Source organism: Rhizobium sp. BK176, from assembly GCF_024808055.1.
The window spans coordinates 170,985-227,560 of record NZ_JANUBV010000011.1 but is presented as its reverse complement, the minus strand read 5'-3'; the positions used below and the strand labels follow the sequence as shown (position 1 = coordinate 227,560).

Sequence of the window (56,576 nt, the reverse complement as noted above, 5' to 3'; positions counted from 1 at the left end):
GCGCCCCAAAGAAGCGCATGAAGGCTGTCGCTCTGCGGCACGATCGCCGGAAGCCGCAACCCGCCGTACAGCACGATGGGGTAGCCGGCCGCCGACATCATGGCCCAGCCGATCAAAGGCATACCGATCATCAGCGCATACAACGCGACATGAGATAGATACGCCGCAAGCTTCATCGGCTCCGGTAGATCGGCAGGCAAAGCCGGAGCCCCCGATATGAAGCGAACCACAAGGCGAACCAACGCAAGAACGAGAATGGCAATGCCCAGCGTCTTGTGTGTCACCAGCAACGGCACGTATTGCCGCCCGATGGTGGACACCATCCCGACACCGATGAAGAGCATTGTCAGGATGCCGATCGCCATCACCCAATGCAACAGACGCTGGAGGGTGCTGAAGTGCGTGTTCGTGCCCGTCATGGCTTTACGCTCGCTGCTGTTCGGGGATAATGGCTTGCTTCCGAGGTGCGCAGATCGAAGGATTTGGCATAGGCAGCGGAGCGGGCTGCCGGGAACGGATCGTCGGAAACCTTGATGCCATCAGGCAGAATGGTCGGATCGAAATTGATGTCTCGACATGGGCCGTCGGCCTCCGGCTCGATTTTCTGCACGACCAGCGTACCGGGTTCAACGGTCCGTCGCTCCGGCGGCCAGGCCTTTGTCGGATCGGACGTCGGATCGGATGGCTCGGCGACCGTCAGCACGAGCGTCCAGCGTTGCGGCGACGTCGCGACGCGTTCGGCAATCTCGTCCTCCAAGTGATTGGGACCGAGCTTGGCAAAATCCTCGCTCGTGATCGGCATCGCTTGCGCGTCTGCCCGCAATGACCAGCGAACGGCGTGCTCATTGCCCGCGCCATCCGTGAAAATGAATGCATTGAGGCCGTTGAAGGTTACTTCCGCGTAGCTGGCAGTCCAGGGAGCCTTCGTTGCCCATTCGCCGAACGCGGCGAACTCCGGATGAGCCCCCACGAACGTTTTCATTGCCGCGGGATCCTTGCTCCCGGCCGCCTGCAGCAGCTCATAGAATCCCTGCGGCGTGGACACGGCAAAGACCGGCGGATCGATCATCGCCATCCGCCAGACCTCCCCGTCTGGTGTCGAAATCTGCACGCCGAGCCCGCGCACCCTAACGGTGGGATCGGCCGCGTTCGGGTCGGGTGTCGCCAGGTTGAAGCGCCCCACGACCGGATATTGTCCCGCCGCGAATACGGTCGCCCGCGACAGCGCGACACCATTGCCGTTCGCTTCGAATACGCCAGTGAAGCAGACACCCTTCGCGTGATTTCGCCGATGGCCAAGAGCGGGTCCGCCGGGAGGCGCCAAGGCACTGACAAGCTTTGTGGAGGTAAGGCGACCCGGGGAAAGCCACCCGGCTGTGTACGCAAAAGCGCCGGCGCCAAAGGCGACCACGGCAGCAATTAACACCAAAGATCCTAGCGCTGAACGCTGCTGCGATGGCGACGGGCCTGGCATCCAACACTCTCCGTTTTGTCAGTCGGGGTACTGTGGGCTGTTCTCTGCAATGCTGGGAGGTCAGTTCACGTAAGCCGAACAGCCGCACCGAGCACACTAACTGGGCGGCTATCCCATTATTTCCGTTGCGAAAGATGGCACCGTTGCGCCACGAGGTCAAATGCCTAGCTGTCGTGGCTGAGGATCACGTCCAGAAACGCGTCTCCGTAGCGCTCAAGCTTCGACTGGCCGACGCCGGAAACACTGAGCATTTCCTTATGCGTGCGCGGTCGCTCCGTCGCGAAGGCGATCAGCGTCGTATCCGGGAAGACGACATAAGGCGGAACGCCGAGCGAACGGGCAATGGCTGTCCGCTCGGCACGCAGCGCTTCGAAAAGCACGTTGTCGTCACCGGCCAGCACCGACCGACGCTCGGCCTGCGCCACGCGCTTCGAGCGGCGTTCGGCAACCGGGCGATCCTTGCGGAAAAAGACCACCCGTTCATGCTTGAACACGGCGCGGGCCTCCGGCTCCAGCTTCAAGGCCCCGAAGGCCTGCTGATCGACCCTGACCAACCCCATGGCGAGCAATTGCCGGAAGACCGATTGCCAGGTGCGCGCCGGCAGATCGTTGCCCGCGCCGAAGACCGGCATCGTCGTGTGGCCGAAGCGCTCCGTCTTCTCGTTGACGTTGCCGAGCAGGACATCGACCACATGCCCGGTGCCGAAGCGCTCGCCTGTGCGATAGATCGCCGCGAGCGCCTTGATCGCGGCCTCGGTACCGTCCCAGGTTTCAACCGGCTTCAGGCAGGTATCGCAGCCGCTGCACTTGCCGGCATACGCCTCGCCGAAATGCGCGAGGATCGCCTGACGCCGACACGAAGCAGTCTCGCAAATTGCCAGCAGCGCATTGAGCTTGGAACGCTCTACACGTTTGATATCGTCGGCCGCTCCACCCTCGTCGATCATCCGCCGCCGCTGGATGACATCGGCCATGCCGTACGCCATCCAGACCTCGGACGGCAGACCGTCACGCCCGGCGCGACCGGTCTCCTGATAATAGGCCTCGACCGAGCCCGGCAGGTCGAGATGCGCGACGTAGCGAACGTTCGGCTTATCGATCCCCATGCCGAAGGCGACAGTTGCAACGAGACAAAGCTCTTCCTCTTTCAGAAAGGCGTCCTGGTTGGCGTCCCGAAGTGCCCGGTCCATGCCGGCGTGGTAGGGCAGCGCTCGGATGCCGTGGCCGTTCAACCACTCGGCCGTATCCTCGACCTTGGCGCGCGACAGGCAATAGACGATGCCGCTGTTGCCCTTGTGGCCGGCGAGAAACCGCAGCAACTGCTGGCGCGGCTGGTCCCGCTCGACGATCTCATAGGAAATGTTCGGCCGGTCAAAGCTGGTCGTGAAGACCTTGGCATTGTTCAGCGCCAGGCGCTCGATGATATCCTCGCGGGTATGCGGGTCTGCCGTGGCCGTCAACGCGATGCGCGGCACACCCGGGAACTGTTCCGCAAGCTTGCCGAGCTCGCGATATTCGGGGCGGAAATCATGTCCCCATTGGGAAACACAGTGCGCCTCGTCGATAGCGAAAAGCGAAATTCTCGCATTACCAATCGTATCGCGAAATCCATCCAGAAGAATGCGCTCGGGTGTGACGTAGAGGAGATCGAGCTTGCCCGTGGAAATCGCGCGGCGAACGTCGATGAACTCCTCGCGCGACAGCGTGGAATTCAGCGCCGCCGCCCTGATGCCGATCTGCTTCATCGCTTCCACTTGATCGCGCATCAGCGCAATTAGCGGCGAAACGACAATGCCGAGACCCTCGCGGCAGAGCGCCGGAATCTGGAAGCAGAGCGACTTGCCCGCCCCGGTCGGGAAAAGAACGACGGCATCTCCCCCCGAGACGACATGATCGACCACTTGCTGCTGCTTGCCACGAAAGGCGGGATAGCCGTAGACGCGGTTGAGAATCGCAAGTGGCGACCGCTCGGCGCCGAACAACGCATCGCCAGCGGAAAATTCTCGGTCCTTCGGATCCCTCAATGGCTCGCCGCTCCCTTGACGCGACCGGAGAGCACGCCGAAGCCGTCAATGATTGCTTCCTGATTCTCGAGGCGAAGCCCTTCGAAATGGACCTCCTGGAGCGCGCGCATCAGCTGGTCGATCACGTCCCCGTTGCCGGCCTCGGTCGCTGCGGCGATCTCACGCTCAAGTTCGATCTTCTGGAAGCGCAAAGCCTTGGCGCGTTTGTGGAAGGCGAGCGCCTGCCGGTAGCCTTCGCGTGCATCCTCCATCGCCGCCTCTGACGTGGCGATCCAAAGCCGGGCGTTGCGGATTTGCTGCTCAAGACCCTGCAGCAGCGCGCCAAACCCCTGCTCCTCCATACGCTCCAGCAGGTATTCGCGCGTCAGGTGCGGCCCGGCGACGGCAGCGGCAGCGCCGAGCATCACCGACCAAAGCCGCTGCAGTTCGCGGTTGTCGTAATCGATGGAAGCGATCTCATCATATTCGTCCTGCATCAAGGCAGGATGATTGATGACGGTCAGAGCCAACACGCTCTCGCGCAACGCCGGTGTTTCCTGATGGCCCTTCACCAGTCCCGAGCGCGCCAGCCGATCTGAAATGCCGCCTCCGGAAAGCCGCGGACCACGTGGGCCTTCGTTGCCTCGGCCACGCGATTGGCCGGAGCCGCGATCAAAGCTTCGCCGCTCATTGCCGCGATTCTGGAATTGCGGCTGAAAGAAGCTGTTCAGGCGGTCGCGCATATCCTGTTGGTAGTGCCGGCGCACATTTTCATCGGCAATGACGGCAACCAGCTGCTTCAACCGCGCTTCGAGCTCCGCTTTCCCTTCGGGCGTCTCGAACTGCCCGGTATTGATCTCACGGCTCCAGATCATTTCTGCCAGAGGCTTCGCTTGGCTCATGACCTTATCGAAAGGTGCGCGGCCCTCGTCGCGGACGAGATCGTCCGGATCCTTGCCGTCGGGGAGGAGAGCAAAGCGCACGGTACGCCCCGGCTTGATGTGCGGGAGCGCAAGATCGGCGGCACGATTGGCGGCGCGAATGCCGGCGCCGTCTCCGTCGAAGCAAAGTACCGGCTGTGGCGTCATCTTCCAGAGGAGTTCGAGCTGGTTCTCGGTCAGAGCCGTGCCGAGCGGCGCCACGGCATTCTCCACACCGGCCTGATGCAGCGCGATCACGTCCATATAGCCTTCGACGGCGATGATCGTGCCCTCACCGCTTGCACCCTGCGTCGCACGGCGGGCGCGCGCGAAATTGTAAAGCACATTGCCCTTGTGGAAGAGCTCAGTCTCATTGGAATTGAGGTACTTCGCGGGAGCATCCGGTGACATCGCACGTCCGCCGAAGGCGATGACCTTCTCGCGGGATGACAGGATCGGAAACATGATGCGGTCGCGGAAGCGATCATAGGAAACCGGAATATCGGGACCATGGACAACCAGACCGCACGCCTCGATCTGCTCCTTGCCAACACCCTTTCCTGCCAGAAACTCCTTCAGGGCATTGCGGCTATCAGGCGCGAAGCCAAGCCGGAAGGTCTCGATCGTCCGTCCCGTCAGCCCGCGATCACGGAGGTAGGCGCGCGCCCGCGCGCCATTCGCCGTCTGCAACTGATCCTGGAAGAACGTGGTCGCTAGTTCCATCACGTCGAGAAGCGAGGTACGCTCCTTCTCGCGCTTCTCCATGACCGGATCGGCAATCGGCATGGCAACGCCCGCCATGTCAGCGATCTGCTGCACGGCTTCCGGAAAACTCAATCCCTCAAGGTCGGTCAGGAAGCGGAAGTGGTCGCCGGTGACGCCACAGCCGAAGCAGTGGTAGCGTCCCTTGCGGTCCTCGCAGTGAAAGCTCGGTGACTTCTCCCCGTGAAACGGGCAGCAGGCCCAATAGTCCCCGCGAGAGACATTGGTCTTGCGTTTGTCCCAGCTCACGCGACGACCGATTACGTCCGAAATCGGCACGCGATCGCGTATCTCGTCGAGAAAGGAGTTGGAAAAGCGCATTGGAACCTCTTGATTGGGGTCCATATAAGCAGGTTCGTCAGCACATGCCACGGCATTTGCCCAAACGACGCGCTATTCACAGGATCGTCGCGCCATCGGAAATTGTCCCATCAGCGCGTTCAAAAATGCGTTACCACCCCTGCGACATGGGGTGCGACACTGACAGGCCGAGCCCGCCTTTTACGTGTATGCAACGTCAGCATCGGGAGCGACGAATTTCTTGCCGATCGTCAAAAATCGATGGCAGAACAACGGCTTCTGGACCGCTGTGAACGGTGTTTTCCTGCACCGAAGTCACAATCCTTAGCGCAAATGCCACACCTGAGGCAGGCTCCGGCGCCAATCATTATTTTTTTGTAATTTGAATCACTTGCCGCGCCGCAATAACCTCAGGGTCAACAAAGCGATCCCCAAGCGAGGCACCATCCCTACCCCCGGCGCCGCCTCGCGAGGGTGCCTTTGCGAGTACCCGCTGGCTTGGATCTCGGTCCTGCGTCGCCACCGGAAGCAAAGAGCAAGAAGGCAGGAGCACCCCCAGCTCCTGCCTTCTTTAATTTCGCCCCTAGGTTTCATTTTTTGATATTTTCGTCGCCACCAGCGGCCGCAGAAGGCATTGACAGTTATCGCACGATGCCCAATGAAGCGAGATAGCGGGATGGTCGAATGCCACATAGAGTTGAAGATTTTTTAGAAAGCGATGCCTTCTTTGTGGCCGTATTGCATTGCGCCCGCGAAATGCTGGCGATCTATCGCGAAAGCCCGCGTATCGCTTCGATCTTCGCCGCTCAACAGCGCTGGCTGATGGCCCATGCCGGTTTCGCCCTTCATTTCGGCTATCCCGGCGAACCGAAGCTAGGCCTCTATTCGGGCCGTTTCATCGCCTTCGTTGTGGCGAACAGGATTGCAAGCCGCAATACCGCCGCTGCTTTCATCCAGGAAATGCTCGCCTACCGGTTTCTTCGCCCTGTCGAGAGCGCAAGCGACAAGCGCACGCGCCTGTTGGAGCCGACCGAGACCGCCCACGAACACTTCTTCCGATGGCTCGCCACCCACCTTTTCATTCTTGATAGTCTGGACGGCGGCAATCGGCTGGACCGGATCAACGCCGATCCGTCTGCCTTCGCCAAGATGCAGCCGCTGATTTCCAAGGCGATCATCGATAGCGACGCCGTGCGCGATCCCGGCGCAACATACAATTTGTTCAACTGGGCCAATTCCGGTGGCCTGATCATGGACTACCTCATGAGCCGCATCGACACCTTCGATCGCAGGTCGGATCGGGTCGACATCGGGCGATTGTCGCTAAAGGACATCCGTGACCAGTTCATGATCTCCAACACGCATCTGAAGCGCCTGCTGACGCAGGCCTCGGAAATGGGAAGCGTCGGCTGGACTCAGCCGCCCTACAAAGGCGATACCTGGCTCTCGCAGGGTTTTGTCATGGAATATTGGGGCTACCAAGCAGCCAAGTTCGCCGTTGTCGACGCTGCCGCGGAGGCGGTGCTTGGGCCCGCCGCCGGGAAGACGGCGAGCCTGCGCTGATCAGTTCAGCTGCTCCTTGACCGCGCCGGAGGCCTTGGAGAAATCCATCTGGCCGGCATAGCGCTCCTTGAGCACCGCCATCACCTTGCCCATGTCCTTCGGCCCGGCAGCACCGGTCTCGGCGATGATCGCCGCAATATTGCTGCGGACTTCCGCGTCGGAGAGCTGTTTCGGCAGGAAGTCCTGCAGCACGGTGATCTCGGCGCGCTCCTTGGCAGCCAGCTCCGGCCGGGCGTTCTCTTCGTAGATCTTCGCCGATTCGTCGCGCTGCTTCACCATCTTGGCAAGGATCTGCAGAATCTCGTCGTCGCTGGCCTCTTCCTTGCCTGCGCCGCGATTGGCGATGTCACGGTCCTTGATCCCGGCCTGAATCAGGCGAACCGTCGAGAGACGCTCGGCGTTCTTGGACTTCATGGCATCCTTGAGGGCGGCGGCGAGTTGATCGCGCAACATCATAATCACTCCTGTTTGGTTGCCGCTTCATAAACCACGCGAATGCATGGGATCAAATAAATTGCGGAAAACGACGGCAGAAAGCGCGAGAAAACCGGCAGAATGTGCGGTACAAAGATTGACCTCGCGCAATAGCGTGGCTATTTACCGCCACCTGCACCAAAATTCGTGATCAGGCCTGAGAGCGCGCGCCTTGCCGCGTGCGTATGCTTGCGAACCAAATGGCCGGCCAACGTTGCCCAAGGACGTGTGGCCGCCGGAAACGGGATGAAGATGACCGCGACAGCACCCTGGACAACCGAAAAGCCGACCGCCCTGCTCGTTCTCGCAGACGGAACCGTCATTGAAGGCAAGGGCATCGGCGCGACCGGCAAGGTCCAGGCCGAGGTGGTCTTCAACACGGCGCTGACCGGCTACGAGGAGATCCTGACCGACCCTTCCTATCTCGGCCAGATTGTCACCTTCACCTTCCCGCACATCGGCAACATCGGCACCAACGACGAAGACATCGAAGACCTGACGCCGGCGGCACGCCACGGCGCGGTCGGCGTCATCTTCAAGGCCGACATCACCGATCCGTCCAACTACCGCGCCGTCAAGCACCTCGACGCCTGGTTGAAGGCTCGCGGCATCATCGGCCTCTGCGGCATCGACACGCGTGCGCTGACCGCCTGGATCCGTGAAAATGGTTCCCCGAACGCGGTCATCGCCCATGATCCGAACGGCGTCTTCGACGTCGAGACGCTGAAGGCGGAAGCCAAGGCCTGGAGCGGCCTCGAAGGCCTCGACCTCGCCAAGATCGCTTCGTCGGGCCAGTCGTCGCAGTGGGCGCAGACCCCGTGGATCTGGAACGAAGGCTACGGAGAGCTGAGGGCCGAAGACGCCAAGTACCACGTCGTCTGCCTCGACTACGGCGTAAAGCGCAACATCCTGCGCCTCTTTGCCGGCCTTGACTGCAAGGTCACCGTCATGCCGGCGACTACGAGCGCCGAGGAAGTTCTCGCCATGCAGCCCGACGGCATCTTCCTGTCGAACGGCCCGGGCGACCCGGCCGCAACGGGCGAATACGCCGTTCCCGTCATCCAGAAACTGATCAAGACCGACATTCCGGTTTTCGGCATCTGCCTCGGCCATCAGATGCTGGGACTCGCGCTCGGCGCCAAGACCGAAAAGATGCACCAGGGCCACCACGGCGCCAACCATCCGGTCAAGGACCACACCACGGGCAAGGTCGAGATCGTCTCGATGAACCACGGCTTCGCGGTCGACACGAAGTCTCTGCCCGATGGCGTTGAAGAGACTCACGTTTCCCTCTTCGACGGCACCAACTGCGGCCTGCGCGTCGCCGGCAAGGCGATCTTCTCGGTTCAGCACCACCCGGAGGCTTCCCCCGGCCCGCAGGACAGCCACTACCTCTTCCGTCGCTTTATCAATCTGGTGCGCGCGAAGAAGGGCGAGGAAGCCCTCGCAGAGCGCTGAGACGCATTCCTGCAATTCTAAAGCCCGCTCCGGCGGGCTTTTTTATTTTTTGCAGCTATTACGCGCAGCTGCGACCGCAGCCACGCGATATCCGTTTGAAAGGTGCCGCAACTGCTGATTTACTGCATTTCAGTGAGGGAGGCAGCCATGAGGTGCTTGATACTAGCAGTTGCGTGCTTGCTCCCGACGGTATCTCTTGCCGCCGGGCCTGTGAAGGTCGATGCAAAAGATTACAGCTGCGCGCAGCTCGCGCAGATCATACGCCAGTCCAAAAAGGTCTATGTCCGTCTCGGCTTCGGCGGCCGCAACTTTCGCTATCCGCCGGCGCAGTGTGGGCCTGGCGACAAGCTGAGTACGGCAAGTTTGCGTGACGGCAGCGGGAAACAGTGTCTGCTGGACTACGCCTGCGTCAATGATCCGATGTCGATGTATAACTACTAGGCTGTAGGCCACTGGGGGCTCGAGGCGAGCAGGCCGTCGGGTTGGTGGCGCGCCTATGCTGGAACATATGTCAACCTGATCACGTCTGCGCCGATTCGATCGCTCGCGACCAGGCGCAGCGGCGGCCGCGGGCCTGCAAAAAGCGGTTTGCCGCGACCAAGCACGACGGGATGGAGGTACAGCCGATACTCATCGACCAGACCGAGATCGGTCAGACTTCGCGCCAACTCAGGCCCGGAAACTTCAATGTCCCCATCCAGTCGCGTTTTCAGCCCGCGTATCGTCGTCTCGACGTTATCCACGACAAGGGTGGCGTTCGGCCCTACTGATTGCAACGAGCGCGACACGACCCATTTCGGTTGGCGCCGCCATGCCGCTGCATAGTCGCGCTTCGCGTCGTCCCACTCGGAACGGTCGTCGTCCCAGTACCGCATCACCTCATACATGCGACGACCGTACACACTGCCGGCAAGGCCGCGAACGTCATCAATGAAATGACGAAAGAGCGCGGGATCAGGCGAAAATTCCGTATGGTCGACGTAACCATCAAGGGACTGGTTCAAAGCAAATACGAGCTTCGCCATGCTGCAGCTCTCCCCCAAGTTGCTGAAATACGGCTTGGCCGATGCTACGCAGAAATGAGGTTGGCTACAATCCGATGCCGCTTCGTTGACCAGATCACTCCGAAGGCACCGCTCTCCGGCCTGCACGCACAAGCGGATCGGGTCCTCACGACCGCCCATGATCATTTCGGGCTTACGGGTTCACCGCCTAACCGCAGCGTCAGCCCCGATGTCGTCCATTCGCCCATGCTCGCCAGTGGACATTGTTGTTTCGGCCTATTGACCTCAACTTAACTTGAGGAATTACACCCGCGTTGGTGACATCCAAAGCAAAGGAGATGAGGATGAATGGAGAGTTTTACCGGATCGACAAGTTTGCGGTTCCGGAGGCTGCGCGCGAGGAGTTTCTGATGAACGTGCTGAAGACGCACGAGGTTTTGCGGGCGCAGGACGGTTTTATCAGCCATCAGGTGCTGGAACAGGTTTCCGGCCCGGGCGAATTCAATTTCGTGACGATTGCCCAATGGGAAAGCGCCGAGGTGATCGAACGGGTGAAGGCTGCGGTGCAAGCCGCCCATCGCGCCCGAAACTTCGATCCGCAGGCGCTGTTTCAGCGGCTCGGCATTCGCGCCGACATTGCCAACTACAAGCCGGTGGCGGCTTGATTCCGAATTGGCCGGCTAGACGCCGGCCATATCCTTCTCGCGACGGAGAAGCAGGTAGAAGCGTCCGCAAAGCATCACGGCTGCCGCCGCAAGCCCGACCAGGAAGCCGAACCAGATGCCGATACCACCAAAGCCAAGCGGGAACGCAAAGGCCCAGGCGAGGAAGAACCCGATCGGCCAATAGGCAATCAGCGCCAGAATCATCGGCACGCGCGCATCCTTCAGACCACGCAACAATCCATTGGCGATTGCCTGCAGGCCATCGACCAACTGAAACAGACCCGCCACGACGATCAGCGGCCCGGCATAGGCAAGCACCTGCGGCGCCTCCGGTAATTTGGTATCGAGGAACCAGCTTCCCAGGAATTCAGGAACGGCAGCAAACACAATGCTACCGGCGACAGCAATCACACAGGCGATGACGACGACAGCGATCGAGGCCCGCACGACTGCAGTGTAATCACCCTGCCCATGCGCTACACCAACCCGAACGGTTGCCGCCTGCGACAAGCCGAGCGGGATCATGAAGGCGATCGAGGCCCATTGCAGCGCGATGCCGTGAGCGGCAAGCTCGATCGTTCCGATATGCCCCATCAGCAGCGACGCCACGGTAAAGAGGCTCACCTCGGCCAGGATCGTCACGCTGATCGGCAGACCGAGACGGACAACCTCCCAGAATGCCTTCCAGTCCGGACGCCAGAAGCGCACGAAAATTTCGTAGCGTCGCGTCTCCGCCCTGCTCTGGACATAGCCAACGATGAACAGGAAGCCGGCAATCTGCACGACCACTGACACGATCGCCGCGCCCTCCAGGCCCATCGCCGGAAAGCCGAAATGGCCGAGCACCAGCGCATAGGCAAAGAAGGCGTTCAGCACGAGCATTGCGATCGTCACGTTCAGAATGACGGCCGCACGCCCGATCGCGCTCACCAGCGCCCGCATGACGTTATAGAGCAGGCCAGGCAGCACGCCGAACTGGCCGATCAGGATGTAGCCATGCGCCAGTGCCGCCACGTCCGGCTTCTGCCCGGCGGCGAGCAATATCCGCTCAGAGTTGAAGAATGCCGGCAGCATGATCACCCAATAGGCCAGCACGACCCATAGACCCATGCGCAGCGAGCGGCGCACGCTGACGACGTCGCCCTTGCCGTAGGCTTGTGCGACCATCGGTATGACAGCAATGGCAAAGCCCGACCCAAAGACGAGGATCGTGAAAAGGAACTGTGCCGACAATACCATCGCAGCCAGATTCTCCGCACCGAGACGGCCGACGATCATCACATCGGTCGTGTTGATGCCAAGCTGGGCAAGCTGCGCGCCGATCAGCGGGATGCCGAGCGCCAGCGTCGCGCGGAAATGCGCAGCCCAATGGTTATCGGTTTTCGGCGCAAGCTTGCGCGCGTCGATCGGCGTGTCCATGACACTGTTCCTGTGATTGAATTGGTGATGGCCGCAACTTGCGGCAAAGTAATCAACAGGGCTTAGTTCAAAGCCCGGCAAAGAACTACGCAAAACTGTGCAAATGATGAAAAATTCATCATCGCATCACGAATTCTGATGGCTCACTCCGCTGGCTGTTCCACGACCTCGGCGGCTTTGATCGTGCGCACCCTCGCTAGAAACACGAGGGCTGCAATCAGGATGATGACGGCCGCGAGCAGATATGGAGCTCCGGCGAAGCGCACCGGGGCCTCTGGCCGCGTGAAGTAGCCGAACAGCTGGGTAAAGATCAGTGGCCCGACAATTGTCGTGATGCTGCTGAGGCTGGTCAGCGCCCCCTGCAACTCTCCCTGAGCCGACGGCGGCACCTTGGCTGCAGCAATACTTCTGAGCGGCGGATCGGCGACGTTCTCCATCACGGTCAGCACGATAACAGTATAGACCATCCAGCCCTCCCACGCGAAGGCGTAGCCGGTCAGGCCGACAACGGAAAAGGATAAGCCAAGCACAGCCGTCTTCCACTCGCCAAGTACCGGCACAATCCTCGGCAAAATGACAGCCATGACGAAGGCCGCACCGATCCCATAGATGCCGAGTGATAGGCCGATCTGCCCCTCGCTCCAACCGTAGCGATAGGTCGATACGAAGGACCAGACGGCCGGATAGACGGCATGCGCCAGCCAGAAGAGGAACATGACGGCACAGATCGGGCCGATGCCCGGATAGCTCCGCATCTGCTTCAGCGTGCCGAGTGGATTGGCGCGTTTCCATTCGAAGGCCCGACGGTGCCTAGCGTCCAAGGTCTCGGGCAACAGGAAGTAGGCCGCAACGAAATTTGCGAATGAGAGCGCCGCGGCTCCGAGGAACGGCACCCGGGGTCCGAATTCGCCGAGGACGCCGCCAATGACCGGTCCGATCGTGAAACCGACGCCGAAGGCAATACCGATCAGCCCGAAATTCTTGGCGCGATTTTCATCGTTGCTGATATCGGCAATGTAGGCGGAACAGGTCGCAAAACTGCCGCCGCTAAGGCCGGCCAGCGCCCGGCCCACGAACAGCATCCAGAAGCTGGTTGCCACCGCACAGATGAAATTGTCGATAGCAAAAGTCAGCACCGACAGCAGCAGGATCGGACGTCGCCCGAAACGATCGCTGAGATTGCCGAGAAATGGCGCAAACAGGAATTGCATGCCCGCATAAACGACGAGCAGCCACCCGCCGTCGAGGGCTGCGTCGCTTACCGAGCCACCCGTCAATTGCTCCAAATACGCCGGCAGTACCGGCATGATGATCGCGATCCCGATCACGTCGAGAAACAGGATCATGAAGACGAGGAAGAGGCCACGACGAACGAATTTCGGATCGAGCATCAGAGATCTCTACAGTAGGTTGTTTTCTGGAAAGACGAACTCGTCGCCGATCATGTTACATAGCTCACGCATATTAGCGAAACAATCCGTGAACATTTCAAATCTTTTGATAGGCGCACGACTTCTGTTGATGGAGAAGCGGAACAAAGGCAGATTCTAGCCGCCTTTGACCCGTTCGCCTTTGACGAAGTCGACAAAAGCGCGAAGCGAGGGTGGCAAATGCTTACGACCGGCATAGTAGAGAAATGGCCCGGAAAATTCACTCACCCATTCTTCGAGAACAGGCACGAGCGCACCCGTTTCGACGGCCGGGGAGACGACCTCCTCGAATGTGCGTATGATCCCAAGCCCCGCAACGGCGGCAGAAACTTCCATATCGATTGCATTGGCGACAATCGGCCCCTTCGGCGTAATCATCAAGGTTTCTTCGCCGCGCTCGAACTCCCATGGCAAAGCGGTTCCGCTGAGGAAGCGGTGCCGGACGCAATCGTGCTCAAGCAGATCGCGCGGGTGCTTGGGTACACCACGCCGCGCCAGATAATCCGGCGCGGCGGCCGTGACATATCTCTGCCTGCGCGGCCCAATTGGCACAGCAATCATGTCCCGCTCGAGACGCTCGTCATAGCGAATGCCGGCGTCATAGCCGGCGGCAAGCACATCGACGAAAGAGTCTTCGCCGACGATCTCAAGCGAGATCTGCGGATAACGCCTCAAAAAGCGATTGGCGAGATCGGGCAGAAACAGCCGTACGGCGATCATCGGCACGTTGAGCCGCAACGTCCCGCTCGGGTTGTCGCGAAATGTGTCGAGCTGCTGGAGTGCCTGGGAAACTTCCCCTAGAGCGGGTGCAAGCCGCTCGAGCAACCGTTCTCCCGCCTCCGTCGGTGTGACACTGCGCGTCGTTCGATTGAGCAGGCGAACGCCGACGCGCTCCTCGAGGCGGCGCAGCGAGTCGCTGAGCGACGAAGCCGAAACGCCACGCTTGCGCGCCGCCGCGCGAAAGCTGCGCTCCCTTGCAATGGCTGTGAAGGCATCCACATCATTGAGGGGAAGGTCTTCCATCGTGCATTTTCCCGTACAGCCCGTTCACATTTGCATGGATTATCGCACGAAGGCCGGCGCGCTAAAACTCGTCCGAACATCAACACATGCATGGAGACAGAAATGGAGATGCATCGATTGGGAAAAACCGGTCCCATGGTGTCGGCGATCGGACTCGGCTGCATGGGCATGTCCGGCATGTACGGGCCATCCGACCGCAGCGAAAGCATCGCAACGATCCACGCGGCTCTCGACGTCGGCATCAATCTGCTTGATACCGGCGATTTCTATGGCATGGGCCATAACGAAATGTTGATAGGCGAAGCGCTGAACGACCGTAAGCGGGATGAGGTCGTCATCAGCGTCAAATTCGGAGCGCTACGCGATCCGGTCGGCAACTGGAGCGGTTACGACTCCCGCCCGGCGGCGATCAAGAACTTCCTTGCCTATACGCTGAAACGCCTCGGCGTCGACTACATCGATGTTTACCGCCCTGCGCGCCTGGATCCCAATGTTCCGATCGAGGAGACGGTCGGCACGATCGGCGACATGATCAAGGCTGGTTATATAAGGCATGTCGGCCTGTCCGAAGTCGGCGCGGACAGCATTCGCCGGGCGGCGAGCACCCATTCGATCTGCGACCTGCAGATCGAGTATTCGTTGATCTCACGCGGCATAGAGGACCAAATACTGCCGACCTGCCGCGAACTCGGCATTGCCATTACCGCCTACGGCGTTCTCTCACGCGGCCTGATCAGCGGCCATTGGCAGAAGGGACAGGGAAGCGGCACCGGCGATTTCCGCGGCATGAGCCCGCGCTTCCAGGACGGCAATATCGATCAGAACCTCGCGCTCGTGGAGGAGTTGCGCAAGATCGCGCAGGCGAAGCAGGTATCGGTGGCGCAGATCGCCATCGCCTGGGTGTCCGCTCAAGGGCAGGACATCGTGGCTCTGATAGGTGCACGGCGACGCGACCGGCTGACGGAGGCACTCGGCTCACGCGCTGTGCAATTGTCCGCAGAAGACATGGCTACCATCGAACGAGCCGTCCCCAAGGATGCTGCAGCCGGCGCCCGCTATCCCGAAGCCCAACTCAAGCACATGGACAGTGAAAAGTGATCTGGTCCAGCCTCGCCCCGCGGGAGAGGCTGCCGAACCTCATACGGGCCCTGAGAACGTATCGCAGGCGGACAACTGCCCACTGTCGAAGCCGCGTTTGAACCACCGCGCCCGCTGCTCGGACGTGCCGTGGTTGAAACTCTCCGGCACCACGTAGCCCTGGCTGCGCTTCTGCAGCGTGTCGTCGCCGATCTTCTGCGCGGCGTTCAACGCCTCCTCGAGGTCGCCGGCTTCGAGGATACCCTTCTGCTCGGTGAACTTGCCCCATATGCCAGCGAAGCAATCTGCCTGCAGCTCTACACGGACCGACAACTTGTTCGCTTCCGTCTCGCTCATCCGCTGGCGTGCCTCATTGAACTTAGGCAGGATGCCGAGCAGATTCTGAACATGATGGCCGACCTCGTGGGCAACCACGTAGGCCTCTGCAAAATCGCCGGAGGCGCCGAATTGGCGGCTCAGTTGGTTGAAGAAGGCAGTGTCGAGATAGACCTTGTGATCGCTCGGGCAATAGAACGGCCCGGTCGCTGCCGAGGCAAAACCGCACGCTGACTGCGTCTGCCCGGAAAAGAGGACGAGCCGAGGCTCCTCGTACTGACGGCCCTGAGACTGGAAGATCCCGTTCCAAGTGTCCTCGGTCTCGGCAAGGACGGTGCGAACGAAGGCGGTCATTTCATCGTTGGCGGGCGTCTGACCGCCGGACTCGCTCTGCTCATAGCCTGGGCCGCCCGTCGTCGTGCCGCCGTCCATGATCTGTAGCAGGTCGATACCCATGGCCTTCAGGACAAGATAGATGACGACCAGGAATATGATGGTGCCGATGCTCAAGCCGCCGCCGCGCCGGCCCATGCCGCCGCCCGACGGAAAACTGAAGCCCCCTCCTCTGCCCAATCCGCCCATGGAAGGATCGCCACGGCGATCTTCGATATTGTCGGACTGGCGCCGGCCTTTCCATTCCATAATGGTTCTCCCGGACTAAACCTTCGGTCGTTATCTATATATCTCGGCGATCAGGAAATTCCAGCTATCTCGGGGCGGCAGCCTTGCCGAAAACGGCAGGTCAATCGTTTGCTAGATTTTGTGTCTGCGCGTAGTCAGGCGATTGCGACCGCTGCCTCAGGGGCGTCCGCGACTGGTCCGCGGTCGCGTTCCAACATCCGTTTAAGCGCAAAGTGGCTGGTGCCCACGACGAGTAGTGACGCATAGCCATCCACCGCGTAGTGCCAGCCCAGATAGACGGAGCTGGCCATGACGAACGCGGTGTAACAGAAGGCGATGATACCCAGACGGCGCGAAATCTCCGCCGCGAAAAATGCATTCAGCGCAACCAATCCCACGTGCACGCTGGGAAACGCTGAGATGCCGGAGCCGAGCCCCGGTGTATGGTGCGTATGAAGAGACCAAAGGTAGCTTTGAACCATGCTGGTGGTCGTGGGGCCGTCAGGCGATGCCAGGAAGCTCAATAGTTCCGCAAAGCGCTGGGTGTCGCCGGTCACTGCCCCGTAGAACACTGGCCCGGCGGACATGAAAAGACCCGCGAGAATGTTTCCGCAGACCACCCAGACCAGCATGAACATGCCAATATAGCGGACGCGTACCGGAGCCGCTCGCGGCGAGGTTGCTACGTAGAACAGCGTTCCGAAGCAAACCGCGAACCACAATACGCTGTAATTCCAATCCACGAGTTTGACGATCGCATCGTGCCCGGCAATCGACAGTAGGATCTTCCAGGGGTCTGGGCCAAAGGATAGCAGTGCATCCGTCTTTGCAAGCCATTGGTCGTAGAGAAAGCCGCCTCGAATAACCGGCAACAAATTCTTGATTGTTGTGAACGTGCCCTGAAAGACCATCAGCGCCATCAGCAACGCCATGCCTGAAAGAAGATGAGCTAACCGATGGGGTGAGAACACTCTTCGTGTCGCCAGCGATCTTTTCGCCCCAAAGCGAAGCAAGATCCGTGCGTAGTCAAAAATGCCGGCTATGAGCGGCATTAAAAACAGAAACAGGTAGGTCCATTGGTCGAAATACAGCCCGAAGGACATCATCTCGACGTGACCGTAAGCGACCAGCAACAGGACACCAAGTACGAAGTAGAACAGAACCACCAGATAGAGCCAACCGTCCGCCATTAGTCGGTGGCGGACATGCGGCAGCAACTCGAAGGTCCAAGCTCTCAGATTTGCAAGTGCTTTGTCACGATCAGCCATTGTGATTCTGGATGCCCGCAAGCAAACCGCCTTTTGGTCTGCAATGCCAAATAGAAAGCACACTAAGTATTAATTTTCACGAACCAGTACTATTAAAAACGTCGACCGGACGAACATTTTTGCATGGAAGCCAAGGAGCACTTCCAGGACATCGCTCCTTGACGACACACCGACAATCGGGCCTCCTTGCACAACGAAGGCTGAGGAGGAGACAGGCGATGAAGGCGGTGCGGCTCGAAGCGCCCGGGAAGCTGGTTCTGTGCGAGATGGACCTGCCAGAACCGGCTCAAGGCGAATTGCTTGTCCGCGTGGAGGCCTGCGGCATCTGCGGGACCGATCGCCATCTGTTCAAGGGAGAGTTTCCTTCCAATCCACCAGTCACGCTCGGCCACGAGTTCACCGGGATCATCGAAAAAATAGGCGGCAGTGTCAGCGGCTTTCGCGAAGGCATGCGCGTCACCGGCGATCCCAACATTGCCTGCGGCCGCTGCCCCGAATGCCAGCGCGGCCGCGTCAATCTGTGCCGCAAATTGCAGGCGATCGGCATCCATCGCGACGGCGGTTTTGCGGAGTATGTTTGCATACCGCAGCAGCAGGCCTTCGAGTTGCCCGATGCACTGCCTCCCCTCCACGGCGCCTTTTGCGAGCCGCTTGCATGCTGCATCCACGGAGTCGACCTCGCCGAAATCCGCACCGGCTCTTCCGTCGTCGTGCTTGGCGGCGGTGTGATCGGATTGCTGGTCGTTCAGTTGGCCCGGCTGGCGGGAGCAACCAATGTCGTCCTCGTGACCCGCAGCGAGGAGAAGCGTCGGCTCGCCGAGGAGCTTGGAGCGACCGCCAGCGTAGACCCTTCGACGCGTGAGGTCGTCGCGCACCTGACGGCGACGGACGGCGTGCTGCCCGGCGGCGCAGACGTCGTGATCGAATGCGCCGGCGTTGCCGAGACGATCGAGCAGGCAGCAAGCCTCGCACGTCGCGGCGGCACGGTTGTGATCCTCGGCGTCATGCCGCAGGGTGTGAAGGTCGCGATCGAGCCGTTCGATCTCCTCTTTCGCGAGATCAAGCTCACAAGCTCGTTTATCAATCCCTTCACGCACCGGCGGGCCGCCGATCTCATTGCGTCAGGCACCATCAAGGTCGAACCGCTGATCTCCCGTCAAATCGGCCTCGAGGAGGCCGTCGAAGTCATCTCCAACCCTGCTCGAAAAGGCGAGATCAGGGCGCTCGTGGTGCCGGGCATCCGCTAGGCTCCGGCAAGAGCCGCCAATTCCTGTCGATTCCGTAATTTATGGGGTTCCGTTTACAAATACATTTGCCTATAAGCCGCTTCTAGCCTGAAAAGACCATCATATGCGCGACCCGGCCGGTGCCTCCCACCCTGGCCGGCTTTCTGCGCAGCTAGGAAACGGAAAACGCCCATGCCGAAGCGCCAAGACCTCAAATCGATCCTCATCATCGGCGCAGGACCGATCGTCATTGGCCAGGCTTGCGAATTCGACTACTCCGGCACCCAGGCCTGCAAGGCGCTGAAGGAGGAAGGCTACCGCGTCATCCTCGTCAACTCCAACCCGGCCACGATCATGACCGACCCGGGTCTGGCCGACGCGACCTACGTCGAGCCGATCACCCCCGAAGTCGTCGCCAAGATCATCGCCAAGGAACGCCCCGACGCGCTGCTGCCGACCATGGGCGGTCAGACGGCACTGAACACCGCGCTCTCCCTGAAGCGCATGGGTGTGCTCGATCGCTACAATGTCGAGATGATCGGCGCCAAGCCCGCCGCCATCGACAAGGCCGAGGACCGCGCCCTCTTCCGCGAGGCGATGGAAAAGATCGGCCTCGAAACCCCGCGCTCGATGCTCGCCAACGCCACCGACATCAAGGATGCCGACCGCAAGACGCATGAAGCCGAGCGCAACAAGCTGAAGGAAAGCCTCTCCGGCCCAGATCAGGCAAAGGAGCTCGACAAGGCGCTCGACGAACTGGAAAACCAGTGGAACCTCGGCGAGACCGACCGCAAGCAGCGCTATATCAGCCACGCCATGGCGATTGCCGCCCAGGCGATCGACGTCGTCGGCCTGCCCGCCATCATCCGCCCCTCCTTCACCATGGGCGGCACCGGCGGCGGCATTGCCTATAACCGCTCGGAGTTCTTCGAGATCATCGGCGGCGGCCTCGACGCCTCGCCGACGACCGAAGTCCTGATCGAGGAATCGGTTCTCGGCTGGAAGGAATATGAAATGGAAGTCGTCCGCGACAAGGCGGACAACTGCATCATCATCTGCTCGATCGAAAACATCGATCCGATGGGCGTCCACACGGGCGATTCCATCACTGTCGCGCCGGCACTGACGCTGACCGACAAGGAATACCAGATGATGCGTAACGCCTCGATCGCGGTTCTGCGCGAGATCGGCGTCGAGACCGGCGGCTCGAACGTTCAGTTCGCCGTCAACCCGAAGGACGGCCGCCTCGTCGTCATCGAGATGAACCCGCGCGTCTCGCGCTCGTCGGCGCTGGCATCGAAGGCCACCGGCTTCCCGATCGCCAAGGTCGCCGCCAAGCTCGCCGTCGGTTACACGCTCGACGAACTCGACAACGACATCACCGGCGGCGCAACGCCTGCTTCGTTCGAACCGTCGATCGACTACGTCGTCACCAAGATCCCGCGCTTCGCATTCGAGAAGTTCCCGGGCGCCTCGCCGGTCCTGACCACCGCCATGAAGTCGGTCGGTGAAGTCATGGCGATCGGCCGCACCTTCGCGGAATCGCTGCAGAAGGCGCTGCGTGGCCTCGAAACCGGCCTCACCGGCCTCGACGAAATCGAAATCCCCGGTGTCGAGGAAGGCGAATCCAGCCAGAACGCCATCCGCGCTGCAATCGGCACGCCGACCCCGGATCGCCTGCGCATGGTTGCCCAGGCGCTGCGTCAGGGCATGAGCCCGGAAGAAGTCCACGAAGGCTGCAAGATCGACCCGTGGTTCATCGCCCAGTTCAAGGCGATCGTCGACATGGAAGCCCGCATCCGCGAGCATGGCCTGCCTGCAGATGCCACGAACCTGCGCACGCTGAAGGCCATGGGCTTCTCCGACGCCCGCCTCGCCACGCTGACGGGCAAGCGCCCGAAGGAAGTCGCCGAACTGCGCAACAGCCTGAACGTCCGCCCGGTCTTCAAGCGCATCGATACCTGCGCTGCCGAGTTCGCCTCGCCGACTGCCTACATGTACTCGACCTACGAAACGCCTTTCGTCGGGGAGCTTCGCTCTGAAGCCGAAGTCTCCGCCGCCAAGAAGGTCGTCATCCTCGGCGGTGGCCCGAACCGTATCGGCCAGGGCATCGAGTTCGACTATTGCTGCTGCCATGCCGCTTTCGCTCTCCGCGACGCCGGCTATGAAGCGATCATGATCAACTGCAACCCGGAAACGGTCTCGACGGACTACGACACGTCAGATCGCCTCTACTTTGAGCCGCTGACGGCCGAAGACGTGATCGAAATCCTGCGCGCGGAGCAGGAAAAGGGCGAAGTCGTCGGCGTCATCGTGCAGTTCGGCGGCCAGACCCCGCTGAAGCTCGCCGAAGCGCTCGAGAAGAACGGCATCCCGATCCTCGGCACTGCGCCTGATATGATCGACCTTGCCGAAGACCGCGACCGCTTCCAGAAGCTTCTGATCAAGCTCGACCTGACGCAGCCGAACAACGGCATCGCCTACTCCGTCGAGCAGGCCCGCCTGGTCGCCACCGAAATCGGCTTCCCGTTGGTCGTGCGTCCGTCCTACGTCCTCGGCGGCCGCGCCATGCAGATCATCCACGCCGAGAGCCAGCTGCAGACCTACCTGCTCGACACCGTTCCGGAACTGGTGCCTGAGGACATCAAGCAGCGCTACCCGAACGACAAGACCGGCCAGATCAACACCCTGCTCGGCAAGAACCCGCTGCTCTTCGACAGCTACCTGTCGAACGCCATCGAAGTCGACGTCGACTGCCTCTCCGACGGCAACGACGCCTTCATTGCTGGCATCATGGAGCACATCGAGGAAGCCGGCATTCACTCCGGTGATAGTGCCTGCTCGCTGCCTCCGCGCACGCTCTCGTCCGAAATGATCGACGAACTCGAGCGCCAGGCGAAGTCGATGGCCAAGGCGCTCAACGTCGTCGGGCTGATGAACGTCCAGTTCGCCATCAAGGACGGCACCGTCTACGTACTGGAAGTGAACCCGCGCGCCTCGCGTACCGTTCCCTTCGTCGCCAAGACCATCGGCGCCCCGATCGCCAAGATCGCCGCCCGCGCCATGGCCGGCGAGAAGCTCGATCCGCTCTTCGCCGCCTATGGTGAGAAGCCCGATCCGCGCAACCTGAAGCACATCGCCGTCAAGGAAGCCGTCTTCCCGTTCGCCCGCTTCCCCGGCGTCGACACGCTGCTCGGCCCGGAAATGCGCTCGACCGGCGAAGTCATCGGCCTCGACACCGACTTCGCGCTGGCCTTCGCCAAGTCGCAGCTCGGTGCCGGTGTCGAACTGCCGCGAGACGGAACGGTCTTCGTTTCGGTCCGTGATGCCGACAAACCGCGCGTCCTGCCGGCCATCCGCGTTCTCGTCGGCGAAGGCTTCAAGGTTTTGGCAACCGGCGGCACGCAGCGCTTCCTCGCCGAAAACGGTATCACGGCAACGAAGATCAATAAGGTCCTGGAAGGTCGTCCGCATATCGAGGACGCGATCCGTAACCGCCAGGTTCAGCTCGTGATCAACACGACCGACGGCAACAAGGCGATCTCGGACTCCAAGTCGCTTCGTCGCGCGACGCTGATGCAGAAGGTCCCTTACTACACCACGATGGCCGGCGCCGAGGCAGCCGCCCAAGCCATCAAGGCGCTGCGGGCCGGCAACCTCGAAGTTCGCCCCCTGCAAAGCTACTTCTGATAGGGAGGGCCGGCCATCGCGCCGGCCTTTCTTTTTTCGGACAACCAGAACCGCTAGATTCGCGCTCGCGCATCCTGTGCGTCCGCCTTGACGTTCCAGGCATCCTGAAATGCCGGTCGCGGCCGATCCTGCAAAATCAGCTTTCCTCCTTCTTCACGGCGCGTCGGAATGGCAAGGCGATCGATCGCACCCTCCAGCGTCATGGCAAGGTCGCGGGCAAAGACCCGATTGCCGATGTGCCACGAGTGGGTCCAAGAACCGATCTGCGGCTGCGAGGCGGGGTCAATCGTCTTGAAATATTCACCGCAGTTGACGTCCACCGCTTTGGTATTGACGTCCGCAGGAAGCCCAACGCGACCGACACGTGGGGCAACGCCAAGTCTTTTCGCGTTTGAGACGGCAAGGACCGAATCGAATGGGTTCGAGTAGTTGGTGAGCCGCATGATCCGACGGAACATCGGCTGGTTCCAGTCGCTGGCAAGCGACAGGCTGCTTGTGGAGACATCGCCGCCGATGAAGGCCACCTGACCGATGCGCCAGTCCGCCTTGAAGAGATCGCCATGCTTGTCCGACTGTGCAAAGGCATCCATGATCACGTAACAGCCGGTTGAATGACCCAGCAGATGCACATTGGTTTCACAGCCGGACTGCTGGCTCTGCTTCAGGAGCCGGATGCCCTTCGTCACGAGCTCACTCGCGACAGCCGCGGCATCCGATCGGTCTTCCAGATAGTTGAGTGTCTGGTTGTCGCTCGGCCAGTCGAAGGCCACGATCTCGCCATGCCAGCCTTCCGCGCGCAGATCGGCGCGAAGCTGCCGGATGCGCTTCAAGACAGTCGGGATGTCGTTGTTATAGCCATGCACGAAGATCAGCACATCGCCCCGCGGGCCGATCGAATTCGGGTTCTCGTCGCCATCCGCGAGCCCCTGCACCTCCGCGACCCAATCCTTGGCACTCGATACCGCCTGACGCGCATCGTAGCTGTCGAGCGTGGAAGGCACCTTCAGAAACTTTATCGGTCCAGGTTCGGCAATCAATGCATCGCCTGCACGCTTTCTGGCACTGATGATATAGTTGTCGCTCATCTTCCCCTCCTGCGCCAACCAGCCCATATCGCCTTAGGCGATCATATCAGCTTACAGATTCAACTCGAAGACGCCAATTCTGAACCGATGCGGGCAATATCGCTACGGAACCGTTCGACTTCCTGTTGCCGCAGGCCTTCATCCGGAAATCGCAGCAGAAAGGAGGGATGGACGGTGACGAACAACTGCCGACCGCCCTCAAGCGGTATGAACTCGCCTCGCGCATCCTCAAGCTTCTGTTGCCAACCCGTGAGCGCAAAGAGTGCCGTCGCCCCCATTGCGACCACCAGCTTCGGCTTGACCAGCTCCAATTCCCGGTCGAGCCACCAGCGGCAATGCTCTACCTCTCCCCGGTTCGGCTTTTGATGGATGCGCCGCTTGCCGCGCGGTTCATATTTGAAGTGCTTGACTGCGTTGGTGACATAAAGCTCCGCGCGATTCATGCCCGCTGCCAACAAGGCCTCGTCGAAAACCCTCCCCGCCGGACCGACAAACGGACGCCCGGCAAGATCCTCCTGGTCCCCAGGCTGCTCGCCAACAAACATGATTTCCGCGTCCTGCGGTCCCTCCCCGAAGACCGCCTGTGTCGCCTTGGCATGCAATGGGCAGCGGCTGCAGGCCGCCGCCTGTTCGCGAAGCGCCTCCCATGTCCCTTCAGCAGCAGATGGCGCAGTCGGCAGGTTCCGGGATGCCGCCTGAAGCTTGTCGTGGAAGGCAGGAGGCATCGTCGCCTCACGCCTGGCCATCGCCAGCACCCGCTGCTCGGCATTCGCGATGAGGTCGGGAATCAACTCCGCCTCGGGCATATTCTTCCAGTATTTCTTCGGCATCTCCGCCTGCATCGCCTTCACCTTCAGGCGCGCAGGATTGAAAATATTGGCAAAATAGGTCTTCCAAAGTTCATCGGCAGGATCGGTAAGGTCAGGTTTGGTGCAGGGCTCATCGCTGAGTGATAACCTCACGCCATCCCAGCTCGCCGAACCCTTTGGCGTCAGGATCATCCAGTCCATGTCGTTGAACCGGCGCTGAAAGAACGGCGCCTTGCGCGTGACGATGTGATGATCCGGCTCGAACCAGGCGAGAAACTTCCGCCTGCCATTCACGGAAATGCCGGATCCCACTTCCTTGAAGCGAAGGAAAGCCGTCATCTTGTGGGCATCGCGGCGAACGCTTTTTTCCATCAACCGCGCAACCGAAACGTCTTCGTCGGACGCCACCGATAGAAGCGACTTGTCGGACTGAAGCCGCCACAGCAGCCGATAGAGAAGAAAGAAGCGGACGGGATCGGAATGGCAAATCACCGCTGAAGCAAGATCAATAAACGCCGGAGGCACTGTCATCGACCGACTGCCGGACACGGGTTGCGGAGGCAATACGTCGCGCTCCCAGAAGAGCTGCTTCTCACCGCCTTCTTCACGCCATTCTATGTCCTCCGGTGCAATGCCGGCACAGGCCAGAGCGCGGGCGGCATTGCGCCATTCGTCGAATTCGCCCCTGCCCTTCAGAACCACGCGGCGCATCAGAGCAGCGTCAATTGCTCGGGCGGCGGCTCGAACATCGTCCGCAAATCCGCTCGATCCGCCAATTGACGTGGCGTCCAGCCCTCTGCCGTCACAAAAGCCTGCACTTTCTTGATCGAGACACCGAGTCTGGAGAGGTCGTCCAAACGCAGCCTCCGGAAGCGACGGGCCGAAAGGATCGCCTTCACCGTTTTGGTTCCGAGCCCCGGCACGCGAAGCAGCCGTTCTCGCTCCGCCTTGTTGACGTCGACTGGAAAGTCGGCCCGATGGCCGAGCGCCCATGCAAGCTTGGGATCGAGATTGAGATCCAGCATTCCGCCGGGCCGCGTCGCGGTGATCTCCTCGATCCCGAAACCGTAGAAGCGATACAGCCAGTCTGCTTGGTAAAGTCGGTGTTCACGCATCAGTGGCGGCTTGATCAGAGGCAGGTTCTTCGAGGAGTCCGGAATGGGACTGAAGGCGGAATAGTAGACCCGCTTCAGGCTATAGCTGCCATAGAGCTGCGCACTCGTCCCAAGGATCGTCGCATCGTTTGCCCCATCGGCACCAACAATCATTTGCGTGCTCTGACCGGCTGGAACAAAACGCTTGCGCGTCTTCGATTGGAGCGTCGGCTCGTCGGCCGCCTCTATCTTCAATCGCAGGTCCCCCATCGAACGGCGGATGTGTGAGGGCCTTTTTTCCGGCGCAAGGCGCGCAATGCCGCTGTCCGTCGGAAGCTCGATGTTCAACGACAGACGATCCGCGTAAAGCCCTGCCTCTTCAATGAGATGGGCCGATGCCTCCGGAATCGACTTGAGGTGTATATAACCGCGGAAGTCATGGGAGACGCGTAGTTCGTGAACGACACGGACCATTTGCTCCATCGTATGATCCGGGGAGCGGATGATGCCCGACGAGAGAAACAACCCCTCGATATAGTTGCGGCGATAGAATTCCAACGTCAGCCAAACCACTTCCTCCGGTGTGAAGCGCGCCCGTTCTACATTGCTGGAGGACCGATTGATGCAATACGCACAATCGTAAATGCAGAAGTTCGTCAGGAGGACTTTCAATAGCGATATGCAGCGTCCATCAGGCGCATAGGCGTGGCAGATGCCGGAACCCTCGGTGGAGCCAAGGCCGCCACTTTTCGCCGAATCGCGCTTTTGTGTTCCGCTGGAAGCGCAGGATGCGTCATATTTTGCTGCATCCGAGAGAATTGCCAATCGTTCTTTTAGAGACTTCCTCATCTTCATGTTCACTATATGTTCTTGCTCAAAAAGTCAATCGAGGTTGGTTTCCAGCCACTCCGACCGGCCTCCGGCCAGCGATACGAATTTTATGGAAATCAGCGGTGGCGATCTGCTATAACCGCAAAAGTTAGGATTGTTGCACGGTTCCGAGGTTCCCCCTCGGGACCTGTTTTCTTTTGTGTCCGCGGCTATGTGGATACAGGGAGTGAAGGACAAAAAAATGGTTGATAAGGTACCGATGACGCAGGGTGGTTTCGTCAAGCTGCAGGAAGAACTGCGCTGGCGTCAGCAGGAGGAGCGTCCCCGGATCATCGAGGCAATCGCCGAAGCCCGTGCGCATGGTGACCTCTCGGAAAACGCCGAATACCATGCTGCGAAGGAAGCTCAGAGCCACAACGAAGGCCGTATCAGCGAGCTCGAGGACCTGACCGCGCGTGCCGAGGTCATCGACCTGTCGAAGATGTCCGGCGACAAGATCAAGTTCGGCGCGAAGGTGAAGCTCGTCGACGAGGATACCGAAGAAGAAAAGACCTATCAGATCGTCGGCGATCAGGAAGCCGACGTTAAGGCGGGACGTATCTCCATCTCCTCCCCAATCGCGCGTGCGCTGATTGGCAAGGAAGTCGGCGACTCCATCGAAGTCAATGCGCCCGGTGGCTCCAAGGCCTACGAAGTCCTTTCCATTTCCTGGGGCTGATTGATCCGTGGACGGTCGAGGGCAGCCGGCTATCGCCAAGGTCAGTGACGTCGAGATTATTGCGCCTAACTTCAAGAAGCGGCTCTCCGGCGTCACGTCCACCATCATCCAGTTGATCCCGGTCCAGCGCGCACTCGGCGAGAAGATTGCAGCCCTTGGACCGGGTCTTCCGGCATCCTTGCCGCACATCCGTTTTCGTGACTTGCTGAAGCTATGGCGGGCGCCGCGCGGCAAGCGGTTTCGCATATGGCACGCCCGTCGCAACATCGAAATGCTGCCGGCCATCCTGATGCGCGATGTCTTGCGCATGCCGCTGAAGATCGTCTTCACCTCGGCGTCCCAGCGCCGCCACTCCGGCTGGACGAAATGGCTGATTTCGAAGATGGACGCGGTGATAGCAACCAGCGGCAAGACGGCGAATTATCTCGAAGTGCCGAGCACCGTCGTTCTCCACGGGATAGACACAACCCGCTTTTCGCCGGCAGATGATAGGGTAGCGGCCAAACGGCTGCTTGGTCTCGACGAGACGAAGAAGATCGCCGGCTGCTTCGGTCGCGTTCGCCATCAGAAGGGCACCGACCTTTTCGTCGACAGCATGATCCGTCTGCTCCCGTCCCGGCCCGACTGGGTCGCAATCGTTGCCGGACGCGCCACGGCACAACACGTCGAGTTTGAAAACGAACTGAAGGCGCGGGTTGCCTCTGCCGGCCTGTCCGATCGCCTACTATTCGTAGGCGAGCACACCAACATCAACGACTGGTATCGTGCACTCGATATGTTTGTCGCGCCACAACGCTGGGAAGGCTTCGGCCTGACGCCGCTCGAAGCGATGGCGACCGCCGTTCCCGTTGTCGCGACGGACGTCGGAGCCTTTCCGGAACTGCTGCTCACCGGTGACCAGGAAACCGGGATAATCATCCCGCGTGACGATCTCGATGAGATGGTACTGGCCGCTGCCCATTTCATGGATGACGACGCCCGTCGCCAAGAGGCTTCACTCCGCGCGAGGAACCACGCGATAAGCGCCTTCAGCATTGAAGGCGAGGCCCGGCGACTTGGCGCGGTCTACACGGCCCTATGACCGGGGGCCGTCAAGGCTTGCGCTTGAAGAGTTCAAGATAGGCGTCGGCAACAGCGCCTTCAGAAAACTGCCCCATCAACGTGTCCCGCCCACCGGCGGTCACCTTTGCCGCCAGCAAGGGATCATTGATCAAACGCTCAATGGCCTTCGAAAAACCGTCGGTGTCGCCGATCTCAACAAGAAGCCCGTTCTCGCCGTCCCTCATGAACCACGACGGCCCCTCTGAACGGCTGGAAACGACGGGTTTGCCCTGCGCCCAAGCCTCCAGAATGACGTTGCCAAGCGGCTCATGGTTCGAGGGCATGACGAAGATGTCGGCAGCCGCCACAAACGGCCGCGTGTCTTTCTGCCATCCGAGAAACCGCACCCGGTCCGTTACACCGAGATCTGATGCGACTTTTTTGACGTTTTCCAGTTCCTCGCCCTCGCCGGCGAGCCAGAGATAGACGCCCGGCAGCTTCGCCACCGCTGCCGTCAACAACGCGAACTCTTTCCGCGGCACGAAACGCCCCATGGACATGACGACGGGCGCGTCTCGTGGCGTGTCGAACGCGGCACGATCGACCGGGGCCACTTGCTCGGTTCTCGTGAAGTTCGAGATCACCTCAACTCTACGCGTCCAACCGATTTCGCGCACATGGTCGGCAATGCCGGGTGTGTTGCAGACGAGAATGTCGGAGTTCTTGAAATACTTCAGATCGGTCGGATAATCTCCCAACCTGGAGATCTTGATGCATCCCTTGTAGTTCGGCATCAATTCGCTCGCGCGTGGCGCCCAGGCCATGATTGCATCCGGCCGAAGCCGTCGCGCACCAAAGGCGACTTTCAGCGGCAACAGGATCCGATCCAGCGACACATTCCGAAAATTGCTTTCCACGATCGCGACCGAAGCCGGCATGTCCTTGCGCCAGATCCGGTTCGGTCGAATGACTGCGCTCTGCTCGACACCGCGCCGAGCCAGGGCGTTGACGAGGTGCACGAAGAACCGCTCGGCCCCGCCATCCTTGCCAAAGTGGAAATGCATCACCTTCACGGCGCACTTGTCCCCGTCTCGAACAAACGGATGTAGGCCTGCGTGATCGCTTCTTCGGAAAACCGGTTCTTAAGCGTCTCCTGACCGCCATCGATCAATGCGGTGCGCAGGTCGGGCTCATCACGAACGCGTGCGATCGCGTTCGCGAGACCGTCGACATCGCCGCAATCAACCATCAGGGCATCCTTGCCGTCTGTCATCACCCAGCTCGGGCCTTCGGCGCGAGAACCAATCGTCGGCTTGCCAGCGCCCCACCCTTCAAGGCATACATTGCCGAGTGGCTCGTGCAGCGACGTCACGGTGAATACATCGGCGGACGCAAGGTAGGCGTAGGCATTGGTCTGCCATCCCGCAAAGCGGACACGCTCCCGCAGGCCGAGTTCGTCGGTTAGCTTTTCAAGGTTTTCGCGCTCCGGCCCATCCCCCAGCAGCCACAGAAATGCGCCTTGCGTCTTTGCGATGGCCTTGATCAGCACATCGAAGCCCTTCCGCTTAACGAAGCGACCCATGCCGATGACGACGAAAGCTTCGGCGGGTGTTTGCAGTGCTTCCCGGGCAATCGGCTCGCTTGGGGTCGAGCGGGTAAAGTTTGCAATGACTTCCACGCCGCGCGTCCAGCCGAGTTCGCGCACGCGCTTGCCTATATCGGGTGTGATACAGACGAGCGTTTCGGAATTGCGATAGTAGCCGAGGTGCTCTGGATAATCACCGAGCCGCGAAATGCGTCGAGCGTTCTTGTACCGCGGCATGAAGCGGCTTGCGCGCAATTGCCACGACATGATCACGTCAGGCTGAAAATCGTTCAGGATAGCGCGCATGCGCGCCGACAAGATGAAGCGCGAGAGCGAAATGCGCCGGAACGTCCCCTCATAAACCTCACCACATTTTTCAATGTCCTTGCGCCAGCTGCGATCGGGACGAATGAGCGCGCGTTGCTCCACGCCACGATCGTGGAGCGCATTGACGAGGTTGACAAAGAAACGTTCAGCTCCGCCCTCCTTGCCGAAATGGATATGCATCACCTTCATCGCGATTGGACCTTAGTGCTTTCCTGCGTCGTCAAAGCTCGGATGCTTCTCGGCAGCCTTGCGCTGATACAACTTTGCCTGCGTGAGAAATGCGTAGACTGCACCGGTCATCGCCTCGACAAAGCCCGACTGTCCGCAGCGCCACAAACCGTTGTGAAAATAGAGACGCCAGAAATACAGCAGCGGGCTGAAAATCAGTCTGGCGAAGGTTGTGCCCTCGCCCAAGGCGAAGTGTTGATCGGCCTTCAACGTCGAGTACTTGTTCTCTTTGAGGATCTGTTCATCGATGACGAGTGGCCGGTAGTGAAGCAGACTCCCGGACGAGGCATCCTGAACCCGGCCGGTCGGCACGATACCTTCGTGCACGGTTTGCGTGAGGTCATAAGCGCCTCTGCCTTTGCGAACAAGCCGCAGATTCTTCCGCTCGTGGACATGCTCAGGCGTGTAGCCGTAGCCGATCAGATAGGGGCGACGCGCAACACGCCAGCCAACAACATCGTCTGGCGCGGCGATCAGTTCCGGCAAAAGCCTTCTCAGTGGCGCATCGAGCCGTTCATCGGAATCAATATTCAAGCGCCAGGGCTGCGTGCACTGATCGAGCGCAAATTGCTTCTGCCCGGCGTAGCCGCGCCACGCCTCGTGAAACAACCGGATCGGCCATCCCTTGTCGATATAGGATTGCAGCAAGGCAACGGTGCCATCCGTCGAGCCGGAGTCAACGACCACAATCTCCGCGCACTTGTCCAAGCTCTCGATGCAATTGCCGAGATACGCTTCTTCGTTCAAGCAAATGATGAACGCGGAAATAGGCAACTTGGTCATTGAACGATCTTCGTGTCTTCTTCCGCAGCAAACGGCTCACAAAGCGCCTTCAATAAGGCATAAGCCGCTCAATTCATAGAGCTTAGCTGCGCTCAGACTTCGACTAGGCCCACCCGCTTCACCTGTCGGATCGTCAGCATCGTTCGCACCGTGTCCACGTGCTCGTTTGCCGTCAGCACCTCGATAACGAAGTCCTGGAAACACGTCAGGTTCTCGGCAACGCAATGCAACAGGAAGTCGCTGTCGCCCGAAACCATCCAGGCCTGACGCACCAGCGGCCATTGCGCCGTCGCTGCCGCAAACGCCTTCAGGTTGGCTTCGGACTGATGCTTGAGCCCTACCATGCAGAAGGCGACAAGATCGAAGCCCAGCTTCGGGCTGTTCAGCATCGCGTGATAGCCTTCGATGACGCCGGTCTCTTCAAGCTTTCGCACGCGCCGCAGGCAAGGCGGCGCCGAAATGCCGACACGGTCGGCGAGATCGACATTGGTCATCCGCCCGTCTGCCTGCAACTCCCGCAGTATCTTTATATCGATGGCATCAAGTTCGGCGCGAAGCACAATCCTGCCCTTCCTTTAATTCATGATTGCCAGCTTCTATATAAAGCGGCGGAATTCGCAAGAAAGTTTCAGCTCGGCGACGGATTGTTGCACCGGCAGCCGAGAAAGCCTTGTTGGTAACGCAGGGCTGCCCTTGAATAAAAGCACTGGACGTTCATAAATGGCGAATGGATCGCGAAACGGCCGCATTCGCCACTTAGCCGCCGCCCTCCTGACAGTCGAAAGGAAATACCCATGTCCGCCCGCCACACCAAGGTGCTCATTATCGGCTCCGGCCCTGCCGGCTACACGGCTGCCGTCTATGCAGCCCGTGCAATGCTGAAGCCCGTTCTGATCGCCGGCCTCGATCAAGGCGGACAGCTGATGATCACCACCGACGTGGAAAATTATCCGGGCTTTGCCGATCCGATCCAGGGACCGTGGCTGATGGATCAGATGCTGCAGCAGGCAAAGCATGTCGGCGCCGAGATCGTCAATGACATCGTCACCGAAGTCGAGCTGAACCAGCGCCCGTTCGTGGCGCGCACCGATAGTGGTCAGGTCTGGACGGCTGATACGCTGATCATCGCAACCGGCGCCAAGGCAAAGTGGCTCGGCATCGAAAGCGAACAGCATTTCCAGGGCTTCGGCGTTTCCGCCTGCGCGACCTGCGACGGCTTCTTCTACCGCAACAAGAACGTGATTGTTGTCGGCGGCGGCAACAGTGCTGTCGAGGAAGCGCTGTACCTCTCCAACATCGCGAAGTCCGTGACGGTCGTTCACCGCCGCGACAGCTTCCGTTCGGAGAAAATCCTGCAGGAACGCCTGTTCTCGAAGGAAAACATCAAGGTGCTCTGGAACACCGAGGTCGCCGAGATCACCGGCACGCCGGCCAAGCCGCCGATGCCGCCGTCGGTTACGGGCGCTCGCCTGCGCGACACGCGCACGGGTGCGATCACCGAGGTTGCAGTCGACGGCGTCTTTGTGGCGATCGGCCATGCCCCGGCGACCGAACTCTTCAAGGGCAAGCTGAAGCTGAAGGACAATGGCTATCTGTGGACCGCCCCGGATTCGACCGCGACCAGCCTGGAAGGCGTTTATGCCGCCGGTGACGTGACCGACGACACCTTCCGCCAGGCGATCACAGCCGCGGGCCTGGGATGCATGGCTGCTCTTGAAGCCGAACGATATCTGACGGGCCACATGCCCGTTGCCGTGGCCGCGGAGTAGGATCGGCTATGAGGGGTGGGGGAATGCCATTGGATTGGGACAAGCTGCGTATCTTTCACGCAGCTGCCGAAGCGGGTTCGTTCACGCATGCGGCGGATAAACTGCATCTGTCCCAGTCCGCGATCAGTCGTCAGGTAAGCGCGCTTGAGCAGGATGTCGGTACCAAGCTCTTCCACCGCCATGCGCGCGGCCTGATCCTGACGGAACAGGGCGAACTGCTGTATCGCACGGCCCACGACGTGCTGCTGAAGCTCGAAACCGTGAAGATGCAGCTGACCGAAACGACGGAAACGCCGACAGGCAAGCTGCGCGTCACCACGACCGTCGGCCTCGGACAGGGCTGGCTGACGGACAAGATTCAGGAGTTCATGCAGCTCTATCCCGACGTCCAGATCCAGCTGATCCTCGACAACGAGGAGGTGGACGTCAACATGCGCTACGCAGATTGCGCCATCCGCCTGCGTCAGCCGGTGCAGTCCGACCTCATCCAGCGTAAACTGTTCACCGTTCACATGCACGTCTACGCGGCGCCTTCCTATATTAACCGCCATGGCGAGCCGCAGACCGTCGAAGACCTCGACAACCATCGCATCATCACATTCGGCGAGCCGGCACCGAGCTACCTGCTCGACGTCAACTGGCTTGAAGTCGCCGGGCGCTCGTCGGACAACAAGCGAATCCCGCATCTGCAGATCAATAGCCAAACCTCGATCAAGCGCGCCTGCCTGCTCGGCATGGGCGTCGCGTGCATGCCCGACTACATCGTCGGACGTGACCCTGGCTTGATCCAGCTACCGATCAATGCGGACGTGCCGTCCTTCGATACCTACTTCTGCTATCCGGACGAAATGAAGAATGCGGCCAAGCTGAAGGCCTTCCGCGACTTCATCGTCAGCAAGGCGCGCAACTGGAACTTCTAGTTGCCTCCATCAGAAATACAAGCCGTGCAACCTATGCATGTCTGGCATGCATAAATCGGGGTTGCCGTTTGCTCATTAAAACACCATATCGCACATAGCTGATGCAGACGGTGGCTTTTCCTCCCAGTTCCACCGCATTAGCTGTTCCCCTCTGGAGGTTTTGACCTTCACACCTATAAGGGCCCCGATCTTTCGGTGGCCCTCTTTTTTTGCCCGATTTTTTCGCACTGCAGCAGAAAATTGTGCAGCGCATAGCAGGCATGCGCAAACATGCATTGTAATCTGCCTCTCAAAGCATCATATCCAATTCAGCTGATGCATTTCGTGGCTTCTCTCCCAGTGCCACCGCGTTAGCTGTTCCCCTCTGGAGGTTTATTGACCTTCATACCTTAAAGGGCCCCGATCTTTCGGTGGCCCTCTTTTTTTGCCCAAAATCTAGCCACATCGCGAAAGTCCGCATCTCACGCCGTCGTGACTTGCATATCGGAAATTGCCGATCCATATATCGCTTAGAAACGATTTATAATTCGAATAACGACGATGGAAAAAGACGAGATATTGAAGGCAATCGCTCATCCTACGCGGATGGAAATCCTCAACTGGTTGAAGAATCCCGAAGAGCACTTCACCTCGCAGGAGCATCCGTTTGAGATGGGCGTGTGCGCCAGTCAGTTCGAGCGCTGCGGTCTCTCACAGTCGACAGTCTCGGCGCATCTCGGGACATTGAGCCGCGCGGGTCTCGTGACGACACGGCGCGTTGGCCAGTGGATCTTTTACAAGCGCAATGAGGAGACTATCGCGGCATTCCTGAAGCAACTTGCCATGGACCTGTAAAGATGCCGTCGGCTTCCTGGCCTTCCGCCTCCGGCAGATTGGCGTCCGGTTGGGCAAAACAGCACCCGGACGACGTCAGCAGGCCGTGTCTCCATTTCACGTCAGCGATGCTCCCCGCGACCGATACCACCCTCACCCCATCCTCCGCCGAATAGCACCCGCTTCGGCCAAGTGATCTTCCCACTGAGAAAGGACCTACATGAGCAAGCTTTTCGAACCCGCCAAGGTTGGCGATATTTCCGTTAGGAATCACATCGTGATGGCGCCGCTGACGCGCAACCGATCGCCGGGCGCGATCCCGAATGATCTCAACGTCGAGTATTACCGTCAGCGTGCCACGGCCGGCCTCATTATCACTGAGGCAACCGCAATCACCCATCAAGGTCAGGGCTATGCCGACGTTCCGGGCCTTTACAAAGAGGAAGCACTCGACGGGTGGAAGCGTGTCACCGATGCTGTCCACGCCGCGGGGGGCAAGATCGTCGTGCAGATGTGGCATGTCGGCCGTATCTCGCACACGACACTGCAGCCGAACGGCGGCAAGCCCGTCTCCTCTACCAACCGCATTGCCAAGGCCAAGACCTACCTGGTCAGTAACGACGGCTCCGGCGCGTTTGCCGATACCTCCGAGCCGCGCGCCCTCGAAACCTCGGAAATTCCGGGTATCGTTGAAGATTATCGCAAAGCGGCGCGTGCCGCGATCGACGCTGGCTTCGACGGTGTCGAAATTCACGGCGCAAACGGCTACCTGCTCGATCAATTCCTGCGTGACGGTGTGAACGACCGCAACGACCAGTATGGCGGCTCGATCGAAAACAGGGCGCGCTTCACTTTTGAAGTGGTAGATGCCGTGACCAAGGAAATCGGTGCCGGCCGCACCGCAATCCGCATTTCGCCGGTCACGCCTTCAGGAGAAAGCTACGATTCTGCCCCCCAGGTCCTCTTCACCCATGTCGTCGAGGGTCTGGCAAGATATGATCTCGCCTATATCCACGTCATCGAAGGCCAGACGGGCGGTGATCGCGATTTCATGCAGGGCACAAACCCCGCCTTCGACTATGCAGCTCTGCGCCAGACTTACGAGAAGGCTGGCGGCAAGGCGAACTGGATGGTCAACAACGGCTATGACCGGGAAATGGCGATCGATGCCGTCGAGAGCGGCCGCGCCGATCTTGTCGCTTTCGGCAAACCGTTCATCGCCAATCCGGATTTGGTCGAACGCCTGGAAAAGAACCTGCCGCTGAACGCGCCGCAACAGGCAACCTTCTACGGTGGTGGGCCACAAGGTTACATCGACTACCCCGTGGTGGAAAAAGCCGCCTAACCTCAAGAGCATGATGTGGGATCCCGCCGTAGGCGGGATTTCCTTTTCTCCTGACGCCGTTAGGATGCGGCCATGTTCGAATCCCATCTCGACCGCTGGCGACTGACCGTCGACGGTGAACCGATCATCACCCATTCCAGCCACCTGTTGCCGGTCCTCTGGGACGGAAAACCTGCGATGCTGAAACTCTCCCGGGATGAAGCCGAGCGAGCCGGCGGCGCCCTGATGCAGTGGTGGGATGGCATCGGCGCTGCCAAGGTCTACGCACACGACGGCGAGGCCGTTCTGCTCGAGCGAGCAATGGGCAGTCAGTCACTGCTGGCAATGGCAATGGACGGCGCCGACGATGCGGCAACCCGCATCATGTGCTGCACCGTCGCCAGGCTTCATGCGCCACGCAGGCAGGCATTGCCAAAGCTCATTCCGCTAGCCCGCTGGTTTCGCGAGCTGGAACCGGCTGCCCGAGCTCACGGGGGCACATTGGCCCACTGCCACAGGGTTGCTGAAAGCCTGCTTGCCGACGCCACAGATCCCGTCGTCCTCCACGGCGACATTCACCACAGCAACATCCTCGATTTCAAACAGCACGGCTGGCTAGCGATCGACCCCAAGGGCCTCATCGGTGAACGCGGCTTTGACTATGCCAATATCTTTGCCAACGAAGACCTTCCGACAATAACCGCTCCCGACCGCCTACAGCGACAACTCCGGATCGTCGCGAGCGAGGCTGGCCTAGAGCCAAAGCGCTTGTTGCAATGGATCGCAGCCTATTCCGGCCTGTCGGCGGCCTGGTTCCTCGGCGATGGATCGACGGCGCAGGCCAAAAGTCCTCTCGCCGTCGCACGTATTGCACTGACCGAACTGCAGCAGAGTTAGACGATCAACGCAACCCGGATGGGTCCTAATGCCCCGCTTGCACCGAAACACGCGCTTGGACTTCCGCCCCTATTGAGCGGAGGCAACCGAGCGAAACCAGCGAGGCATGAACAGCTTCGTCGATGGGCGTATGCGGCTCGCTGCCGAGCTCGGCGACCAATCGTTCATTCGACATCCGCAACGGCTCCCGCCAGAGATAGCGCATCTCTTTCAACTCTTGCATGAAGGTGATGAACGGCGCCGACAGCGGTACGATCCACCACGGAAAGGTGCGCGTCTTTATCTTGTTGCCGGCCACCCGGTTAATCGCGGCGGCCATCTGGCCGCCATCAGCATCCCAGAAGCCGTCCATGTGATAAACCGCAAAGGATGGCAGGCGATCGCCACGTTCGACGAGACGGATCATCGTCTCCGCAACGTCGGGCAGATAGGCCCATTGATGCCCGATACCACGTCGCGCCGGATTCTTGACTGTGTGCACCGGCTTGCCCGGTGTGACCATCCCTTGCGAGAACCAGCTATTTGCTGCCCCCGGTCCGAAGAAATCGCCGGCGCGGACAATGATGACCGGCACCCCGGTCCGCGAGGCAGCCTCCAGACGTCGCTCCATTTCGACGCGGATCGCTCCCTTCTTCGTCACAGGATGCTGTGGGCTGTCTTCCCGGAGAATGGGAAAGGCATCTGGTCCGAAATTATAGACTGTTCCTGGCAAGACGATGCGGGCGCCGACCGAGCGGGCGGCAGCGATCGCGTTGTCAAGCATCGGGAGAACCAGCTTCTCCCAGTTGCGATAACCCGGTGGATTGACGGCGTGGATGATAAGGCTGACGCCTTGCGCGGCCGTCATGAGATCGGCAGCCTTCATCGCATCGCCCTGGATCCACTCGAAGTTCGGCACCGTCGCGCGCGCCCTGGCTGAATGCCGGTTCAGCGCCCGCACCCGCCAGCCACGTGCGGCGAGCTTGCGTGCGACTTCGCCGCCAATTCCGCCGGTCGCGCCCAGCACCAGGGCAACTTGTTTGTTCTGCTCCGCCATGATGATCTCCGTCATTTTTCAACTGACCGGATCATGCCGACATTCCAACATAAACGAAATTGACGAAATTCGTGCTATCACTATACATAAATCCATGAACAGGGAACCCGACTGGCATTTCTACCGAACCTTGCTTGCCGTTCTCGAATACGGATCGCTTTCGGCAGCAGCCCGCAATCTGGGCCTCACGCAGCCGACGGTTGGACGGCACATCGATGCTCTCGAGGAGGCAATCGCCTCACAACTCTTCGTCCGCTCGCCGAACGGTCTGTTGCCCACCGACGCAGCCCTTGAATTGAAGCCTTACGCCGAAGCCTTGGCCGCAACATCGGCCGCGCTGCTGCGCACGGCATCGGGACATCGGGAGCGAGTTGCCGGCACTGTCCGGATAAGTGCCAGCGAAGTGATCGGCGTGGAAGTGCTTCCGAACATTCTTGCACCGCTCGTCGCGGCTTATCCCGACCTCAACATCGAACTCTCTGCATCGGATGCCATCGAGGACCTTCTTACCCGCGAGGCAGACATTGCCGTTCGGATGGCGCAGCCGACCCAGGATCAGCTTGTCGCCCGCCACATAGGGGAGATACCGCTGGGCTTCCACGCCCACCGTCGCTATCTCGAGCAACACGGAGTGCCGCAGGAGATATCAGACCTAACACGACACCGCCTCGTCGGCTTCGACCGCCCGACGGCCTACATCAGAGCCATGATAGCGCGCTTTCCCATTCCTGAGGGGCTCACCTTCGCCTTCAAGAGCGACAACCCGCTTGCGCAAATCTCTGCTATTCGCGCCGGCATCGGGATAGGAATTTGCCAGGCGGGGCTCGGTGCCAGGGACCCGGATCTTTTGCCCGTCCTGCCGGAGCATTTCCGCATACCGCTCGACACATGGGTCGTCATGCACGAGGGAACGAAGACAGCACGCCGCTACCGCGTCACGTTCGACGCGCTCGTAGACGGCCTGCTGAACTACGTGGGAGAAACGGCGCGCAAGCGCCAGCGCTGATCATCGCAGTGGCGATCAGGCACCATGTCATGCGCGCGGCGAGGTTTCGCTGGAATGGCTTTTCCATGTGCCGTCGACCACCTCGGTCTCCGGCCGGTCCCCGCCTTCGGCGTACTCCTCATGCCATTTTCCCTTGTCATCCTGCCAGCTGATTTCTGCGGAATCACCGCCGACCTGCTGTTCGGCCGCGACAATACGGGCTGCTTCGAGCGCTTCGGAGTGTGTCGGGAATGCTTCGGAATACACACCACCCAACCGGTAGGCCCAGCCCCCGTCGTGAGGCACGACCTCGTAGACCACCTTGACCATGCATTTCACTCCTCTTCTTCTTGTTCGCGCTCCAATGCTGACCGGATTGCATCCAGTTCTGCGCGGGCCGCGTTGCAAGAGACGAGTGGGCGCCGCGATATGCTTCCGGCTGACCGATGCGTTAGTATTCCATTAAATTCTCAAGACTGCAAACGCACTGGCCACCATGCTCGCTTGCCATGCAAAATCATCGCTTTAGACTTCTTGGATGAATCAAAGTCGGAGCTTTTCGTGCAAATCGTGTCGCGACTGAAAGACGAAATGTTCCTGGTGTTGGCAATGGCCGTCGCCGTCGTCGCGTATTTCTCGGAACATACGGTCCTTGAGATGGGGCGCGGCATGTCGCTGATCGCGGCCGTAGCGCTTGTTGCCACGATCGTCGTCGCCTCCGTTCGCGTCGCCCATCATGCCGAGATCCTGGCAATCAAGGTCGGCGATCCCTACGGGACGATGATCCTGACGCTGTCGGCGGTTGCCGTAGAGGTGATCATCCTCGCGATCATGATGAGCGGCGAAAGCTCCCCTACCCTCGTTCGCGATACGATCTACGCTGCCCTCATGCTCGACATCAACGGCATTCTCGGCCTCGCCGCTCTGCTCGGCGGCTTGAAGCACGGCGAGCAACCCTACAACGACAATTCTGGCAAAACCTACGGCGTCATGATCCTCACCGCCATGGGCATCTCGATGATCGTTCCGGAATTCGTGCCCGACGACAAATGGCACTATTATTCCGCCTTCACCATCGTGGCGATGATCGCGCTCTACGGCTTGTTCCTCCGTATGCAAGTCGGTCAGCACAGCTACTTCTTCAGCTATGCCTACCCGCGGGGCGAGCGGAAGAAGACGGACGCCGAGGAACACTCGGCCGAAGACTCCACGATGGTCTCGATTGCAACAATCCTGATCGGCGTCGTCATCATCGGCCTCCTAGCGGAATTCATGTCGACTTTGATGACGGAAGGCTTGCGAGACACCGGCGCCCCAGTCGCGCTTACCGCCATCGTTGTGGCTGCGATTTCGGCGGCCCCCGAAATCCTCACGGCGCTGCGCGCCGCTTTGCGCAACCGCATGCAGGCGACCGTGAACATCGCCATGGGCGCCTCGCTATCGACCGTCATCCTGACGGTCCCTGTCATGGAGGCGATCGCCCTCTACACCGGCCAGCCTTTCATCATGGCGATGACGCCGGTACAGACGGTTATGGTGGCGATTACGCTGATTGCGGCGGCGATCAATCTCAACGACGGCGAAACCAACGCCATCGAAGGCATGACGCACTTCATTCTTTTCGCGACGTTCCTGATGCTAACGGCACTCGGTCTCTGAACGAACGCGGCGAAACAGCAGATCGTCAGGCGGCGGCACGAATGCCTGGCTCGAACAGAACGGCACGATCGCGCCCAGAATCCTTCGCCGCGTAGAGTGCTGCGTCAGCCATCTTGAAGAGGTCGGCCAAGGAGGTTTGGCTTTCCTCTACAGCAGCAACGCCGATGCTCACCGTAAACGATATCCGCTCACCGCCACACGCGACGACAAGGTCGTGCGCGGCTTTGCGGAGGTTCTCCGCCGTCATCAGCGCTTCATTTGCGGTCGTGTTTGGCAGGTACACGCCGAACTCTTCTCCACCCAGCCGGCCGAAGCTGTCGCCCGGTCGCATGGTGCGGCTAATCGCGTCTGCAAACGATACAAGAACCGCGTCGCCGGCGTCGTGACCGAAGCGGTCGTTCACTTGCTTGAAGAAATCGAGGTCGATCAGCAGCAGCGCATTGCCCGCGAGCATGGTGCGCGGCATCCGCGACATGAACCAGCGGCGGTTGCCAATGCCGGTCAGCATGTCCGTTTCGGCAACACGCCGCAACTCTGCTTCCGTTCGCTCCGTGACAAGGATGATGACGAACAGCGCGACCGCGAATTGGGTCATTATCCGCAAGAAGAAAGCCCATATCGGTGTCATCGGTGCCACGTCAGGGACAAGGAGGCCAACGACCACCATCAATGCCAGTAGCCCGCCTAAACCGATCGAGGCGGCGAGCAGTATCCGCGCTGGCAACCGCTCACGTTCGCCATCCCTCAGTATGCAAGCGGCAGACACCGTTAGCGACGCAAAAGCAAAGCCGTTGCCGATGCTTCCGCGCATGTAACTTGTGACGTGAAATTGCGTCGCCAGCGCCACAACGGCCGCCACGGCCGGAATGGCAAGGGACGCCCAATCCATGCGCCGCAATTTGCCGCTGCTCAGCCGGCGAATGCCTATCCAGAAGAGCGCGTAGCCGGTCATGCCAAGAACAATACTGCCGAAACCCCAAACAGGAACCGACAGCAGATGCTGCTCGCCCAATCCGGCCAGGGTCGAGGCTAGCGCAAGCGCAAAATAACTAGCCGCGAGTGCTCCTAGGCCTTCGCCATTCCGCGATTGGATACGCATGTAAACAAAGCAGACAGCACCGACCAGAAAGGAACATTGGTGCAAAAGGAGAACAGTCGCCAAATCGAGATGGATGATCATGATCCCGAAAACATGAGAGCCAAGGAAGTTGGCCCGACACATAAGCGACAGTTGTTAGCGAAGACTGAATTGCCGGCCTGCAAAAAAGAACCCGCCGTTTCCGGCGGGTCGATATTCATCAACGCTCAGATCGGAGCCTTACTTGCAAGCCCCGCAGAAGCGCTGGATGCGCTTGCAGGCCTCCTCAAGCAGCGCTTCCGAAGTCGCGTAGGAGATGCGGAAGTTGGGGCCGAGGCCGAAGGCCGAGCCATGAACGACGGCAACACCTTCGCTTTCCAGCAACTCCGAAACGAAGTCTTCGTCGGTCTCGATCACCTTGCCTGACGGTGCTGTTTTGCCGATCAGGCCGGCGCAGGACGGATAAACGTAGAAGGCGCCTTCCGGCGACGGGCATGTGATGCCCTTGGCCTGATTCAGCATCGACACGACGAGATCACGGCGGCCTTCGAAGATCTTCTTGTTCACAGGGATGAAATCCTGCGTCCCGTTCAGCGCTTCGACAGCGGCCCACTGGGCGATCGAGGTCGCACCGGAGGTCTGTTGGCCCTGGATCATGTCCATCGCCTTGATCAGCTGGATCGGGCCTGCTGCGTAGCCGATACGCCAGCCGGTCATCGCGTAAGCCTTGGAAACGCCGTTCATGGTCAGCGTGCGATCGTAGAGCTTCGGCTCGACTTCGACAGGCGTGACGAACTTGAAGTCGCCATAGGTCAGGTGCTCGTACATGTCGTCCGTCAGCACCCAGACATGCGGATGCGTCATCAGCACGTCCGTCAGAGCCTTCAGTTCGTCATGCGTATAGGCAGCACCCGATGGGTTGGACGGCGAGTTGAAGATGAACCACTTCGTCTTCGGCGTGATTGCCTTGTCGAGATCGGCAGCCTGGAGCTTGAAGTTGTTTTCCTGCGTCGCCGAGACGATTACGGGGGTGCCACCGCACAGCGCCACCATCTCCGGGTAGGACACCCAGTATGGCGCCGGAATGACGACTTCATCGCCCGGGTTCAGCGTCGCCATGAACGCGTTGAAGAGAATCTGCTTGCCACCGGTGCCGACGATCGTCTGCTCCCAGGAGTATTCCAGGCCGTTCTCGCGCTTGAACTTCGCGGCGATCGCCTTGCGCAGCTCAGGGATACCGGAAACCGGCGTGTACTTCGTCTCGCCGCGGTTGATCGCGTCGATAGCGGCCTTCTTGATATTGTCGGGCGTATCGAAATCCGGCTCGCCGGCACCCAACCCGATTACATCGCGCCCTTTCGCTTTCAGCTCGCGCGCTTTCTGGGAAACGGCGATGGTGGCTGAAGGCTTCACACGGGAAAGAGCATCGGCAAGAAAGGCCATGATATCGGTCCTATACGGTTGATTTGGACAGAAGGCCGGGGACCGGAATTCTGCGCTAAGCTCTATGTCCAATGTAAGCAGGCATTTCAAGCGCAAAGGCGTGATGGTGCCGATGATTCTTCGTGATCAGTCAGCTCATAAAATTGCCGATTCGCGACATCATCCCCTCAGCCTGCTGAATCATTTTGCGAAGGAGTTGATTCAGTTTCTGAAGGGAGTCGGATTTACGCCCTGAAATCAAAAACTTCGGCATTTACGCGCCTTGCCACGAATTGGCCGCAACAAATGCCGCGGCATGCCGCAATTCGGTCGCGAGCGCGCCGAGATCGAAGCCGCATTTTGTTGCATCCGACATTGGTTATTGAGGGCATACCCATGTTTCTGGAAGACGAGTTCGTCATAAGGCGCCTCCGCGCCCGCCGCGTATCCATCTCATTGCTGGTTGCATTCGTGGCTTTCACCGCGTCGATCCTTATGACGTTCGGGCTCGTCACGACGGTTTATGCCGAAGAAAGCCAGCAGAAGGTCGAGCAACTCGCCGGACTCGTTCGACCGAACGACGTGAACAGCGGCTCCCTCCTCTTTCCCGCCAAGGAGCCCGGTTTCTTCGTTGAGGCCCCGCGCCTGGCAGCCGGGCTGATCGCTCAGAAGTCCACATCGGTAAATCTGCCGCAAACGGCAACACGCGCCGATGAGCAGATCCTGCGAGGGATCGTCATGCTTCTCACCGCACTCATTGCGGCAAGCGGGCTTGCCATCTGGCGCCGCCGCGTGCGCGGCATCTTTGCAGGAGCCAAATCATGACGCGGATGACCTCGCGAGCCGGAATGCGAAATTATGAAGCGGACGAGTTCGGCCCGCTTCCGACCTATCTCGAGCTCGCCATGGCAACAGCGGCAGCGACCGCTTACGATGTGACGAGCGAGCAAAAAAGCCGCACGCTGCTGTCTCGTCTTTCTTTGGTCGAAAAGGCCATTGCCGTCAGCATCGCAGTTCTCGCGCTCTATGGAACGGCGTTGGTTGCCGACGGGCTCTACATCAAGGCCAAGGCCGAACTGTCGCAACTCCTCCTGAAGCGCGCCTTTGCCGCCGAGCTTCGCGGAGAAGACACCAAACCCTGGCCCTGGGCGGATTTCACGACCGAGGCAGAGGTGACCGCGCCGCGCCTCGGCAAGCATGCCATTGTCCTTTCCGGAGCTTCCGGAGAGGCGTTGGCTTTCGGTCCCGCTTGGCTCGCCAATACGCCCCAACCCGGCGATGAGGGAACCTCCGTCATCGCCGCCCATCGTGACACGCACTTCCGTTGGCTAAGGGATGTCAAACCGGGCGACGAAATCGAGGTCACACGGCGCGACGGCAAAGTCCTGACCTTCAAGGCAGGCGAAGGCCGCGTCGTGCCCTGGGATCAGAGCGGCATCGACCCGGCAGCACAGGGCCGTCATCTCGTGCTTGCGACCTGCTGGCCTTTCGGCGCCACGGAACGCGGACCGTTGCGTTATATCGTCGAGGCCGAACTCGTCGATCCGCAGTCGACGGGCGCGATATCATCGACAAACACAAAGGCGTTATCCCAAGCAGAGTGAGGTTGAAGCAGGTGCACGGCGCACCACGTTGACGGGGACAGGCAATGGGACGGACGATGACAACATCTGCAAAGCTTCAATTCGGATTTCTTCTCGCAACAGTGCTCTTTGCCGCCTCCTCGGGCCTCTCGGCTGAGACCGTCAAGACGAAAGCGGTCGAGGTGCAGGTCGATACGATTGCAACAGGGTTTGAGCACCCCTGGGCAGTAGAGGTACTTCCCGATGGCTCGTATCTCGTCACCGAGCGACCGGGGCGACTGCGCATCGTCCGTGACGGCAAGCTCTCTGCCCCCATTGCCGGCGTCCCTGAGGTCAGCGCCCGCAGCCAAGGCGGCTTGATGGACGTTGCGCTCGCGCCTGATTTCGCAACAAGCCGAAAGGTATTCCTGACGGCTGCGACAAGAGCCAAAGGCGGCTCTGGCACGGAGGTGTTCAGTGCCACGCTGTCAAAAGACGGCACAAGGCTGAATGACGTCAAATCCATCTTCGCGATGAAGCGCTTCACAAGCGGCAATATCCAATACGGCGCCCGCATCGCCTTCGCCAAGGACGGCTCGCTGTTCATCAGCATCGGTGACCGCGGCGACCGGGATCGTTCCCAGGACTGGAAGGATGACGCCGGCTCCATCATCCACCTCAATGCGGATGGCAGCATTCCCGATGACAATCCCTTCAAGGATGGCGTCAAGGCGCTCCCGGAAATCTGGTCGAAAGGCCACCGCAATCCGCAGGGCATCGCTTTTGATGCCGCCGACGGCAAGCTTTACACCGTTGAGCACGGCGCCCGCGGCGGTGATGAGATCAACGCCATCGAGCCGGGCAAGAACTATGGCTGGCCAATCATCACCTATGGCCGCGACTATTCAGGAGCGGAGATCGGCGAAGGCACTGCCAAGGAAGGACTGGAGCAACCGCTTTATTATTGGGACCCGTCCATAGCGCCGGGCGCCTTGGCAATTTATCGCGGCAAGATGTTTCCCGAATGGGACGGCAACTTTCTGGTCGCCGCGCTGAAATTCCAGCTGCTTTCGCGAATGCAGCGCGACGGTACCGGCGCTTTCGTCGCCGAGGAGCGAATGTTCGACGGTTCCTATGGCCGGATGCGGGATGTGGTCGTTGCCCCCGACGGCGCTTTGTTGATCCTTACGGACGAGGACGATGGTTCTTTGCTGAGAATCTCGCGAGCGCCAGCCAACAATGGCTAGTGGGAGGCCTATAGCCCGGCGCGCAGGTCCTTTCGGATCACGAACTTCAAGCCGGACCATGTCTTGTCAATAGCGCAGACTTTGACGTCGACCATGCCCAGAGGCAGGAAGATCGTTCGCAGCACGTCTTCGGTGACCGTCGTCGAAACCCGCGCGGCTTTCTTGGGCCAGGAAATCCATAGCATCCCGTCCGGTTTCACAGCGGTTGAGAGAGCTAAAGCCATATCCTCCAGGACCGGCCGGCCTGTTTCGAAAACGTGGATGTAGTCGAAGCGACGCTCGACCACTGATGGCAACGCTGTCTCGATCGAGGAGAAACGCCCAAAGGTTTCTATCTCGGCAATCTCGGGCACGCCGATCAGCAATGCCGCCTGCCCCTCCCTCAAGCCCAGCTTTCGCGTGAGCGAACTGCCCGAATATCCCGCCGGCGCATCGCCCTGCTGCCGTGCCGCAGCTTTTTCGTCCAGCGATGAAACCGCTTTCGTGGTCATCCGTTTGCTCTCTGCGCTGCAAGGAATAGCGACATTCTTCACCCTTGCTCGAACGAAAGGCAACTGCTAACGCTCGGCATACTCTCTCCCGAACCGAGGATGAAATGACGCGCATTCAGGCGAACCTCCTTCTATTGCTTGCAGCTGCCATCTGGGGCGGCGGCTTTGTCGCGCAGTCGACGGCAATGAAGGCGATCGGCCCGTTCTGGTTCATTGGCCTGCGCTTTATGATCGCCGCCGTAGCGGTTCTGCCGTTCATGCTGTTCGAGGCACGCAAGGCGCCGGTTGCGACCGCGCCGCGGCATCTCAAGCTCTATCTGCTGACCGGTCTTGCGCTGTTCGGGGGCGCAGCTACCCAACAGATCGGCCTGCAGACAACGACGGTGACGAATTCGAGCTTCATCACCGGTCTCTATGTCGTCATCGTGCCATTGATCGCCGTCGTTTTCCTACGCCGTTCTCCGCACTGGATCATCTGGCCGGGTGCGCTCATGGCCGTTTCGGGTATCTACCTACTATCCGGCGGGCAACTCTCGGCATTGACGACGGGCGACCTGCTAACAGTCGTTTGCGCAATATTCTGGGCCGGACAGATCACGCTGGCCGGGATCACGGTGTCCGAGACCGGTCGCCCGCTGGCGCTCTCAACGGCCCAGTTTGCCGTCACCGGCGCCTGCGCCCTCGCCGTCGCTGTGGTTAGCGAGCCAATCAGCTGGGCGGCGATATGGGCCGCTGCCCCCGAGATCCTCTATGTCGGGATATTCTCCTCGGGTGTCGCCTTCTCGCTGCAGATTATCGGCCAACGCTACACCACCCCTTCACAGGCGGCGATCTTCCTGTCCGCCGAAGCGCTTTTTGGCGCCTCGCTTGGCGCCCTGCTGCTGGGCGAAACCATGCCGCCACTCGGCTATATCGGCTGCGCGCTGATGTTTACAGCGATGCTATTGGTTGAAGTGGTCCCCGAAATAGCGCGCCGTCGCGCTTCCGACAGGTTGAAACCGAGCCCAAATTTGGGTTGAACGCCCGGAAAAGAAAAAAACTTTAGCTTTTACGCAGTCGCGTTAACGTTGCATTTTTGGGAAAATCTGCTCCCAAATTATATTGCTAACGATGTAAACCGTTAAACTCTGGCGCCTAACGACCGATTTTTTGCTTTAAGGGCGTGAAAATGCTGCCCAGAGGCGCTTCTCGGCACAGAGGCGTTAAAAAACTTTTGCTTGCCAAAATTTAATAATCGCAGCACTCTCGCCGTGTTCGGGCATTTTGCGAGCATGGGAAGTCCTTGAGAATGTGCGCGCCGGAGACGCTAAAATTCCGGTCAACCAGTTCCGAGAAAACGGGCGTCAGTCCCGTGGTGAGCTTGGTTGTGCTAGAGGGGACCTTTTTCTCACATTTCAATAATTGCCTGCTAACGTCTCCGTGAGGAGGCAATATCAGTGATGCTGCCCGTGTGGATGGCGGGCAGAGATAAAAGGACCTGACGCATGGCCGAGACTGGCACAGTAAAATTCTTCAACACCGACAAAGGTTTTGGCTTTATCAAGCCGGACAAGGGCGGCGCGGACATCTTTGTACACATTTCTGCCGTTCAGGCTTCTGGCTTGGCCGGACTGACGGAAAATCAGAAGGTTAGCTTCGACACGGAGCCGGATCGCCGCGGCAAGGGCCCCAAGGCTGTCAACCTGCAGATTGCAGGCTGAGCCTCCAGCCAACGCTGTCAATTCGAGTTGAAGCCCGGCAGCGATGCCGGGTTTTGTCATTCAGCCTGCATTCACCTCGCGGCCCTTACCTTGCCATCATCAAGGTGCAGAACCGGAATCGGTTAAAACAGGGAAAGACAAATGAATAGGTTTGCCAAGGCGCTCTTCATGACGGCAACTGCTGCTGCCCTCACGGTGTCATCGATCGGCGTTGCATCGGCTGGTGATTGGCATCGTCATCATCACGGCGGCGACGACGCGCTCGTTGGCGGCGCCGTCGGTCTTGCAACCGGTCTGATCGTTGGCTCTGCTATTGCCAGCGCCCCGCGCTACGACGAGCCGCGCTACATCGACCCGCCTTATGAGCCGGGATACGAAGACGCTCCGGTCTATCGCGCTGCCCCGGCTCGCTATTATCGTCCAGTTGCCGACGTCGAGCCATGGACTCCGCAGTGGGAGCGCTATTGCTCATACCGCTACCGCTCCTTCGACCCGCGCAGCGGCACCTATATCGGCTACGACGGTCGCAGCCATTTCTGCACGGCCGGCTGATCGACCAGCTGCATAATCGAGCACGAAGCGCCGCCTCTCAGCGGCGCTTTTGTTTTTTGATGATCAGATTCCCTGCAGGAAGGGGTTGCTGCGGCGTTCGTCGCCAATCCGGCTGCCTGGCCCGTGACCGCAAATGAAGCCGACGTCGTCGCCGAGCGGTAAAACTTTGTCCCGGATGGAGTCGATCAGTTGCTGGTGATTACCTCCCGGCAGATCCGTTCGACCGATCGAGCCGTTGAAAAGGACATCACCCAGATGAGCGAAATTCTGCACGCGATTGAAGTAGATGACATGCCCCGGTGCGTGACCCGGAGTGTGATACACCTCGAACTCGTGGCTGCCGAAGGAAACCTTGTCGCCATCCTTCAGCCAGCGATCCGGAACGACGTCCTGCATACCGGGCGGTAAACCATATTTCTGCGCCTGCATCTCAATCCGCTGCAGTAGTGGAAGGTCGTCCTCGTGCGGACCGACGATCTCGATGCCTAAGGCCTCCTTGAGTTCCTTTGCCCCGCCAGCGTGGTCGAGGTGACCGTGTGTTAGCCAAATCGCCTTGATGTTAAGCGCGTTCGCCGTGATGGCCTGCAGGATTGCTGGGACGTCCCCACCGGGATCGACCACGACGCCTTCCTTGGTTTCCGGATCGAATAGGATCGTGCAGTTCTGTTGAAAGGGTGTCACCGGAATAATACCGGCCTGGAGCATGCCCATGAGTGCCTCGCTTGTCTCTGTCCCGCATTCGTATAGTCCGAAACGTCGCAACGAGCAGCCCGCGATTTATTGGGTGCTGCGTCAGGTCACGGGAGGCTTACTCCATTCGGCGTTCAGTCACCAGTCGCGATGGAGTTTAACACGTCGATACAATCGTTTACCGGCGAAGGGCAAGCAGGGGGAACCTCGTCATACTCCAAACGTTACCTGCCTGTGTAAGACAAGGAGAAACGAGATGACCTTCAAGCGAAATCTATTCCTAGCTGGGGCGATCGTCGTGGGAAGCGCCGGTTTTGCCCAGGCGGAAATGGTTGCGACGGCCATCAACGATCTGAACGTTCGTGCCGGCCCTGGCCCTCAGTATCCCGCTGTCGGCGTAGCGCCGCGCGGCTCGCAGGCAATGTTGGATGGCTGCATCCAGGGAAGCCGCTGGTGCCGGGTTGACGTCGGCGGTGTCCGCGGCTGGGTCTATGCGCAGTATCTGCAAGTCGAGCAGGCTGGCAGCACGGTCGTCGTCGAGCAACATCAGTCGGAACTTGGCGTTCCTGTCGTGACTTATGAAACGACCGCAAGCGTCGCTCCAGCTGACCCGGCACCAGGCGACGAGCTGCTGGGACCGGTCGGTTCCGTAGAGGCGATTAGCCCGCCGGAAACAGTCACGACCTACGTCCAGACCAACCCGGCCCAGACCGTACGTCTCGGCGGTGATGTCGTGGTCGGCGCCTCCGTGCCCAATGACGTGACGTTCCAGGAAATTCCGGACTATCAGTATCGATATGTCCGCATCAATGATCGCCCGGTTCTTGTCGATCCCGGCACCCGTCGCATCGTCTACGTCTACAACTGACCGCGATGCACAAGATGAAAAGGCGCTTTCGGGCGCCTTTTTTTGTTGACGGACGCAAGGAAGCTTCCCGCATGAGTTGCTTTCTATTTCAAGTTTCATTCAATCATGATAAGATACTGAAATTCAGACGATATCCCTGCTCCCGGTCGGACGTCGGATCGCCTGTATGGCTGGCGATCCATTCAGACCGCGCAGCCGGCAGAGGCGTTTTGAGGAAACGCGAAGGAGGGAAATCGTGGAAGCCTTATTGCCTATCATCACGCAAGCGATCGCAGGCGCCGTCGGCGGCAATGTCGCAAGCGGCGCGTTGAAGCAGGTTGCAATCAATGCCGTTGCCCGGACGATCGCCGGTGCAATCGGTGGCATCGGCGGCGGCATGCTGCTCAGCATGGTCGGCGGCGAAGCGGCAATGACCGGCCTGATCGCCGATGGTATCGGCGGCCTGATCGGCGGCGGTATCCTGTCGACGATCGTCGGCGCGGTGGCCGCTCGCGCCAGGTAGACAGAGCAACGAAAACGGTCGCGCCTCCAGGAAAGCGGCCGCTCTCTTGCCATCAGATCACTCGGCCGCTACCGCGGCCGGGTACATTCCTTTCATGTGGCGTTCGTCAACGGTTCGTGATCGTCGCGAACTTAATCCATCTCGCGCTCGCCTGCGCCCGCACGCCATTGCTGTTGATTGTTGTCCCCAATACGTTTTATCCACTCACGTAGGGGAAATTACGCATTGTTGTGAAGTTTGCGAAGTCGGTCCAAATTCCGGTGGAATGGCGTCCTCTTCCGTCTTTGCAACGCGTGGGGAAGCTAGCAGCGCGCGAAGATATGTCGCCGATACTGACATATTCACGAGAGCTTCCCACAAGGTGCGCAACAAGAAAGGAAATGCCAAATTGGCACGCCAGACGAGCCCGAAGACGGGCAAGCCGGAACCGTTGAAACTGCCGATGGAGAACACGGAAACCATCGATTTTGAGATCATCGAGCTTCTGTTCTTTTCCTATCGTGACTTCGTTTCCGATCCCGACGCCATCTTGGCGGAGATCGGCTTCGGGCGGGCGCACCACCGTGTCGTTCATTTCGTTAACCGCAACCCGGGCATGACAGTTGCCGATCTGCTGGATACGTTGAAGATTACCAAGCAGAGTCTTGCAAGAGTGCTCAAACAACTCATCGATTCGGGGTATATTCGTCAGATTGCGGGGCCTGAAGACAGGCGGCAGCGCAAGCTCTATCCTACCAAGCTGGGGCGCGAGCTTGCTCTTGCTCTGGCAGAGCCGCAATCGCGCCGTATTGAGAGAGCATTCGACGGGGCTTCTCCGGAGGTACGGGAAGGCATAAAGGCCTTCCTCAAGGGTATGCGGAACAGACCAAACTCGAGAGCAGATTGAATGGCGACAAAGACAGTGATTTCGGACGACGCTGCGCACTTGCTTGTTGTGGATGACGACACGCGTATCCGCGCCCTGCTCAACCGCTATTTGACCGAGAACGGCTTCAGGGTGACGGTGGCCGCGGATGGCGCTGAGGCCCAGCGCAAGCTCGCCGGCTTGGATTTCGACCTCATCATCATGGACGTCATGATGCCCGGCGATTCGGGCATCGAAGTAACCAAGGGTCTGCGCACGATCAAGAACGTGCCGATCATCATGCTGACGGCGCTGGCGGAATCGGGCAGCCGTATCGCCGGGCTGGAGGCTGGCGCCGACGATTATCTGGCGAAGCCCTTCGATCCCCGCGAACTCGTTTTGCGCGTCAACAATATCCTGCGCCGCAATGTCTCGAGCGATGCGCCGAAGATCGAACAGGTGATGTTCGGACCATACACATTCTCGTTGACACGCAAGGAACTGAAGAAGGCCTCCGAAGTCGTTCGGCTGACGGATCGCGAGCAGGAAATCATGCTGCTGTTCGCCAAGCGCGCCGGCGATACCATTCCGCGGCATGAGCTCATCGGCAACGATGTCGAAGTCGGCGAGCGCACCATCGATGTGCAGATCAATCGGCTGCGACGCAAGATCGAGGACGATCCCGCAAATCCGGTCTGGCTGCAGACGGTTCGTGGTATAGGATACCGGCTGAGCATCGATTGACAGTCGCAACCCCAGGATCAGCGACCATATGGTGACATTCGACTCCCTTCGGCGCGACGACCGCTCGCCCGCCCGCGGCTGGCGGGCGATGTTGCGCAGATTTCGGTTCTATCTGCCGACAGGACTCTACGTTCGCTCGCTGCTCATCATCATTATCCCGATGGTGCTGCTGCAGTCCGTCGTTGCCGCTCTGTTCATGGAGCGCCACTGGCAGATGGTGACGCAGCGCCTCTCTGCAGCGGTCACGCGCGACATTGCGGCGGTGATCCAGATCATCGAGACCTACCCGCAGGACACGGATTATAGCGAAATCACGCGGATAGCGCGCGACCAGTTGAACCTGCAGATATCAATAGAGCCCGATGGCGATTTGCCGACGCCGCGCACCAAGCCTTTCTTCTCCATTCTCGACGGAATCCTCAGCGACGAACTCAGCGACCAGATCAAGCGCCCGTTCTGGATCGATACGTTGGGCGATTCCAACCTCGTCGAGGTCCGCATAAAGCTCGAGGACAAGATCCTCCGCGTATTGGCAAGACGCAGTTCGACCTACGCTTCCAACACTCACATCTTCATTGTCTGGATGGTCGGTGCTTCGCTGGTATTGATCGGCATATCTATTCTTTTCCTGCGCGGACAGATCCGTCCGATACTTGCGCTTGCGAACGCGGCCGAAAGCTTCGGCAAGGGCCAGAAGGCAGACAATTTCCACCCGCGCGGAGCGGACGAGGTTCGCCGTGCCGGTCTCGCCTTCATTCTGATGCGCGAGCGTATCGAACGCCAGCTTGAGCAGCGCACGGCGATGCTGACGGGAGTGAGTCACGATCTGCGCACGATCCTGACCCGCTTCAAACTGCAGCTGGCGCTTGCCGGCGAAAATCCCGATCTGCACGGTCTGAACGACGACGTCAACGATATGCAGTCGATGCTTGAGGCCTACATGGCGTTCGCCCGAAGCGAGGTCGAAGAAGATGTCGGCGACATGAAGCTCAGCGACCTTTTCGCGCGAGTGGAGGCAGACTTCGAACTTCACGAGGGCAAGGAATTTACATACGCGATCGAGGGAGACGATGAGATCTCGGTGCGCCCGAACGCCTTCACGCGCCTTGTGACCAACCTCGCCTCCAATGCCCGACGTTACGCCAATACCCTGGACATCAACGCCAAGCACAGCGCCAAGTGGCTGACGATCACTTTTGATGATGATGGCCCGGGCATTCCCGAGAAGAACCGCGAGGATGTCTTCAAGCCGTTCTTCCGGCTCGACGAAGCGCGAAATCTCGATGCCTCGGGCACAGGCCTCGGCCTGGCGATCGCCCGCGACATTGCGCGAAGCCATGGCGGCAATGTCACGCTCGGCGATAGCCCTCTCGGCGGTCTACGGGCGACCGTCCGCCTGCCCGCGTGAGGAAAGGTGACCATGAACACGCACTCAATGACATGGCTGAACCCGCCGCCCCGCTTCGAATTGCGCGGCGAGGATTTGCATGTATGGTCGGGACCAAAGACCGATTTCTGGCAGGGAACTTATTACGGCTTCCATCGCGACGATGGACATTTCTTGCACCAGCAAAGACAAGGTGATTTCACCGCCCAAGTCTGCTTCTCGGGACACTACCAAGACCTCTACGACCAGGCGGGCCTCATGGTGCGGGCTGATGCGGCGCATTGGATGAAGTGCGGGATCGAATATACCGATGGCGCCATGCATTTCAGCACCGTCGTGACCAACGGCAACTCCGATTGGTCAGCCTTTCGCCTTGACCATACATTTGAGCGCATGAGCGTGCGGGTGACGCGGAATGGCGATGCACTGTTCGTTCAATATAGGACGGATCGCATGGAAGGCTGGCGCATGGCCCGCCTTGCGTGGTTCGATCCGACATTTGCGGAGGTCGCCGTCGGGCTAGTATTCTGCTCACCGCAACGCGCAGGCTTCGAAGCAGTATTCCACGACTTCTCGCTGACCGACCCCCTGTCGCGCGAGATTCATTGATCACATGAGCTTCTGGCCGTTTGGCACCGGCCTGTCGGTCGCAGCAAGTACGATCGCGCCCGCTTCATCCTCGAAACCGAGCGTCAGGACTTCCGAGCGAACCGGACCGATCTGCCGTGGAGGAAAGTTGACCACACCAAGAACCTGCCGACCGACAAGGCTCTCGGGCGTGTAGTGAACCGTGATCTGGGCTGACGACTTCTTGAGGCCGATTTCGGGACCGAAGTCGATCAGCAGCTTGAAAGCCGGCTTACGCGCTTCCGGAAATGGACTTGCCTCAACGATCGTACCAACGCGAATGTCGACACGCTCGAAGTCGGCATAGGTGATCTCGTCAGCCATGGTCTTGGTGTCCTCAGCCAGCAAGCTCTTCGGCGCGCTTGCGCGCTGCGGCAAGGGCCTTGTCGAAAAGCGGCTGCATCGCATCGTCGGCCATCAGCACGGAAAGCGCGGCAGCCGTCGTACCGCCCGGCGATGTCACATTCTGCCGGAGCCGCGAGGCGTCGTCGGGGGACTGGTGCAAAAGCTCACCAGCCCCCGCGACTGTTTCCCGTGCAAGGCGCATGGCAAGGTCCGCCTGCAAGCCAAGTTTACGGCCTGCCTCTGCCATACACTCGACGAGATAGAACACATAGGCCGGTCCGCTACCCGACAGCGCCGTCACGGCGTCGATGTCAGCTTCAGTGGGGACCCACTCGACCGGACCGGATACACGCAAGAGAGAATGAACCTGTTCGCGCTGCGCATCAGTGACGCGCGCATTGGCAAACGCACCCGTGATACCGCGACCGACCATGGCCGGGGTGTTCGGCATGGCGCGCACCATCGCGGACTCGCCGAGATGCTTTTCAAGGAACGACAGCGTCTTGCCGGCAGCCACTGAAACAACGACGGTTTCCTGCCCCACCGTTTCCTTGACCGGAGGCAGCACGGCATCCATCACCTGCGGCTTGACCGCGAGGAACAGAACGCCGGCCGTCAATCCGGCCGGGGCCGAGGTGACATGGGTCGCACCGGCGTCGGTGATCGTCTTCAGCATCTGGTCCGAGGGACCCGGGTCAATGACGACGATAGAAGAACCGGGCACGCCGTTCTTCAGCCAGCCGGAGAGCATAGCGCCCCCCATATTGCCGGCGCCGATGAGAACAACAGGACCTGAAGCTGCGGATGACATTTACGCCTCGCCGACGGTTTCGAAGAGAACCGCTTCCATCGCACGGTTCGCATCCATGCCGGACCAGATCACGAACTGGAAAGCCTGATAATACGCCTCGCATGTGTCCAGCGCACTAGCGAGCAGAACTTCGACCTGTCGATTGGTCGGCTCGGCACCGCCGGCAAGCAGCAGCGACTGGCGAAAGATGATGACATCTTCCTGACGCCACAGATCGAAGTGTCCCATCAGGACCTGGCCATTGATTGCCGCCAAAAGCTTGGTGACTTCGTTGACACGCTGTTCGGGAACCTTGACGTCGAAGGCGCAGCCCAGATGCAGCGCCTCGAATTCTTCCATCCAGGAAAAGGAAACGTGGTAGTCGGTCCACTTCCCTTCAACCGTCATCGCAATCTCGTCATCGCCCGACCGCTCGAAAGACCAGTCGTTATTGGCGGCGACGTACTCGATCATATCGACCGGGTTCGACTGACGCTCGACTTCCAATTCCATGAGGCTCATGCAGCACCTTCTTGACCGGAGTGAATGCGAACCAACTTCGTCAACGAGACACAAGGAGAACACACGCAACAGCCGGAACCACCAACCCTGATGACCGTTGAACCGCTACCAGACTTAACGCAGTCAAACCTGCCTGGAGCTTACCAACCGCTTCGAATCATCATTTAAAATCAGTGTATAATGGGCTAGGCGACACGCCAGCCCCTTAGCGCCGTTTTAGGGAACGGCACTGTGGAAAGCTTTTCGGATTTCCATTCAGAAGGAGGGTTTAAATGACTCTGCCCATTGATCTTTTTGGCAGTGTCCACAGGTGGATAACGGCACCTGGTTTTTAGGTCGCAGCCGCGGCGTGTCTCATAAAGGTCACACCACGGCCTGTCTCACAACAGGAATTACTTGCCCTTGGCTGCAAGCTTCTCTTCAAGGGCCGCGATGCGTGCCAGCAGCGCATCGTTTTCATCACGCGCCTTGATCGCCATCTCGCGCACGACCTCGAATTCCTCGCGCTTGACGATATCGAGTGTGTTCAGCCAGCGCTCCGCCTGCGCATTGAAGGCCGTCTCGATTTCCTTGCGCACGCCTTGGGCG

Annotated in this window: 55 protein-coding genes and 1 pseudogene (2 of these 56 cut by a window edge); 28 read left to right on the top strand and 28 right to left on the bottom strand. The window is 59.8% G+C overall.

Annotation, left to right across the window (positions count from 1 at the left end):
• The 4 genes from FHT76_RS27505 to dnaG form a co-directional block, all read right to left on the bottom strand.
• Positions 1-419, bottom strand: partial view of a cytochrome b gene (locus tag FHT76_RS27505; protein ID WP_183861092.1) — the 5' portion only. It extends 118 nt beyond the left edge of the window; only the first 419 of its 537 coding nucleotides appear in the window; its start codon is at positions 417-419; its stop codon lies beyond the left edge, outside the window.
• Positions 416-1,474: a catalase family peroxidase gene (locus FHT76_RS27500; protein ID WP_183861094.1), complete on the bottom strand. Its 1,059-nt coding sequence runs from the start codon at positions 1,472-1,474 to the stop codon at positions 416-418. Before FHT76_RS27500 ends, FHT76_RS27505 begins: the two co-directional genes overlap by 4 nt.
• A 164-nt stretch (positions 1,475-1,638) precedes the next feature.
• Complete coding sequence (gene recQ / locus FHT76_RS27495; protein WP_183861097.1) at positions 1,639-3,498, bottom strand: DNA helicase RecQ; 1,860 nt, start codon at positions 3,496-3,498, stop codon at positions 1,639-1,641.
• Positions 3,495-5,480 (bottom strand): DNA primase, encoded by a 1,986-nt coding sequence (gene dnaG / locus FHT76_RS27490; RefSeq protein WP_183861099.1) that lies wholly within the window; start codon positions 5,478-5,480, stop codon positions 3,495-3,497. The genes recQ and dnaG overlap by 4 nt, the downstream gene beginning before the upstream one ends.
• Positions 5,481-6,143: 663 nt before the next feature.
• Between dnaG and FHT76_RS27485 the strand changes: the two genes are divergently transcribed.
• The gene (locus FHT76_RS27485) at positions 6,144-7,022 is read left to right on the top strand and encodes a hypothetical protein (RefSeq protein WP_259129475.1); all 879 of its coding nucleotides are present in this window, start codon (positions 6,144-6,146) and stop codon (positions 7,020-7,022) included.
• Here FHT76_RS27485 and FHT76_RS27480 read toward each other — a convergent pair whose 3' ends face one another.
• Positions 7,023-7,475, bottom strand: a complete 453-nt coding sequence (locus FHT76_RS27480; protein WP_183754780.1) for a GatB/YqeY domain-containing protein — start codon at positions 7,473-7,475, stop codon at positions 7,023-7,025.
• Positions 7,476-7,748: 273 nt separating this feature from the next.
• Here FHT76_RS27480 and carA point away from each other — a divergent pair, with 273 nt between their 5' ends.
• Together carA and FHT76_RS27470 are read left to right on the top strand one after the other, a co-directional pair.
• Positions 7,749-8,954 carry a glutamine-hydrolyzing carbamoyl-phosphate synthase small subunit gene (gene carA / locus FHT76_RS27475; RefSeq protein ID WP_183754298.1) on the top strand — a complete coding sequence of 402 codons (1,206 nt, stop codon included), beginning with the start codon at positions 7,749-7,751 and terminating at the stop codon, positions 8,952-8,954.
• A 147-nt stretch (positions 8,955-9,101) separates the two neighbouring features.
• Complete coding sequence (locus tag FHT76_RS27470; RefSeq protein WP_183861103.1) at positions 9,102-9,395, top strand: hypothetical protein; 294 nt, start codon at positions 9,102-9,104, stop codon at positions 9,393-9,395.
• A gap of 53 nt (positions 9,396-9,448) precedes the next feature.
• Here FHT76_RS27470 and FHT76_RS27465 read toward each other — a convergent pair whose 3' ends face one another.
• The gene (locus FHT76_RS27465; RefSeq protein ID WP_259129474.1) at positions 9,449-9,979 is read right to left on the bottom strand and encodes a dihydrofolate reductase family protein; all 531 of its coding nucleotides are present in this window, start codon (positions 9,977-9,979) and stop codon (positions 9,449-9,451) included.
• 323 nt (positions 9,980-10,302) lie between these two features.
• On the opposite strand from FHT76_RS27465, the gene FHT76_RS27460 reads away from it, so the two are divergent.
• On the top strand, positions 10,303-10,623 hold the full coding sequence (locus FHT76_RS27460; protein ID WP_183861107.1) for an antibiotic biosynthesis monooxygenase: 321 nt from the start codon (positions 10,303-10,305) through the stop codon (positions 10,621-10,623).
• Between the two features lie 15 nt (positions 10,624-10,638).
• On the opposite strand, the gene FHT76_RS27455 is transcribed toward FHT76_RS27460, so the two are convergent.
• From FHT76_RS27455 to FHT76_RS27445, 3 genes are all read right to left on the bottom strand, one after another.
• A complete protein-coding gene (locus FHT76_RS27455; protein WP_183861109.1) occupies positions 10,639-12,042 on the bottom strand; it encodes an MATE family efflux transporter in 1,404 nt (467 codons plus the stop codon).
• Between the two features lie 143 nt (positions 12,043-12,185).
• Complete coding sequence (locus FHT76_RS27450; RefSeq protein WP_183861111.1) at positions 12,186-13,433, bottom strand: TCR/Tet family MFS transporter; 1,248 nt, start codon at positions 13,431-13,433, stop codon at positions 12,186-12,188.
• A 156-nt stretch (positions 13,434-13,589) separates the two neighbouring features.
• Positions 13,590-14,495, bottom strand: a complete 906-nt coding sequence (locus FHT76_RS27445) for a LysR family transcriptional regulator (RefSeq protein WP_183861113.1) — start codon at positions 14,493-14,495, stop codon at positions 13,590-13,592.
• Positions 14,496-14,597: 102 nt separating this feature from the next.
• On the opposite strand from FHT76_RS27445, the gene FHT76_RS27440 reads away from it, so the two are divergent.
• On the top strand, positions 14,598-15,593 hold the full coding sequence (locus FHT76_RS27440; RefSeq protein ID WP_259129473.1) for an aldo/keto reductase: 996 nt from the start codon (positions 14,598-14,600) through the stop codon (positions 15,591-15,593).
• A gap of 39 nt (positions 15,594-15,632) precedes the next feature.
• Here the strand turns inward: FHT76_RS27440 and FHT76_RS27435 are convergent, their stop codons facing one another.
• Both FHT76_RS27435 and FHT76_RS27430 read right to left on the bottom strand, forming a co-directional pair.
• Entirely contained in the window at positions 15,633-16,550 is a 918-nt protein-coding gene (locus FHT76_RS27435; RefSeq protein ID WP_183754280.1) for a neutral zinc metallopeptidase, read from the bottom strand.
• Between the two features lie 134 nt (positions 16,551-16,684).
• Entirely contained in the window at positions 16,685-17,797 is a 1,113-nt protein-coding gene (locus FHT76_RS27430; RefSeq protein ID WP_183861115.1) for a phosphatase PAP2 family protein, read from the bottom strand.
• 218 nt (positions 17,798-18,015) lie between these two features.
• Between FHT76_RS27430 and FHT76_RS27425 the strand changes: the two genes are divergently transcribed.
• Positions 18,016-19,044, top strand: coding sequence for a zinc-dependent alcohol dehydrogenase family protein (locus tag FHT76_RS27425; RefSeq protein WP_259129472.1), 1,029 nt, complete (start codon positions 18,016-18,018; stop codon positions 19,042-19,044).
• Between the two features lie 171 nt (positions 19,045-19,215).
• Positions 19,216-22,713 (top strand): carbamoyl-phosphate synthase large subunit, encoded by a 3,498-nt coding sequence (gene carB / locus FHT76_RS27420; protein ID WP_183861126.1) that lies wholly within the window; start codon positions 19,216-19,218, stop codon positions 22,711-22,713.
• Between the two features lie 53 nt (positions 22,714-22,766).
• Here carB and FHT76_RS27415 read toward each other — a convergent pair whose 3' ends face one another.
• From FHT76_RS27415 to FHT76_RS27405, 3 genes are read right to left on the bottom strand one after another with little or no spacing between them, the layout of a single operon-like run.
• Positions 22,767-23,798 carry an alpha/beta fold hydrolase gene (locus FHT76_RS27415; protein WP_183861128.1) on the bottom strand — a complete coding sequence of 344 codons (1,032 nt, stop codon included), beginning with the start codon at positions 23,796-23,798 and terminating at the stop codon, positions 22,767-22,769.
• A 59-nt stretch (positions 23,799-23,857) separates the two neighbouring features.
• Entirely contained in the window at positions 23,858-25,318 is a 1,461-nt protein-coding gene (locus FHT76_RS27410) for a UdgX family uracil-DNA binding protein (protein ID WP_183861130.1), read from the bottom strand.
• On the bottom strand, positions 25,318-26,550 hold the full coding sequence (locus tag FHT76_RS27405; protein WP_183861132.1) for a putative DNA modification/repair radical SAM protein: 1,233 nt from the start codon (positions 26,548-26,550) through the stop codon (positions 25,318-25,320). Before FHT76_RS27405 ends, FHT76_RS27410 begins: the two co-directional genes overlap by 1 nt.
• A 223-nt stretch (positions 26,551-26,773) precedes the next feature.
• Between FHT76_RS27405 and greA the strand changes: the two genes are divergently transcribed.
• Complete coding sequence (greA, locus tag FHT76_RS27400) at positions 26,774-27,250, top strand: transcription elongation factor GreA (protein ID WP_018857193.1); 477 nt, start codon at positions 26,774-26,776, stop codon at positions 27,248-27,250.
• 31 nt (positions 27,251-27,281) lie between these two features.
• Positions 27,282-28,331, top strand: coding sequence for a glycosyltransferase family 4 protein (locus FHT76_RS27395; RefSeq protein WP_183861420.1), 1,050 nt, complete (start codon positions 27,282-27,284; stop codon positions 28,329-28,331).
• A gap of 10 nt (positions 28,332-28,341) precedes the next feature.
• On the opposite strand, the gene FHT76_RS27390 is transcribed toward FHT76_RS27395, so the two are convergent.
• From FHT76_RS27390 to FHT76_RS27375, 4 genes are all read right to left on the bottom strand, one after another.
• Complete coding sequence (locus FHT76_RS27390; protein WP_183861134.1) at positions 28,342-29,364, bottom strand: glycosyltransferase; 1,023 nt, start codon at positions 29,362-29,364, stop codon at positions 28,342-28,344.
• The gene (locus FHT76_RS27385; RefSeq protein ID WP_183861136.1) at positions 29,361-30,392 is read right to left on the bottom strand and encodes a glycosyltransferase; all 1,032 of its coding nucleotides are present in this window, start codon (positions 30,390-30,392) and stop codon (positions 29,361-29,363) included. The genes FHT76_RS27390 and FHT76_RS27385 overlap by 4 nt, the downstream gene beginning before the upstream one ends.
• 12 nt (positions 30,393-30,404) lie before the next feature.
• Positions 30,405-31,214: a glycosyltransferase family 2 protein gene (locus FHT76_RS27380; protein WP_183754256.1), complete on the bottom strand. Its 810-nt coding sequence runs from the start codon at positions 31,212-31,214 to the stop codon at positions 30,405-30,407.
• 92 nt (positions 31,215-31,306) lie between these two features.
• Entirely contained in the window at positions 31,307-31,774 is a 468-nt protein-coding gene (locus FHT76_RS27375; protein ID WP_259129466.1) for an Lrp/AsnC family transcriptional regulator, read from the bottom strand.
• Positions 31,775-32,008: 234 nt separating this feature from the next.
• Here FHT76_RS27375 and trxB point away from each other — a divergent pair, with 234 nt between their 5' ends.
• The 5 genes from trxB to FHT76_RS27350 all read left to right on the top strand — a co-directional run bounded on the left by trxB (position 32,009) and on the right by FHT76_RS27350 (position 36,937).
• On the top strand, positions 32,009-32,983 hold the full coding sequence (trxB, locus tag FHT76_RS27370) for a thioredoxin-disulfide reductase (RefSeq protein ID WP_183754254.1): 975 nt from the start codon (positions 32,009-32,011) through the stop codon (positions 32,981-32,983).
• Between the two features lie 23 nt (positions 32,984-33,006).
• Positions 33,007-33,903 (top strand): LysR family transcriptional regulator VtlR, encoded by an 897-nt coding sequence (locus FHT76_RS27365; RefSeq protein WP_018857199.1) that lies wholly within the window; start codon positions 33,007-33,009, stop codon positions 33,901-33,903.
• A 540-nt stretch (positions 33,904-34,443) separates the two neighbouring features.
• Complete coding sequence (locus FHT76_RS27360; protein WP_114713331.1) at positions 34,444-34,737, top strand: helix-turn-helix transcriptional regulator; 294 nt, start codon at positions 34,444-34,446, stop codon at positions 34,735-34,737.
• A gap of 199 nt (positions 34,738-34,936) precedes the next feature.
• Positions 34,937-36,061: an alkene reductase gene (locus FHT76_RS27355; RefSeq protein WP_183861140.1), complete on the top strand. Its 1,125-nt coding sequence runs from the start codon at positions 34,937-34,939 to the stop codon at positions 36,059-36,061.
• 72 nt (positions 36,062-36,133) lie between these two features.
• Positions 36,134-36,937 (top strand): aminoglycoside phosphotransferase family protein, encoded by an 804-nt coding sequence (locus tag FHT76_RS27350; protein ID WP_183861141.1) that lies wholly within the window; start codon positions 36,134-36,136, stop codon positions 36,935-36,937.
• A gap of 25 nt (positions 36,938-36,962) precedes the next feature.
• Here the strand turns inward: FHT76_RS27350 and FHT76_RS27345 are convergent, their stop codons facing one another.
• Positions 36,963-37,973 carry an SDR family NAD(P)-dependent oxidoreductase gene (locus FHT76_RS27345; RefSeq protein WP_183861143.1) on the bottom strand — a complete coding sequence of 337 codons (1,011 nt, stop codon included), beginning with the start codon at positions 37,971-37,973 and terminating at the stop codon, positions 36,963-36,965.
• 94 nt (positions 37,974-38,067) lie between these two features.
• On the opposite strand from FHT76_RS27345, the gene FHT76_RS27340 reads away from it, so the two are divergent.
• Complete coding sequence (locus FHT76_RS27340) at positions 38,068-38,979, top strand: LysR family transcriptional regulator (RefSeq protein ID WP_183861145.1); 912 nt, start codon at positions 38,068-38,070, stop codon at positions 38,977-38,979.
• Positions 38,980-39,006: 27 nt separating this feature from the next.
• Here FHT76_RS27340 and FHT76_RS27335 read toward each other — a convergent pair whose 3' ends face one another.
• Positions 39,007-39,288 carry a DUF2188 domain-containing protein gene (locus FHT76_RS27335; protein ID WP_016554668.1) on the bottom strand — a complete coding sequence of 94 codons (282 nt, stop codon included), beginning with the start codon at positions 39,286-39,288 and terminating at the stop codon, positions 39,007-39,009.
• A 231-nt stretch (positions 39,289-39,519) separates the two neighbouring features.
• Between FHT76_RS27335 and FHT76_RS27330 the strand changes: the two genes are divergently transcribed.
• Entirely contained in the window at positions 39,520-40,617 is a 1,098-nt protein-coding gene (locus FHT76_RS27330; RefSeq protein ID WP_183861147.1) for a calcium:proton antiporter, read from the top strand.
• A 25-nt stretch (positions 40,618-40,642) separates the two neighbouring features.
• Here the strand turns inward: FHT76_RS27330 and FHT76_RS27325 are convergent, their stop codons facing one another.
• Both FHT76_RS27325 and FHT76_RS27320 read right to left on the bottom strand, forming a co-directional pair.
• Positions 40,643-41,716 carry a GGDEF domain-containing protein gene (locus FHT76_RS27325; protein WP_246712579.1) on the bottom strand — a complete coding sequence of 358 codons (1,074 nt, stop codon included), beginning with the start codon at positions 41,714-41,716 and terminating at the stop codon, positions 40,643-40,645.
• Positions 41,717-41,935: 219 nt separating this feature from the next.
• Positions 41,936-43,138, bottom strand: a complete 1,203-nt coding sequence (locus FHT76_RS27320; protein ID WP_183861151.1) for a pyridoxal phosphate-dependent aminotransferase — start codon at positions 43,136-43,138, stop codon at positions 41,936-41,938.
• A 375-nt stretch (positions 43,139-43,513) separates the two neighbouring features.
• Between FHT76_RS27320 and FHT76_RS27315 the strand changes: the two are divergent.
• From FHT76_RS27315 to FHT76_RS27305, 3 genes and pseudogenes are all read left to right on the top strand, one after another.
• Positions 43,514-43,765 (top strand): annotated as a pseudogene (locus FHT76_RS27315) (marine proteobacterial sortase target protein); the annotation flags it as partial.
• Positions 43,766-43,938: 173 nt separating this feature from the next.
• Positions 43,939-44,721 carry a class GN sortase gene (locus FHT76_RS27310; RefSeq protein ID WP_405049291.1) on the top strand — a complete coding sequence of 261 codons (783 nt, stop codon included), beginning with the start codon at positions 43,939-43,941 and terminating at the stop codon, positions 44,719-44,721.
• A gap of 56 nt (positions 44,722-44,777) precedes the next feature.
• On the top strand, positions 44,778-45,926 hold the full coding sequence (locus FHT76_RS27305) for a PQQ-dependent sugar dehydrogenase (protein ID WP_183861155.1): 1,149 nt from the start codon (positions 44,778-44,780) through the stop codon (positions 45,924-45,926).
• 8 nt (positions 45,927-45,934) lie between these two features.
• On the opposite strand, the gene FHT76_RS27300 is transcribed toward FHT76_RS27305, so the two are convergent.
• Complete coding sequence (locus FHT76_RS27300; RefSeq protein WP_183861157.1) at positions 45,935-46,417, bottom strand: DUF3052 domain-containing protein; 483 nt, start codon at positions 46,415-46,417, stop codon at positions 45,935-45,937.
• 104 nt (positions 46,418-46,521) lie between these two features.
• On the opposite strand from FHT76_RS27300, the gene FHT76_RS27295 reads away from it, so the two are divergent.
• The 3 genes from FHT76_RS27295 (at position 46,522) to FHT76_RS27285 (ending at position 48,669) form a co-directional block, all read left to right on the top strand.
• A complete protein-coding gene (locus tag FHT76_RS27295) occupies positions 46,522-47,436 on the top strand; it encodes a DMT family transporter (RefSeq protein WP_183861159.1) in 915 nt (304 codons plus the stop codon).
• A 465-nt stretch (positions 47,437-47,901) separates the two neighbouring features.
• On the top strand, positions 47,902-48,117 hold the full coding sequence (locus FHT76_RS27290; RefSeq protein ID WP_007534130.1) for a cold-shock protein: 216 nt from the start codon (positions 47,902-47,904) through the stop codon (positions 48,115-48,117).
• 141 nt (positions 48,118-48,258) lie between these two features.
• Entirely contained in the window at positions 48,259-48,669 is a 411-nt protein-coding gene (locus tag FHT76_RS27285) for a BA14K family protein (protein WP_183754234.1), read from the top strand.
• A gap of 63 nt (positions 48,670-48,732) precedes the next feature.
• Here the strand turns inward: FHT76_RS27285 and FHT76_RS27280 are convergent, their stop codons facing one another.
• Positions 48,733-49,380 (bottom strand): MBL fold metallo-hydrolase, encoded by a 648-nt coding sequence (locus FHT76_RS27280; RefSeq protein WP_183861161.1) that lies wholly within the window; start codon positions 49,378-49,380, stop codon positions 48,733-48,735.
• A 235-nt stretch (positions 49,381-49,615) separates the two neighbouring features.
• Between FHT76_RS27280 and FHT76_RS27275 the strand changes: the two genes are divergently transcribed.
• The 6 genes from FHT76_RS27275 (at position 49,616) to FHT76_RS27250 (ending at position 54,313) form a co-directional block, all read left to right on the top strand.
• Complete coding sequence (locus FHT76_RS27275; RefSeq protein WP_183754231.1) at positions 49,616-50,227, top strand: DUF1236 domain-containing protein; 612 nt, start codon at positions 49,616-49,618, stop codon at positions 50,225-50,227.
• A gap of 235 nt (positions 50,228-50,462) precedes the next feature.
• Positions 50,463-50,729: a hypothetical protein gene (locus FHT76_RS27270; protein ID WP_037132788.1), complete on the top strand. Its 267-nt coding sequence runs from the start codon at positions 50,463-50,465 to the stop codon at positions 50,727-50,729.
• A gap of 388 nt (positions 50,730-51,117) precedes the next feature.
• Positions 51,118-51,615 (top strand): MarR family winged helix-turn-helix transcriptional regulator, encoded by a 498-nt coding sequence (locus tag FHT76_RS27265; RefSeq protein WP_183861163.1) that lies wholly within the window; start codon positions 51,118-51,120, stop codon positions 51,613-51,615.
• Entirely contained in the window at positions 51,616-52,317 is a 702-nt protein-coding gene (locus FHT76_RS27260) for a response regulator (RefSeq protein ID WP_183754229.1), read from the top strand.
• Between the two features lie 28 nt (positions 52,318-52,345).
• A complete protein-coding gene (locus FHT76_RS27255; protein ID WP_183754227.1) occupies positions 52,346-53,725 on the top strand; it encodes an ATP-binding protein in 1,380 nt (459 codons plus the stop codon).
• Positions 53,726-53,737: 12 nt separating this feature from the next.
• Positions 53,738-54,313 carry a DUF1349 domain-containing protein gene (locus FHT76_RS27250; RefSeq protein ID WP_183861165.1) on the top strand — a complete coding sequence of 192 codons (576 nt, stop codon included), beginning with the start codon at positions 53,738-53,740 and terminating at the stop codon, positions 54,311-54,313.
• Here the strand turns inward: FHT76_RS27250 and FHT76_RS27245 are convergent, their stop codons facing one another.
• The 4 genes from FHT76_RS27245 to FHT76_RS27230 all read right to left on the bottom strand — a co-directional run.
• Entirely contained in the window at positions 54,314-54,655 is a 342-nt protein-coding gene (locus FHT76_RS27245; protein ID WP_183861167.1) for a tRNA-binding protein, read from the bottom strand.
• Between the two features lie 13 nt (positions 54,656-54,668).
• The gene (proC, locus tag FHT76_RS27240) at positions 54,669-55,487 is read right to left on the bottom strand and encodes a pyrroline-5-carboxylate reductase (RefSeq protein ID WP_183754221.1); all 819 of its coding nucleotides are present in this window, start codon (positions 55,485-55,487) and stop codon (positions 54,669-54,671) included.
• The gene (locus FHT76_RS27235) at positions 55,488-55,988 is read right to left on the bottom strand and encodes a YbjN domain-containing protein (RefSeq protein WP_007789996.1); all 501 of its coding nucleotides are present in this window, start codon (positions 55,986-55,988) and stop codon (positions 55,488-55,490) included.
• 392 nt (positions 55,989-56,380) lie between these two features.
• On the bottom strand, positions 56,381-56,576 hold the 3' portion of the coding sequence (locus FHT76_RS27230; RefSeq protein ID WP_007534115.1) for an accessory factor UbiK family protein. 65 nt of this gene lie beyond the right edge of the window; only the last 196 of its 261 coding nucleotides appear in the window; the start codon falls outside the window, past its right edge; it ends in the stop codon at positions 56,381-56,383.

Coding starts and splice junctions, on each gene's coding strand:
- FHT76_RS27445 (WP_183861113.1), bottom strand. CDS start 14,495: ATGGAAGACCTTCCCCTCAATGATGTGGATGCCTTCACAGCCATTGCA.
- FHT76_RS27500 (WP_183861094.1), bottom strand. CDS start 1,474: ATGCCAGGCCCGTCGCCATCGCAGCAGCGTTCAGCGCTAGGATCTTTG.
- FHT76_RS27460 (WP_183861107.1), top strand. CDS start 10,303: ATGAATGGAGAGTTTTACCGGATCGACAAGTTTGCGGTTCCGGAGGCT.
- FHT76_RS27470 (WP_183861103.1), top strand. CDS start 9,102: ATGAGGTGCTTGATACTAGCAGTTGCGTGCTTGCTCCCGACGGTATCT.
- FHT76_RS27410 (WP_183861130.1), bottom strand. CDS start 25,318: ATGCGCCGCGTGGTTCTGAAGGGCAGGGGCGAATTCGACGAATGGCGC.
- FHT76_RS27405 (WP_183861132.1), bottom strand. CDS start 26,550: ATGAGGAAGTCTCTAAAAGAACGATTGGCAATTCTCTCGGATGCAGCA.
- FHT76_RS27310 (WP_405049291.1), top strand. CDS start 43,939: ATGACGCGGATGACCTCGCGAGCCGGAATGCGAAATTATGAAGCGGAC.
- FHT76_RS27305 (WP_183861155.1), top strand. CDS start 44,778: ATGACAACATCTGCAAAGCTTCAATTCGGATTTCTTCTCGCAACAGTG.
- FHT76_RS27335 (WP_016554668.1), bottom strand. CDS start 39,288: ATGGTCAAGGTGGTCTACGAGGTCGTGCCTCACGACGGGGGCTGGGCC.
- FHT76_RS27415 (WP_183861128.1), bottom strand. CDS start 23,798: ATGAGCGACAACTATATCATCAGTGCCAGAAAGCGTGCAGGCGATGCA.
- FHT76_RS27340 (WP_183861145.1), top strand. CDS start 38,068: ATGAACAGGGAACCCGACTGGCATTTCTACCGAACCTTGCTTGCCGTT.
- FHT76_RS27285 (WP_183754234.1), top strand. CDS start 48,259: ATGAATAGGTTTGCCAAGGCGCTCTTCATGACGGCAACTGCTGCTGCC.
- FHT76_RS27275 (WP_183754231.1), top strand. CDS start 49,616: ATGACCTTCAAGCGAAATCTATTCCTAGCTGGGGCGATCGTCGTGGGA.
- carB (WP_183861126.1), top strand. CDS start 19,216: ATGCCGAAGCGCCAAGACCTCAAATCGATCCTCATCATCGGCGCAGGA.
- FHT76_RS27465 (WP_259129474.1), bottom strand. CDS start 9,979: ATGGCGAAGCTCGTATTTGCTTTGAACCAGTCCCTTGATGGTTACGTC.
- FHT76_RS27260 (WP_183754229.1), top strand. CDS start 51,616: ATGGCGACAAAGACAGTGATTTCGGACGACGCTGCGCACTTGCTTGTT.
- dnaG (WP_183861099.1), bottom strand. CDS start 5,480: ATGCGCTTTTCCAACTCCTTTCTCGACGAGATACGCGATCGCGTGCCG.
- FHT76_RS27385 (WP_183861136.1), bottom strand. CDS start 30,392: ATGAAGGTGATGCATATCCATTTCGGCAAGGAGGGCGGAGCTGAACGT.
- FHT76_RS27300 (WP_183861157.1), bottom strand. CDS start 46,417: ATGACCACGAAAGCGGTTTCATCGCTGGACGAAAAAGCTGCGGCACGG.
- greA (WP_018857193.1), top strand. CDS start 26,774: ATGGTTGATAAGGTACCGATGACGCAGGGTGGTTTCGTCAAGCTGCAG.
- proC (WP_183754221.1), bottom strand. CDS start 55,487: ATGTCATCCGCAGCTTCAGGTCCTGTTGTTCTCATCGGCGCCGGCAAT.
- FHT76_RS27235 (WP_007789996.1), bottom strand. CDS start 55,988: ATGAGCCTCATGGAATTGGAAGTCGAGCGTCAGTCGAACCCGGTCGAT.
- FHT76_RS27255 (WP_183754227.1), top strand. CDS start 52,346: ATGGTGACATTCGACTCCCTTCGGCGCGACGACCGCTCGCCCGCCCGC.
- FHT76_RS27245 (WP_183861167.1), bottom strand. CDS start 54,655: ATGGCTGACGAGATCACCTATGCCGACTTCGAGCGTGTCGACATTCGC.
- FHT76_RS27430 (WP_183861115.1), bottom strand. CDS start 17,797: ATGGCTGATCGTGACAAAGCACTTGCAAATCTGAGAGCTTGGACCTTC.
- carA (WP_183754298.1), top strand. CDS start 7,749: ATGACCGCGACAGCACCCTGGACAACCGAAAAGCCGACCGCCCTGCTC.
- FHT76_RS27360 (WP_114713331.1), top strand. CDS start 34,444: ATGGAAAAAGACGAGATATTGAAGGCAATCGCTCATCCTACGCGGATG.
- FHT76_RS27345 (WP_183861143.1), bottom strand. CDS start 37,973: ATGGCGGAGCAGAACAAACAAGTTGCCCTGGTGCTGGGCGCGACCGGC.
- FHT76_RS27455 (WP_183861109.1), bottom strand. CDS start 12,042: ATGGACACGCCGATCGACGCGCGCAAGCTTGCGCCGAAAACCGATAAC.
- FHT76_RS27480 (WP_183754780.1), bottom strand. CDS start 7,475: ATGTTGCGCGATCAACTCGCCGCCGCCCTCAAGGATGCCATGAAGTCC.
- FHT76_RS27280 (WP_183861161.1), bottom strand. CDS start 49,380: ATGGGCATGCTCCAGGCCGGTATTATTCCGGTGACACCCTTTCAACAG.
- FHT76_RS27325 (WP_246712579.1), bottom strand. CDS start 41,716: ATGCGTATCCAATCGCGGAATGGCGAAGGCCTAGGAGCACTCGCGGCT.
- FHT76_RS27435 (WP_183754280.1), bottom strand. CDS start 16,550: ATGGAATGGAAAGGCCGGCGCCAGTCCGACAATATCGAAGATCGCCGT.
- trxB (WP_183754254.1), top strand. CDS start 32,009: ATGTCCGCCCGCCACACCAAGGTGCTCATTATCGGCTCCGGCCCTGCC.
- FHT76_RS27440 (WP_259129473.1), top strand. CDS start 14,598: ATGGAGATGCATCGATTGGGAAAAACCGGTCCCATGGTGTCGGCGATC.
- FHT76_RS27295 (WP_183861159.1), top strand. CDS start 46,522: ATGACGCGCATTCAGGCGAACCTCCTTCTATTGCTTGCAGCTGCCATC.
- FHT76_RS27485 (WP_259129475.1), top strand. CDS start 6,144: ATGCCACATAGAGTTGAAGATTTTTTAGAAAGCGATGCCTTCTTTGTG.
- FHT76_RS27350 (WP_183861141.1), top strand. CDS start 36,134: ATGTTCGAATCCCATCTCGACCGCTGGCGACTGACCGTCGACGGTGAA.
- FHT76_RS27250 (WP_183861165.1), top strand. CDS start 53,738: ATGAACACGCACTCAATGACATGGCTGAACCCGCCGCCCCGCTTCGAA.
- FHT76_RS27355 (WP_183861140.1), top strand. CDS start 34,937: ATGAGCAAGCTTTTCGAACCCGCCAAGGTTGGCGATATTTCCGTTAGG.
- FHT76_RS27320 (WP_183861151.1), bottom strand. CDS start 43,138: ATGGCCTTTCTTGCCGATGCTCTTTCCCGTGTGAAGCCTTCAGCCACC.
- FHT76_RS27365 (WP_018857199.1), top strand. CDS start 33,007: ATGCCATTGGATTGGGACAAGCTGCGTATCTTTCACGCAGCTGCCGAA.
- FHT76_RS27450 (WP_183861111.1), bottom strand. CDS start 13,433: ATGCTCGATCCGAAATTCGTTCGTCGTGGCCTCTTCCTCGTCTTCATG.
- FHT76_RS27380 (WP_183754256.1), bottom strand. CDS start 31,214: ATGACCAAGTTGCCTATTTCCGCGTTCATCATTTGCTTGAACGAAGAA.
- FHT76_RS27425 (WP_259129472.1), top strand. CDS start 18,016: ATGAAGGCGGTGCGGCTCGAAGCGCCCGGGAAGCTGGTTCTGTGCGAG.
- FHT76_RS27290 (WP_007534130.1), top strand. CDS start 47,902: ATGGCCGAGACTGGCACAGTAAAATTCTTCAACACCGACAAAGGTTTT.